The 56,383-nt window shown below is 60.0% G+C and carries 54 protein-coding genes and 2 riboswitches (1 of these 56 cut by a window edge); of the genes, 16 read left to right on the top strand and 38 right to left on the bottom strand.

Features of this window, described 5'->3' with window-relative positions; translation table 11 throughout:
- The 3 genes from ACOYNB_RS07585 to hemH form a co-directional block, all read left to right on the top strand.
- Positions 1 to 616: the 3' portion of an FHA domain-containing protein gene (locus ACOYNB_RS07585; RefSeq protein WP_422838498.1), read on the top strand. Its footprint begins 317 nt before the window's first position; the window shows 616 of its 933 coding nt (coding positions 318–933); the start codon falls outside the window, past its left edge; it ends in the stop codon at positions 614 to 616.
- A gap of 67 nt (positions 617 to 683) precedes the next feature.
- Positions 684 to 4,343, top strand: a complete 3,660-nt coding sequence (locus tag ACOYNB_RS07580; protein ID WP_422838497.1) for a PAS domain S-box protein — start codon at positions 684 to 686, stop codon at positions 4,341 to 4,343.
- Positions 4,340 to 5,437 carry a ferrochelatase gene (gene hemH, locus ACOYNB_RS07575; protein WP_422838496.1) on the top strand — a complete coding sequence of 366 codons (1,098 nt, stop codon included), beginning with the start codon at positions 4,340 to 4,342 and terminating at the stop codon, positions 5,435 to 5,437. Before ACOYNB_RS07580 ends, hemH begins: the two co-directional genes overlap by 4 nt.
- On the opposite strand, the gene ACOYNB_RS07570 is transcribed toward hemH, so the two are convergent.
- From ACOYNB_RS07570 to ACOYNB_RS07550, 5 genes are all read right to left on the bottom strand, one after another.
- Positions 5,434 to 6,696, bottom strand: a complete 1,263-nt coding sequence (locus tag ACOYNB_RS07570; protein ID WP_422838495.1) for a DNA recombination protein RmuC — start codon at positions 6,694 to 6,696, stop codon at positions 5,434 to 5,436. The two genes, hemH and ACOYNB_RS07570, sit on opposite strands and share 4 nt — an antisense overlap.
- Before the next feature lie 70 nt (positions 6,697 to 6,766).
- Positions 6,767 to 7,411 carry a CoA transferase subunit B gene (locus ACOYNB_RS07565; protein ID WP_422838494.1) on the bottom strand — a complete coding sequence of 215 codons (645 nt, stop codon included), beginning with the start codon at positions 7,409 to 7,411 and terminating at the stop codon, positions 6,767 to 6,769.
- A gap of 2 nt (positions 7,412 to 7,413) precedes the next feature.
- Positions 7,414 to 8,121, bottom strand: coding sequence for a CoA transferase subunit A (locus ACOYNB_RS07560; RefSeq protein WP_374258070.1), 708 nt, complete (start codon positions 8,119 to 8,121; stop codon positions 7,414 to 7,416).
- A 195-nt stretch (positions 8,122 to 8,316) separates the two neighbouring features.
- Positions 8,317 to 8,787, bottom strand: a complete 471-nt coding sequence (locus tag ACOYNB_RS07555) for an acyl-CoA thioesterase (RefSeq protein ID WP_422838493.1) — start codon at positions 8,785 to 8,787, stop codon at positions 8,317 to 8,319.
- Between the two features lie 92 nt (positions 8,788 to 8,879).
- Entirely contained in the window at positions 8,880 to 9,665 is a 786-nt protein-coding gene (locus tag ACOYNB_RS07550; protein WP_422838492.1) for an SDR family oxidoreductase, read from the bottom strand.
- A 230-nt stretch (positions 9,666 to 9,895) separates the two neighbouring features.
- Here ACOYNB_RS07550 and ACOYNB_RS07545 point away from each other — a divergent pair, with 230 nt between their 5' ends.
- Entirely contained in the window at positions 9,896 to 11,581 is a 1,686-nt protein-coding gene (locus ACOYNB_RS07545; RefSeq protein WP_374258074.1) for an electron transfer flavoprotein-ubiquinone oxidoreductase, read from the top strand.
- A gap of 76 nt (positions 11,582 to 11,657) precedes the next feature.
- On the opposite strand, the gene tadA is transcribed toward ACOYNB_RS07545, so the two are convergent.
- Both tadA and ACOYNB_RS07535 read right to left on the bottom strand, forming a co-directional pair.
- Positions 11,658 to 12,257, bottom strand: a complete 600-nt coding sequence (gene tadA, locus ACOYNB_RS07540; protein ID WP_422838491.1) for a tRNA adenosine(34) deaminase TadA — start codon at positions 12,255 to 12,257, stop codon at positions 11,658 to 11,660.
- Positions 12,257 to 12,487 carry a hypothetical protein gene (locus tag ACOYNB_RS07535; RefSeq protein ID WP_422838490.1) on the bottom strand — a complete coding sequence of 77 codons (231 nt, stop codon included), beginning with the start codon at positions 12,485 to 12,487 and terminating at the stop codon, positions 12,257 to 12,259. The genes tadA and ACOYNB_RS07535 overlap by 1 nt, the downstream gene beginning before the upstream one ends.
- Before the next feature lie 128 nt (positions 12,488 to 12,615).
- Between ACOYNB_RS07535 and ACOYNB_RS07530 the strand changes: the two genes are divergently transcribed.
- On the top strand, positions 12,616 to 13,101 hold the full coding sequence (locus ACOYNB_RS07530; protein WP_422838489.1) for a ribonuclease HI family protein: 486 nt from the start codon (positions 12,616 to 12,618) through the stop codon (positions 13,099 to 13,101).
- Positions 13,102 to 13,159: 58 nt separating this feature from the next.
- On the opposite strand, the gene guaA is transcribed toward ACOYNB_RS07530, so the two are convergent.
- The 3 genes from guaA to guaB form a co-directional block, all read right to left on the bottom strand.
- Positions 13,160 to 14,764 carry a glutamine-hydrolyzing GMP synthase gene (guaA, locus tag ACOYNB_RS07525; RefSeq protein ID WP_422838488.1) on the bottom strand — a complete coding sequence of 535 codons (1,605 nt, stop codon included), beginning with the start codon at positions 14,762 to 14,764 and terminating at the stop codon, positions 13,160 to 13,162.
- 63 nt (positions 14,765 to 14,827) lie between these two features.
- Positions 14,828 to 16,087: an MFS transporter gene (locus tag ACOYNB_RS07520; protein WP_422838487.1), complete on the bottom strand. Its 1,260-nt coding sequence runs from the start codon at positions 16,085 to 16,087 to the stop codon at positions 14,828 to 14,830.
- A gap of 42 nt (positions 16,088 to 16,129) precedes the next feature.
- Positions 16,130 to 17,602 carry an IMP dehydrogenase gene (guaB, locus tag ACOYNB_RS07515; RefSeq protein WP_422838486.1) on the bottom strand — a complete coding sequence of 491 codons (1,473 nt, stop codon included), beginning with the start codon at positions 17,600 to 17,602 and terminating at the stop codon, positions 16,130 to 16,132.
- Between the two features lie 127 nt (positions 17,603 to 17,729).
- Between guaB and ACOYNB_RS07510 the strand changes: the two genes are divergently transcribed.
- On the top strand, positions 17,730 to 18,242 hold the full coding sequence (locus ACOYNB_RS07510) for a DUF4124 domain-containing protein (RefSeq protein ID WP_422838485.1): 513 nt from the start codon (positions 17,730 to 17,732) through the stop codon (positions 18,240 to 18,242).
- A 46-nt stretch (positions 18,243 to 18,288) separates the two neighbouring features.
- Here the strand turns inward: ACOYNB_RS07510 and ACOYNB_RS07505 are convergent, their stop codons facing one another.
- Both ACOYNB_RS07505 and ACOYNB_RS07500 read right to left on the bottom strand, forming a co-directional pair.
- Positions 18,289 to 18,672 carry an RnfH family protein gene (locus ACOYNB_RS07505; protein WP_422838484.1) on the bottom strand — a complete coding sequence of 128 codons (384 nt, stop codon included), beginning with the start codon at positions 18,670 to 18,672 and terminating at the stop codon, positions 18,289 to 18,291.
- The gene (locus ACOYNB_RS07500; RefSeq protein ID WP_422838483.1) at positions 18,659 to 19,138 is read right to left on the bottom strand and encodes a type II toxin-antitoxin system RatA family toxin; all 480 of its coding nucleotides are present in this window, start codon (positions 19,136 to 19,138) and stop codon (positions 18,659 to 18,661) included. The genes ACOYNB_RS07505 and ACOYNB_RS07500 overlap by 14 nt, the downstream gene beginning before the upstream one ends.
- 47 nt (positions 19,139 to 19,185) lie before the next feature.
- Here ACOYNB_RS07500 and smpB point away from each other — a divergent pair, with 47 nt between their 5' ends.
- A complete protein-coding gene (gene smpB / locus ACOYNB_RS07495) occupies positions 19,186 to 19,653 on the top strand; it encodes an SsrA-binding protein SmpB (RefSeq protein ID WP_420817170.1) in 468 nt (155 codons plus the stop codon).
- A 38-nt stretch (positions 19,654 to 19,691) separates the two neighbouring features.
- Here smpB and ACOYNB_RS07490 read toward each other — a convergent pair whose 3' ends face one another.
- From ACOYNB_RS07490 to ACOYNB_RS07470, 5 genes are all read right to left on the bottom strand, one after another.
- Complete coding sequence (locus tag ACOYNB_RS07490) at positions 19,692 to 20,939, bottom strand: PLP-dependent transferase (RefSeq protein ID WP_422838482.1); 1,248 nt, start codon at positions 20,937 to 20,939, stop codon at positions 19,692 to 19,694.
- Between the two features lie 43 nt (positions 20,940 to 20,982).
- Positions 20,983 to 22,392, bottom strand: a complete 1,410-nt coding sequence (rimO, locus tag ACOYNB_RS07485; protein ID WP_374259322.1) for a 30S ribosomal protein S12 methylthiotransferase RimO — start codon at positions 22,390 to 22,392, stop codon at positions 20,983 to 20,985.
- Positions 22,393 to 22,471: 79 nt separating this feature from the next.
- On the bottom strand, positions 22,472 to 23,128 hold the full coding sequence (locus ACOYNB_RS07480; protein ID WP_374259321.1) for a hypothetical protein: 657 nt from the start codon (positions 23,126 to 23,128) through the stop codon (positions 22,472 to 22,474).
- The gene (locus tag ACOYNB_RS07475; RefSeq protein WP_422838481.1) at positions 23,125 to 24,780 is read right to left on the bottom strand and encodes a M48 family metalloprotease; all 1,656 of its coding nucleotides are present in this window, start codon (positions 24,778 to 24,780) and stop codon (positions 23,125 to 23,127) included. The genes ACOYNB_RS07480 and ACOYNB_RS07475 overlap by 4 nt, the downstream gene beginning before the upstream one ends.
- Positions 24,780 to 25,544, bottom strand: a complete 765-nt coding sequence (locus ACOYNB_RS07470) for a hypothetical protein (RefSeq protein ID WP_422838480.1) — start codon at positions 25,542 to 25,544, stop codon at positions 24,780 to 24,782. The genes ACOYNB_RS07475 and ACOYNB_RS07470 overlap by 1 nt, the downstream gene beginning before the upstream one ends.
- A 224-nt stretch (positions 25,545 to 25,768) precedes the next feature.
- Positions 25,769 to 25,878: riboswitch (glycine riboswitch) on the top strand.
- A gap of 14 nt (positions 25,879 to 25,892) precedes the next feature.
- Positions 25,893 to 26,026: riboswitch (glycine riboswitch) on the top strand.
- Positions 26,027 to 26,114: 88 nt separating this feature from the next.
- On the opposite strand from ACOYNB_RS07470, the gene gcvT reads away from it, so the two are divergent.
- From gcvT to gcvP, 3 genes are all read left to right on the top strand, one after another.
- A complete protein-coding gene (gene gcvT / locus ACOYNB_RS07465) occupies positions 26,115 to 27,230 on the top strand; it encodes a glycine cleavage system aminomethyltransferase GcvT (RefSeq protein ID WP_422838479.1) in 1,116 nt (371 codons plus the stop codon).
- 85 nt (positions 27,231 to 27,315) lie between these two features.
- Complete coding sequence (gene gcvH, locus ACOYNB_RS07460; protein ID WP_422838478.1) at positions 27,316 to 27,690, top strand: glycine cleavage system protein GcvH; 375 nt, start codon at positions 27,316 to 27,318, stop codon at positions 27,688 to 27,690.
- A 97-nt stretch (positions 27,691 to 27,787) separates the two neighbouring features.
- Entirely contained in the window at positions 27,788 to 30,694 is a 2,907-nt protein-coding gene (gene gcvP / locus ACOYNB_RS07455; protein ID WP_422838477.1) for an aminomethyl-transferring glycine dehydrogenase, read from the top strand.
- 71 nt (positions 30,695 to 30,765) lie between these two features.
- On the opposite strand, the gene ACOYNB_RS07450 is transcribed toward gcvP, so the two are convergent.
- The 3 genes from ACOYNB_RS07450 to ppsR form a co-directional block, all read right to left on the bottom strand.
- Positions 30,766 to 32,304: an HDOD domain-containing protein gene (locus ACOYNB_RS07450; RefSeq protein WP_422838476.1), complete on the bottom strand. Its 1,539-nt coding sequence runs from the start codon at positions 32,302 to 32,304 to the stop codon at positions 30,766 to 30,768.
- Positions 32,305 to 32,451: 147 nt separating this feature from the next.
- Positions 32,452 to 33,267: a fused MFS/spermidine synthase gene (locus ACOYNB_RS07445; RefSeq protein WP_422838475.1), complete on the bottom strand. Its 816-nt coding sequence runs from the start codon at positions 33,265 to 33,267 to the stop codon at positions 32,452 to 32,454.
- A gap of 11 nt (positions 33,268 to 33,278) precedes the next feature.
- Complete coding sequence (gene ppsR, locus ACOYNB_RS07440; RefSeq protein ID WP_374258221.1) at positions 33,279 to 34,097, bottom strand: posphoenolpyruvate synthetase regulatory kinase/phosphorylase PpsR; 819 nt, start codon at positions 34,095 to 34,097, stop codon at positions 33,279 to 33,281.
- A 223-nt stretch (positions 34,098 to 34,320) separates the two neighbouring features.
- Here ppsR and ppsA point away from each other — a divergent pair, with 223 nt between their 5' ends.
- The 6 genes from ppsA to dnaB all read left to right on the top strand — a co-directional run bounded on the left by ppsA (position 34,321) and on the right by dnaB (position 39,956).
- Positions 34,321 to 36,726, top strand: coding sequence for a phosphoenolpyruvate synthase (gene ppsA, locus ACOYNB_RS07435; protein WP_422838474.1), 2,406 nt, complete (start codon positions 34,321 to 34,323; stop codon positions 36,724 to 36,726).
- Between the two features lie 160 nt (positions 36,727 to 36,886).
- The gene (gene rpsF / locus ACOYNB_RS07430) at positions 36,887 to 37,252 is read left to right on the top strand and encodes a 30S ribosomal protein S6 (protein ID WP_422838473.1); all 366 of its coding nucleotides are present in this window, start codon (positions 36,887 to 36,889) and stop codon (positions 37,250 to 37,252) included.
- A 52-nt stretch (positions 37,253 to 37,304) separates the two neighbouring features.
- A complete protein-coding gene (gene priB / locus ACOYNB_RS07425) occupies positions 37,305 to 37,595 on the top strand; it encodes a primosomal replication protein N (protein WP_422838472.1) in 291 nt (96 codons plus the stop codon).
- 30 nt (positions 37,596 to 37,625) lie between these two features.
- On the top strand, positions 37,626 to 37,919 hold the full coding sequence (gene rpsR, locus ACOYNB_RS07420) for a 30S ribosomal protein S18 (protein WP_035034561.1): 294 nt from the start codon (positions 37,626 to 37,628) through the stop codon (positions 37,917 to 37,919).
- A gap of 12 nt (positions 37,920 to 37,931) precedes the next feature.
- Positions 37,932 to 38,384: a 50S ribosomal protein L9 gene (rplI, locus tag ACOYNB_RS07415; RefSeq protein WP_422838471.1), complete on the top strand. Its 453-nt coding sequence runs from the start codon at positions 37,932 to 37,934 to the stop codon at positions 38,382 to 38,384.
- A 135-nt stretch (positions 38,385 to 38,519) separates the two neighbouring features.
- The gene (gene dnaB / locus ACOYNB_RS07410) at positions 38,520 to 39,956 is read left to right on the top strand and encodes a replicative DNA helicase (protein WP_422838470.1); all 1,437 of its coding nucleotides are present in this window, start codon (positions 38,520 to 38,522) and stop codon (positions 39,954 to 39,956) included.
- Positions 39,957 to 40,004: 48 nt separating this feature from the next.
- Here dnaB and trxC read toward each other — a convergent pair whose 3' ends face one another.
- The 18 genes from trxC to rpsB all read right to left on the bottom strand — a co-directional run.
- Positions 40,005 to 40,442 carry a thioredoxin TrxC gene (gene trxC / locus ACOYNB_RS07405; RefSeq protein ID WP_422838469.1) on the bottom strand — a complete coding sequence of 146 codons (438 nt, stop codon included), beginning with the start codon at positions 40,440 to 40,442 and terminating at the stop codon, positions 40,005 to 40,007.
- A gap of 111 nt (positions 40,443 to 40,553) precedes the next feature.
- Positions 40,554 to 41,240: a Bax inhibitor-1/YccA family protein gene (locus ACOYNB_RS07400; RefSeq protein ID WP_422838468.1), complete on the bottom strand. Its 687-nt coding sequence runs from the start codon at positions 41,238 to 41,240 to the stop codon at positions 40,554 to 40,556.
- An 87-nt stretch (positions 41,241 to 41,327) separates the two neighbouring features.
- On the bottom strand, positions 41,328 to 42,182 hold the full coding sequence (locus ACOYNB_RS07395; RefSeq protein WP_422838467.1) for a TrmH family RNA methyltransferase: 855 nt from the start codon (positions 42,180 to 42,182) through the stop codon (positions 41,328 to 41,330).
- 3 nt (positions 42,183 to 42,185) lie between these two features.
- Positions 42,186 to 42,845 carry a ribonuclease HII gene (rnhB, locus tag ACOYNB_RS07390; protein ID WP_422838466.1) on the bottom strand — a complete coding sequence of 220 codons (660 nt, stop codon included), beginning with the start codon at positions 42,843 to 42,845 and terminating at the stop codon, positions 42,186 to 42,188.
- The gene (gene lpxB / locus ACOYNB_RS07385) at positions 42,814 to 43,974 is read right to left on the bottom strand and encodes a lipid-A-disaccharide synthase (protein WP_422838465.1); all 1,161 of its coding nucleotides are present in this window, start codon (positions 43,972 to 43,974) and stop codon (positions 42,814 to 42,816) included. The genes rnhB and lpxB overlap by 32 nt, the downstream gene beginning before the upstream one ends.
- A gap of 25 nt (positions 43,975 to 43,999) precedes the next feature.
- A complete protein-coding gene (lpxA, locus tag ACOYNB_RS07380; RefSeq protein ID WP_422838464.1) occupies positions 44,000 to 44,788 on the bottom strand; it encodes an acyl-ACP--UDP-N-acetylglucosamine O-acyltransferase in 789 nt (262 codons plus the stop codon).
- A gap of 7 nt (positions 44,789 to 44,795) precedes the next feature.
- Positions 44,796 to 45,236: a 3-hydroxyacyl-ACP dehydratase FabZ gene (gene fabZ / locus ACOYNB_RS07375; RefSeq protein ID WP_374258234.1), complete on the bottom strand. Its 441-nt coding sequence runs from the start codon at positions 45,234 to 45,236 to the stop codon at positions 44,796 to 44,798.
- A complete protein-coding gene (gene lpxD / locus ACOYNB_RS07370; protein ID WP_422838547.1) occupies positions 45,233 to 46,261 on the bottom strand; it encodes a UDP-3-O-(3-hydroxymyristoyl)glucosamine N-acyltransferase in 1,029 nt (342 codons plus the stop codon). The genes fabZ and lpxD overlap by 4 nt, the downstream gene beginning before the upstream one ends.
- 38 nt (positions 46,262 to 46,299) lie before the next feature.
- Complete coding sequence (locus tag ACOYNB_RS07365; RefSeq protein WP_422838463.1) at positions 46,300 to 46,809, bottom strand: OmpH family outer membrane protein; 510 nt, start codon at positions 46,807 to 46,809, stop codon at positions 46,300 to 46,302.
- Positions 46,810 to 46,811: 2 nt separating this feature from the next.
- Positions 46,812 to 49,100, bottom strand: coding sequence for an outer membrane protein assembly factor BamA (gene bamA / locus ACOYNB_RS07360; protein ID WP_422838462.1), 2,289 nt, complete (start codon positions 49,098 to 49,100; stop codon positions 46,812 to 46,814).
- Between the two features lie 21 nt (positions 49,101 to 49,121).
- The gene (gene rseP, locus ACOYNB_RS07355; RefSeq protein ID WP_422838461.1) at positions 49,122 to 50,510 is read right to left on the bottom strand and encodes an RIP metalloprotease RseP; all 1,389 of its coding nucleotides are present in this window, start codon (positions 50,508 to 50,510) and stop codon (positions 49,122 to 49,124) included.
- A 40-nt stretch (positions 50,511 to 50,550) separates the two neighbouring features.
- Complete coding sequence (ispC, locus tag ACOYNB_RS07350; RefSeq protein WP_422838460.1) at positions 50,551 to 51,756, bottom strand: 1-deoxy-D-xylulose-5-phosphate reductoisomerase; 1,206 nt, start codon at positions 51,754 to 51,756, stop codon at positions 50,551 to 50,553.
- Positions 51,749 to 52,678: a phosphatidate cytidylyltransferase gene (locus ACOYNB_RS07345; protein ID WP_422838459.1), complete on the bottom strand. Its 930-nt coding sequence runs from the start codon at positions 52,676 to 52,678 to the stop codon at positions 51,749 to 51,751. The genes ispC and ACOYNB_RS07345 overlap by 8 nt, the downstream gene beginning before the upstream one ends.
- A 2-nt stretch (positions 52,679 to 52,680) precedes the next feature.
- Positions 52,681 to 53,460 carry a polyprenyl diphosphate synthase gene (uppS, locus tag ACOYNB_RS07340; RefSeq protein ID WP_422838458.1) on the bottom strand — a complete coding sequence of 260 codons (780 nt, stop codon included), beginning with the start codon at positions 53,458 to 53,460 and terminating at the stop codon, positions 52,681 to 52,683.
- Between the two features lie 119 nt (positions 53,461 to 53,579).
- On the bottom strand, positions 53,580 to 54,140 hold the full coding sequence (gene frr / locus ACOYNB_RS07335; RefSeq protein ID WP_374258194.1) for a ribosome recycling factor: 561 nt from the start codon (positions 54,138 to 54,140) through the stop codon (positions 53,580 to 53,582).
- A 71-nt stretch (positions 54,141 to 54,211) separates the two neighbouring features.
- On the bottom strand, positions 54,212 to 54,922 hold the full coding sequence (gene pyrH, locus ACOYNB_RS07330) for a UMP kinase (RefSeq protein WP_420816626.1): 711 nt from the start codon (positions 54,920 to 54,922) through the stop codon (positions 54,212 to 54,214).
- A gap of 195 nt (positions 54,923 to 55,117) precedes the next feature.
- Positions 55,118 to 56,014, bottom strand: a complete 897-nt coding sequence (gene tsf, locus ACOYNB_RS07325; RefSeq protein WP_422838457.1) for a translation elongation factor Ts — start codon at positions 56,012 to 56,014, stop codon at positions 55,118 to 55,120.
- Between the two features lie 109 nt (positions 56,015 to 56,123).
- Positions 56,124 to 56,383 (bottom strand): 30S ribosomal protein S2 (gene rpsB, locus ACOYNB_RS07320; RefSeq protein ID WP_422838456.1); only part of this gene is annotated, 260 nt, incomplete at its 5' end.

The following is a 56,383-nucleotide window of genomic DNA, read 5'->3' as shown; positions in this document are numbered from 1 at the left end:
CGAGATGGTTGAAGTGGACGGCGATTGCTTTGGCGACGCAGTCAACGTGGCTGCCCGCCTGATTGACCTTGCCGGCGACAACGAAACGCTCACCACGGCACAGTTGCTCCACCAGTTGCCTGCCGAGCAATTGGATCTCTTCCGCAGCATTGACAAGCTCCATCTTCGCGGCCGCAAAGAGCCCGTTTCCGTGCTGCGCATGGAGAATCGCCGCTTCGGCGACACCATGTCCACCATGATGATGGATGCCCTGCCATCCGACATGCCAGACGGTGTTCGACTCACTTGGCTGGGCACGGAACGCGTCTTCCCCACGTCGGCCATGCCGCTGGTGTTGGGCCGCAGCCCGCAGGCACACTTTTGCGTTAGTGACTCACGCGCATCGCGCTCCCATGCACGCATTGAATCGCACAGCGGCCAGATATACCTGTCAGACCTCAGTTACAACGGCACGCACGTCAAATTCGATCACGACGATCAAGTACTCACGCTGCGTCGAGGCACTTGTACACTGCATGGCAGTGGCATCATTTGCCTGGGTGCCCCACCCTCAGACCCCAGCGGCACCCAAATCCATTTTGAAGTGCTGAGCTTCTCCGACACACGACCTCAGTGAAGCTGATGCTCGCCAAGTCATGCAGTCCGGATTAGCGTCAACACGCTGATTCGCACGCGACGAGCGCATGACAATTTCTGTACCTCTGTCTCTTGAGCAACAGCGTCTCGCGATCCTGCAGGACACGCGCCTGTTAGAAGGCAGTGAAGCACCAGTTGCATTTCAGGCCCTGGCCAGGCTGGCCACGCGAACACTGTCCTGCCAAGCTGCCGTCATTTGTGCCATCGACCAAGCTTGTGCACACACCATCGCGGCGCAAGGCTGGCCCGAACACGTCGTACCCTTAGGCGATGCGCCGTTTGACACCTCGGCAGTCATCAGCTCCACGCTGATCATGGATGGGCTTGCCAAAACGCCATCGTGGCAGCCCAAGCACCCCTGCGCCCCATTTGCAACGTTCCAATCCTGCGTGCGAGCCCCTCTGTTTGTCGAGGGCGTTTGTATTGGATGTGTCGTTGCGTTGAGCACCGATGCCCGAGGTTGGTCGCCCAGCGATCTGCTCGCTTTGGAAGACATTGCGCTCAGTGCACAAACCCTGATCGAGGCAGAACTCCATCGACAGCGTGCCCGAAAAATGGCCGCGCGCGTCCGGACTGCCAGCCATGCGGGTAGCGACTGGTTGTGGGAGACCGACAGCGAAGGCCACCTTACTTGGATTTCAGACAGCTTTCAGCAGCACACCGGGCTGGATCCTCAGCTGGAACTAGGGACCCCTGCAGGCGCGGTCTACGACCACCGTGAAGACGAGACACAGGCATCCTGGGATCAGCTTCGCCAGGCCGTCCGTCACCGCGCACCGTTTCTGGATGCCATCGGTGAGCGTGAAACGCCTCATGGGCGGCTCATCGTCAGTGCCAGTGGCAGCCCTGTGTTCAACAGCAAAGGCGACTTCATGGGGTATCGCGGCGCCTGCCGCAATGTGACCAAGCAGGTGCTGGCGGAGCAACACGCCAGGCGTGCGGATCTACTTCTGCGACAGGCGATGGAGGCGTTTGACTTCAGCGTCATGATCGCCGACAAAGACCGCAACGTCGTGCTTGCCAATGACCGCTGGAAAGCATGGGCCGGCAGCGCCTGGGATGCCGAGCACCCAAACTGGGAGCGCATGCTTCGACGCCTGGTCAACGAAGGTACTTACCCCGATGCGGTGGGACGTGAAGAAGCGTTTGTTCAGTGGCGCATGGGCTTGGTGGGCCAGGGCGTCGCCACCGAAGTGCGTTTCAGAAACCGCTGGATGCTGCTGCAAGATCAGCGCCTTGCCGACGGCAACACCGTTCATTGCGTGATGGACATCACCGAGCGCAAAGAGGCCACCCTTCAACTGGCAGCACAAGAGAGAGCGTTGCGCGACAAGGATGCACACCTGCGTGCCGTTCTCTCGGCGTTGCCTGACCTGTGGTTTGTGATTGACCGACATGGGTGCTACGGTGACGGGCACGAAGGTCACCCCATGCTAGTTCGGCCCATGGAGGAGCTTCGGGGGCGCCCCGTTGGCATTCACCTGCCCTACGAGGTCGCTGCACTACAGGGGGGAGCCATCAAGCGCCTGCGCGAGATGAACACGCCTCAAGAACTCGAATACCAGCTTGAGACACGTGACGGTGTCTTGCGCCACTTCGAGGCACGCATGACCCCCATGCCTCATGGAGAGATTCTGTTCCTCACTCGGGACATCACCGACAAGAAGGAGTCGGAAGACAAGCTGCGAGTCAGTGAAGAGCTCTACCGATCCGTGGCATCCACGATCAGCGACGGATTGCTCATTGTGGATCTGATGGGGCATATCTTGACCCTGAACCCCGTTGCCAGCCGCATGCTGGGCGTCAGGGTACCGTCATCGCCAACTGAGCCGCCCCTGCAACTCAGCGAGCTGCATTTGCTGGCACCAGACTTGGTTAACCCCCTTCCGATTGAACAATGGCCTGTTTACGAAGCCATTCACACCGGCGAGCGAGTGGTCGACCGCATCCTGCCCATGCGACGAGGCGATGGACAAGTCATCTGGATTCAGATGTCAAGCAACGTCTTGCGCGTCGGACCAGACGAACCGCCCTTCGCGGCCATGGCATCTTTCCGCGACATCACGCTGGAACACCGTGCACTGCAAGAACTGGCGATCAGTGAGGAGCGTTGGAAGTTTGCGCTGGAAGGTGCCGGCGACGGCGTTTGGGACTGGAACATCACCACCGGCGAAGTGTTCTACTCCCCCCGCTGGAAGGCCATGCTGGGCTACCAGGATCACGATGTGCAACCGCTGGCAGAGGAGTACCTCAGCAGAGTCCACCCGGATGATCAGGAGCGCGTTCGAGACAGCTTCATTCGTTACGCCGCGGAGGGGCATGGCATCCATCAGATGGAGTTCCGCATTGCTCATCGGGACGGACACTACCTGCATGCGCTGTCGCGCGGGAAAGTCGTCAGCCGAGATGCATACGGTGCCCCGCAGCGTATGGTGGGCACGCTCTCGGACATTTCGCCCGTCAAGCACGCCGAGCATAGCCTCAGAGAAAAGCATGCGGCAGAGGCTGCAAGCACGGCCAAGAGCGAGTTTCTGTCGCGTATGAGCCATGAGATGCGAACGCCACTGAACGCAGTGAGCGGATTCGCACAATTGCTGCGGCTCCATATGGCCAAACAAGGTGCGGCAAGAGAACAAACGAACTACGTTCGACAAATTCTGCACGCAGCACGCCACCTCACCTGTCTTGTGAACGATGTACTGGACCTCCAGCAGGTGGAGACCGGCATGCTCACCTTCCACCCGGAAGACCTCTGCTTGCGTGAGATTGTGCTGCGCTGCATCAGCATGCTGAATCCACTGGCAGATCAACGCGAGGTTCAGTTGGTACCCGATCTGGATTGGCGCTGGTATGTCCAGGCGGATCGGCAGCGTTTGAGTCAGGTGATCATGAACCTGGCCTCCAATGCAATCAAGTACAACCGTGCCGGAGGCCGTGTCACCTTCAGCGCTAGTCCCTTGATGGACGACAGTCGTCTGATCCTGCGGATTCAAGACACTGGCACAGGGATGAGTGAAGCACAACTGTCCAAGCTCTTCCAACCCTTCGAACGACTTGGAAAAGAGACATCCAGCATCGAAGGCACAGGGCTGGGTCTTATCATTACACGCTCGCTGGTCGAAGCCATGGGTGGTCAGTTGGACATCCAAAGCCAGTTAGGAGCAGGGACATGCGTCAACATCAACCTGCCACTGGTGATTCAACCCTCTTTGTTGCCTGACTCTGATACCGACTACGCTACAGCACCAGCTGATAGCTTGTTTGCACCACTCATGTCCGCCCCTTTGTCTCCCACCGATTCGGCTGTTGTCAAGGCGCCGCTGCGGGTCCTCTATGTTGAGGATAACCGCATCAATGCAATGTTGTTCGAAGAGGCCCTCCGCCCCTACGAACAGCTTCAGCTCGAAATTGCGGAAGACGGAGAAAGCGCGATCGCACTGTCCCGTCGCTGGATGCCGGAGGTGCTCGTCCTGGATGCGCATTTGCCCGGCATGACAGGCTTTGAGGTGCTGGCCAGCTTGAGAAAAATTCCTGGTCTGGAAAGCGTGCCTGCCTACATGTGTTCCGCAGACGCCATGCCCGAAGACATCGCCAAGGCCAAGGATGCCGGCTTCACGGGCTACTGGACCAAGCCGATTGACATCATGACCGTCACCAACGAGTTGTGCCGCTTGGCCGACAAGGGTGACAGCCCTACGATCACATGAGTTTCGCCAAAGAGCCCGCCTACAAACACGGCCAATTGCCACGCACTGGTGTGCTGCTGGTCAATCTCGGCACGCCCGATGCACCGACGCCATCGGCACTGCGCCGCTATTTGGCGCAGTTCCTGAGCGACCCGCGTGTGGTCGAAATTCCGCCACTGGTCTGGAAGGTGATTCTTCACGGCATCATCCTGCGTGTGCGCCCTGCGAAGTCTGCAGAGAAGTACGCCAGCATCTGGACGCATGAGGGATCCCCGCTTCGGGTCTGGACAGAAAAACAAACGACGTTGCTGCAAGGCTTCATCGGCGAAGCGGGTCACCACGTTGTCGTCGAGCACGCCATGCGCTACGGAACGCCATCCATCGCGCAGACACTCGACAAGCTCAAAGCGCAGGGCTGCAACAGGATTTTGGTGGTCCCGATGTATCCACAGTACTCTGGCGCGACCACAGCCAGCGTCATGGATGAGGTTTTCAGCTGGGGGCGAAACATTCGTGCCTTGCCAGAGCTACGCTACATCGGTCGCTTCCACGATGACATGGCCTACATCGATGCTTTGGCAGGCTCCGTGCGCGAACACTGGCAAGCCAATGGGCAAGCCGACAAATTGGTCATGAGCTTCCACGGCATGCCTCAGCGTACGCTTGAACTGGGTGACCCATACCACTGCGAGTGCCTGAAGACGGGGCGACTGGTTGCCGAACGCCTGGGCCTGACCTCAGAGCAATATGTGGTGACATTCCAAAGCCGTTTTGGCAAGGCCAAGTGGCTGGAGCCTTACACAGAGCCGACACTCAAGCAGTTGGCGAAAGCCGGCATCAAACGCGTGGACGTCATCTGCCCAGGTTTCGTTGCAGATTGCATTGAAACCCTGGAAGAAATCGCCATGGAGGGTAAGCAGGCATTCCTGTCTAACGGTGGGCAGGCATTCCATTACATCCCCTGTCTGAATGACCGCGCTGACTGGATTCGTGCGTTGACCAAATTGGTCGAAACCCACCTTCAGGGATGGCCGACCCAAAGCGCCCAACTGCCAGGCAATCACGACCTCATTCAGCAGCGCGACCGTGCGTTGGCGGCTGGCGCCAAGGTTTAACTCTCGTCGTCGCCCAAGGACAAGACGCCCGGAAGCAGCGTTTGCGCTTGCTGCTCAGGCATGGCTTCCACCTGCTTGAGCGCGCGCCCCATCACGCGGGTGCGTGTTTCGACGCTGGAGATGGTGTTACTGGCCTCATCAAGCTTCTTGCGAGTACGAGCCAGCACCTCACCGAACTTGGCGAACTCGGTCTTGACCGCCCCCAGAACCTGCCACACCTCACTTGACCGTTTTTCCAGCGCCAAGGTCCGGAACCCCATCTGCAAGCTGTTCAGCGTTGCCAACAAAGTAGTCGGGCCAGCCAGCATCACGCGACACTCCCGCTGCAGGGCCTCAACCAAACCAGGGCGTCGAAGTGCTTCGGCGTACAAGCCTTCGGTGGGCACGAACAGGATCGCAAACTCAGCGGTGTGCGGAGGGGCAAGGTACTTCTCGTGAATGCTGCGAGCTTCACTGCGCAAGCGCGCCTCCAGTGCCTTGGCCGCCTGTTCGACGCCAACGGCGTCAGCCCGGTCTTGCGCATCCAGCAATCGGTCGTAGTCTTCGCGAGGAAACTTGGCGTCAATGGGCAACCAAACCGGTGCCTGCTCAGCCCCGCCCTGCCCCGGCAAGCGAATCGCAAATTCGACACGCGCACCGCTGCCCGGCACCGTCTCGACGTTGACAGCATATTGCTCAGGGGTGAACACCTGCTCCAACAGCCCAGCCAACTGCACCTCACCAAAGATCCCTCTGGTTTTGACGTTATTGAGCACACGGTTCAGTGAGCCGACATCACTGGCCAGTCGCTGCATGTCGCCCAAGCCTCGGTGAACCTGTTCCAGGCGCTCGGCCACCTGCTTGAAGCTTTCACCCAGTCGAGCTTCCAGCGTGGCATGCAGCTTTTCATCGACGGTTTGCCGCATCTGCTCCAGCTTCTGCTCGTTGTCAGCCTGCAAGGCCCGCAAACGCTGTTCGACGACCTGGTGCAAACGTGCCATCTGCTCGTTGTGCGTACGCGTCGACTCGCCCTGTTGCGCCAGCACCGTTTGCTGAAACAGGCTCAGGGCTTGCGTCAACTCCTGCCGCGTCAGCGCGGCCTGGCGCGCCACATCGTCCCGCAAGGAGTTGCCCTGAAGTTCCAGCAAGCGGTGTTGTTGATCCTGCAAATCATCCAGGCGCTGTTGCAACGCTTCCGTAACGTCGCGCTGCGGACGCAAGACCAGCCACAACAGCAGCAACACGATCAAACCCGACAAAATCCAGTTCAGCCACATCATGCTTCGATTGTCTCAAACGCCCATGAAAAAGCCGCCCTGAGGCGGCCTTGTTGCAGGCAGCACGAAGCCGTCAAGCAACCTGCAAGGCGAACTCGACGTGCGCGCCCGTCTTCATGCGGATCTCTTCTTCGGTCACGCCTTCAGCAATCTCTACGCAACGGAAGCCCGATGGGGTCACGTCCAGCACACACAGTTCGGTGATGATGCGATCAACCACACCCAAACCGGTCAGCGGCAGCGTGCACTTCTGCAGCAGCTTGTGCTCACCGTTCTTGGCGCTGTGCTCCATCAAGACCACCACGCGCTTGACGCCGGCCACCAAGTCCATGGCGCCGCCCATGCCTTTGACCATCTTGCCCGGGATCATCCAGTTGGCCAGATCGCCCTTCTCGGACACCTGCATCGCGCCCAGAATCGACAAGTTGATCTTGCCGCCGCGGATCATCGCAAAGCTCTCGTGAGAACCGAAGATCGACGAGCCTGGCAGACAGGTCACGGTCTGCTTGCCCGCATTGATCAAGTCTGCATCGACCTCTGCCTCGGTCGGAAACGGGCCAATGCCCAGCATGCCGTTCTCGGACTGCAGCCACACATCGATGTCCGGACGCACATGGTTGGCCACCAGTGTCGGCAGACCAATCCCCAAGTTCACGTAGAAACCGTCTTCCAGTTCCTGTGCGGCACGGGCCGCCATTTCGTCATGGGTCCAAGGCATGATCAGGCTCCTGCAGTTTCACGAAGGGTGCGCTTTTCAATGCGCTTTTCTGGCGTGGGGTTGTGCACGATGCGGTGCACGTAGATCCCAGGCAGGTGCACGGCATCGGGATCGATCTCACCAATCTCCACGATTTGCTCCACCTCCACCACCGTGATCTTGCCTGCCATGGCGGCTGCCGGGTTGAAGTTGCGCGCCGTGCGGCGAAAGATGAGGTTGCCCGATTTGTCAGCCTTCCAAGCTTTGACCAAGGCGACTTCGGGCAGCAAGGCACGCTCCATGACGTACACCTCGCCGTCGAATTCGCGGGTTTCCTTGCCTTCGGCCACGATGGTGCCCACGCCAGTCTTGGTGAAGAAGGCCGGAATGCCCGCACCACCTGCACGCAGTTTTTCAGCCAGGGTGCCTTGTGGTGTGAATTCCAACTCCAGTTCTCCGGCCAGATACTGGCGCTCAAACTCCTTGTTTTCGCCCACGTAGCTGGAGATCATTTTCTTGATCTGACGGGTGTTCAGCAGCTTCCCCAGACCAAAACCGTCGACGCCGGCATTGTTGGAGATGACGGTCAGATCCTTGACGCCCGACGCCTGCAAGGCGTCAATCAGCGCTTCCGGAATACCGCACAGGCCGAAGCCCCCCACCGCGAGCAATTGCCCGTCTTTGACAATCCCAGCCAACGCACTGGCAGCGTCGGGATAGACCTTGTTCATCCACTCACTCCTTGGCAAAAGCGATTCTTCGCTGCACTGCAGCATGGAAAGCGTACACCGGAGTGTGCGCGCAAATCCAGCGAATTCAACGCAAAAGACGCGCCAGCTTGCACTGAGCGCGTCTTTAGGGGGGCGGTAAATGCCCCAAGTGTTGTTTTACCCTTGCCTCAGGGTGACGTATACGTCAGCAATCCATCACTTTTCAGGCAATGCGGGAGGTTGCTCACGCCCGGGCAGGGACTGCATCGCCCCCTCCAGCGCCCGAATCGGCGCTGGCAATGGCACGGGACGACCATCGGTGTTACTGATCCAGACCAACGTGGCGCCACCAGCGGCATATGGCGAGCCAGGCTCGTCTGTGCGCTCAATGGTGACAAAGGTGTCGATGCTGGTACGCCCCGGATGAGAGACATACAACTTCACCACCAACTCGCCGGGGAAGACAAGCGGGCGGTAAAAGTTGAAAAACGCATTGGCAATGACCGGGCCGTCAGGCTTGTTGGCCATTTCGCCATTGATGGACTCGATCCAAGTCACACGAGCCTGCTCCATGTACTTGAAGTAGACCGTGTTGTTGACGTGGCCGATCGCGTCCATGTCGCCCCACATGATGGGGAGTTTCAGTTCGTGCACAAGGATCTTGTGCTCAGGGATATCCAGTCGCATGGGTCACCGTGAATTCAAAGCGCAAAAGCGCACCGGAGCCTCAGATGCGGCTCCAAACGCGCATTTCAAGGCTGACGCCGACGGACAACAGGTCAGACCGCAACCACACCGTCATCGGCGGAGATCACTGCGCCATTGATGAAGTCGCTTTGCGCCGAGCACAACATGACCACCAGCGCATCGAGATCCTTCGGTTGACCGACACGTTTGCGGGGCAGCATGCTGATCAGCTTCTGACCTGCCTCGGTCTCCCAGTGATGGTGGTTGATCTCCGTGTCGATGTAACCGGGGCACACCGCGTTGGTCGTGATGCCAAAGCGGCCCCATTCGGCGGCCATCACCTTGGTCATGTGAATGACTGCAGCCTTGCTCATGCAGTAGACGCCGATTTGAGGCATGGTCCGCAATCCCGCTGCCGACGCAATGTTGATGATGCGACCGCCTGTGTATGTGCCGGGAGCTGCGCCTCGTGCACGGGCCAACATCCGCTTGGCGACCTCCTGCGCAACGAAAAATGCGCCCTTGGTATTGGTGTTGAACACATGGTCGTAGCCCTCTTCCGTCACATCGACCAAACGCTCGGTGGTGCTCACGCCGGAGTTATTGATCAGGATATCGATCGGGCCCACTTCAGTTTCGGCGTGTGCCACCGCAGATTTGATGCTGTCGATGTCTGTCACATCCAAGCCGACAATGTGCGCATCGCCGCCTTCGGCTTCGATTTCAGAACGCAAGTCCTTCAAGCGCTCCACACGGCGCCCCGCCAGCACCACCGCCGCACCAGCCTTCGCCAACGTGCGGGCAAACTGCGTTCCCAGGCCACTCGATGCGCCAGTAATCAGTGCAACGCGGCCAGACAGGTCAAGGGTGTAGCTCATGTGTGTAATCTAGTGACTGGTTGAATAACCCATCAACCTTAGCACGGCGGTGCCCTGGCTGAATCGAATTGGAGTCAGATCAAGGACATGCATCAAAACTGACCGCCCATCCAGGCGATTTTCGAACGGTCGTGCTTTTTTCTGCGAAAATTTGTCGCACTTCCCGCATAGAATCCCGCCTTTGATCCAAAACAACCGAACCCTGTTTTGTCCGAACAGAAGGAATCACGATGACGCCCCAGGAAATCCTTGAGCAGTTTGGCCCCCGCGAGTCGATGGAATACGACGTCGTGATCGTCGGTGCCGGCCCCGCTGGTCTGTCCACTGCCATCCGTCTGAAGCAACTGGCTGAGAAGGCCGGCAAGGAAATCAACGTTGTCGTGCTGGAAAAGGGCTCTGAGCCTGGCGCGCACATCCTGTCGGGCGCCGTGATGGACCCGATCTCGATGAACGAACTGTTCCCCAACTGGAAGGAACTGGGCGCTCCGCTGAACCAACCCGTCACGGCCGACGAAGTGCTGGTGCTGACCGAGACTGGCGCCATCGCAACGCCTCAGGCTTTGATCCCCAACAACTTCCACAACGAAGGCAACTACGTCATCAGCCTGGGTAATGTGGTGCGCTGGCTGGGTCAACAGGCTGAAGCCCTGGGCGTGGAAATCTTCCCTGGCTTCGCAGCCGCTGAAGTGCTGTTCAACGAAGACGGCTCCGTCAAGGGTGTGGCCACCGGCAACCTGGGCATCGACAAGAACGGCGAACCCACGGACGAATTCCAGCTGGGCATGGAACTGCACGGCAAGTACACCATCTTCGCTGAAGGTGCGCGCGGCCATCTGGGCAAGCAACTGATCGCCAAGTTCAAGCTGGACGAAGGCAAGGATCCACAAAGCTACGCCATCGGTATCAAGGAACTGTGGGAAATCGATCCTGCCAAGGCCAAGCCTGGTCTGGTCGTGCACACCGCCGGCTGGCCCATGGACACCCAAACCTACGGTGGCGGCTTCCTGTATCACCTGGAAGACAACAAGGTCACCCTGGGCTTCGTGACCGGTCTGGACTATCAGAACCCCTGGCTGTCTCCTTTCGAGGAAATGCAGCGTTGGAAGACTCACCCCAGCATCAAGCCTTTGCTGGAAGGTGCCAAGCGCCTGAGCTATGGTGCTCGCGCCATCACGGCCGGCGGCATCCTGTCGCTGCCCAAGGTCGTGTTCCCCGGTGGTGCACTGGTGGGCTGTGACGCAGGCTTCCTGAACGCTGCCCGCATCAAGGGTTCGCACGCCGCCATGAAGACCGGCATGCTGTGCGCCGAAGCCATCTTCGACGCTGTGAATGCTGGCCGCCAGAACGACGAGCTGAGCGCCTACCCCGCCTCGTTCGAAAAGAGCTGGCTGAAGGAAGAGCTGGACACCTCCAAGAACTTCAAGCAGTGGTTCAAGAAGGGCATGTACGTCGGCATGATCATGACCGGCATCGAGCAATGGCTGCTGCCCAAGCTGGGTATCAAGGTCGCACCTTGGACCATCCATCGCACCGAAGCCGATCACACTCGCCTGCTGCCCGCCGCACAGTGCGCCAAGATCGACTACCCGAAGCCCGATGGCAAGATCACCTTCGATCGCCTGAGCTCGGTGTTCGTGTCCAACACCAACCACAATGAGCACCAGCCTGCTCACCTGACACTGAAGAACGCTTCGGTGCCCGTGGAGACCAACCTGGCCAAGTTCGCAGGCCCCGAGCAGCGCTACTGCCCTGCCGGCGTGTATGAATTCGTGAAGAACGAAGACAACACCGATCGCCTGCAAATCAACGCGCAGAACTGCGTCCACTGCAAGACCTGCGACATCAAGGACCCCACCCAGAACATCAACTGGGTGACGCCTGAAGGCGGCGGTGGCCCGAACTACGCTGGCATGTAATTCATGCCTCAAACAAAAAGGGAGCCCTCGCGGCTCCCTTTTTTATTGCCCGCACGTGGCTTGAGCAAAGGCTTGCTCAGCCGGGCAAATCACCCGGTATCTCGATCACCTGAGCAATCGGCAAGAACTCGTCCTCCTCGATGACATCCATGCCGTGCAGAGCCTGTCGGGCTGCGGCCGCTTTTCTGGCATCCCGATCGGCCTTGATCTGAGCACGGCGCTCCGCAAAGAACTGCTTGAGCACTTGACTGGCTGGCTCTGCCAAAACGCCCCCAACGATCTGGGTGTGGTGATTCAGCTGGCGATTGGCAAACAGGTCCATCACCGAACCTGCAACACCCGTTTTGGGATCCATGGCTGCGAACACCACTCGCTTGAAACGTGCGTGCATCAATGCCATGGCACACATCGCACAGGGCTCCAGGGTCACATAAAGCTCACACTCTGGCAGGCGATAGTTTTCGAGCAACTGCGATGCATGGCGAAGCGCCACGATCTCTGCATGGGCCGTTGGGTCGTGCGTGGTGATCGGACGGTTGTAGCCCGTGGCAATCACCTGCCCATGGCGCATGATCACGGCGCCAACGGGGACTTCTCCGGCCAACCACGCGTTGTGCGCCTGATCCAGCGCGATGCGCATGGCGAACTCGTCTTGGCGCAGGCTTGCCTCATCCATCACTGCTGGCGCTCCGCCATGCCACGATCTACCTGCGACGCGCGCTCCTGCATCAAACCATTCACCTCATTCTGAATATGGTGCTGCACCGATTGGGCCGCCGATGCCGATTGAGGCGAGGCAACGCCACTGCTATCCGTCGCACCTTGCACATGGCTCAATTGCTTCTTCGCCAACACGCCAACGATCACCAATGCAATCAAAATCGACAACAAACTGAATGCCCGCATGGCACACCTTTCGTACAAGAAAACAATGCCCGCGCACTCTCACAGCGAGCATCCCACATTGGATCTCAATATATGCCACCATCGGCGGCGTTGATTGTGCAACGAGCCCGCATTCAAGGCGCAGAAAATTGACAGCCAGACCTACCCCACCGAGCGAAGCCTGGGTCATCCATTGCGACGGCGGCGCTCATCCCAATCCCGGCAAGATGGGCCTAGGCTACGTCGCCACGGCACCAGATGGTCAGACGCACCGCCACGCGTGCACCTTGCCTGGCACCGGCTGCAACAACGAGGCAGAGTTCCAGGCGGCGATACACGCCATGCAGTTCGCACAGCAGCAAGGGGCCACCAGCGTCCACCTGTTCAGCGATAACAGCATTGTGGTTGAGCAACTGAGCAACCGGGTTTGTGCGCCCATTCAGCGTCTTGCTGGTTTGATTGATGCCGCGAGAACCGTGCAGGCTACGTTCGAGTGCGTGACATGGACCTGGGTGCCTCGCCACCGCAACGGTGAGGCCGACGCCTTGGCGCGCCAAGCATTGGGACTGCCCGCCAAGGCCTCTGTGTGCCCAGGCAAGATCCGTCGCAAGCAGCAGAAGGTACATCGCCCATGAAAAAGGCCCACGCACTGGCGTGGACCCGTCTACGGCGGCGCCTTGGCACCTCTGAGAATCATTCCCACTCGATCGTTGCAGGCGGCTTGGAGCTCACGTCGTAGGTCACGCGGTTGATGCCGCGCACTTCATTGATGATGCGACCCGAGGTGCGCTTGAGCATGCTGTAGGGCAGTTCAGCCCAATCGGCCGTCATGAAGTCAGACGTTTGGACGGCGCGCAAGGCCACGACGTAGTCGTACGTACGGCCATCACCCATCACGCCCACGCTCTTGACCGGCAGGAACACCGTGAAGGCTTGCGAGGTCAGGTCGTACCAGCTCTTGCCGGTTTCCGGATCGATGGTGTTGCGCAACTCTTCGATGAAGATGGCATCGGCGCGGCGCAGCAGGTCGGCGTATTCCTTCTTCACCTCACCCAGGATGCGAACCCCCAGACCGGGGCCTGGGAAGGGATGGCGGTAGACCATCTCGGGCGGCAGGCCCAGGGCCACGCCCAGCTCGCGCACTTCGTCCTTGAACAGCTCGCGCAACGGCTCCAGCAGCTTCAGGCCGAGTTGCTCTGGCAGGCCGCCCACGTTGTGGTGGCTCTTGATGGTGGTGGCCTTCTTGGTCTTGGTGCCGCCGGACTCCACCACGTCAGGGTAGATGGTGCCTTGCGCCAGGAAGGTCGCGCCCTTGTGGCCTTGGCCGCTGGCCTTGAGCTTTTCGGCTTCGGCCTTGAACACGTCCACAAACAGGCCGCCAATGATCTTGCGCTTGCGCTCGGGATCGGTCACGCCCGCCAGTTGTCCCAGGAACAGCTCAGAGGCATCCACGCGAATCACCTTGGCGTGCAGCTTGCCCTCGAACATGTCCATGACCATGTCGCCTTCGTTCAGGCGCAGCAGGCCGTGGTCCACGAACACACAGGTGAGTTGGTCGCCGATGGCGCGGTGACTCAGCGCGGCTGTGACCGACGAATCCACGCCGCCGGACAGGCCGAGGATGACTTCCTCGTCGCCGACTTGCTCGCGGATCTTGGCCACAGCCTCTTCGATGTAGTCGCCCATGATCCAGTCGCCCTGACAGCCAGCGATCTCACGCACAAAGCGGTTGAGCATGGCTTGGCCCTGCACCGTGTGCGTGACCTCGGGGTGGAACTGCACCGCGTAATAGCCCTTCTCTTCGTTGGCCATGCCAGCGATCGGGCAGCTGGGGGTCGAGGCCATCAGCTTGAAACCCTCGGGCAGCTTGGTGACCTTGTCACCGTGGCTCATCCAGACCTTGAGCATGCCGTGGCCTTCAGCGGTGGTGAAGTCGGCAATGCCGTCGAGCAGCTTGGTGTGACCATGGGCGCGTACTTCGGCGTAACCGAACTCGCGGGTGTCCGACCAGCTCACTTCGCCGCCCAATTGCACGGCCATGGTCTGCATGCCGTAGCAGATACCCATCACGGGCACGCCCAGGTCCCACACGGCTTGCGGGGCACGCAGTTGGTGGTCTTCGTAGGTGGAGGCGTGGCTGCCCGACAGGATGATGCCCTTGGGGTTGAACGACTTGATGAAGTCATCCGACACGTCGTTGGGATGGATCTCGCAGTAGACGTGGGCTTCGCGCACGCGACGTGCGATCAGTTGGGTCACCTGGGAGCCGAAATCGAGGATCAGGATCTTGTCATGCATGGTCAATTCTCTGGATATCAAGTCTGACGCGAGGATGCGAGGCCTGCTGATTCAGCAAACAACTCAGGCGCTCGCACGCCCGACCAGCGTGTCGTCATCCGCATGACGAGGCTGGCTGAAATAACGGAAACCGATGATGGCCGCCACCAGCTGAATGGTGGCACACAGATAGAACGGTGCACCAATGCGCCAGTCACCAAGCGGGTAATGTGACACGGTCGCCAGCACCGGTGCGCTGAGGATGGGGCCCAAAACTGCGGCCACGCTGTTGAGCGATGACACGGCCCCCATGGCTTCGCCTTGGCGGCTGGGATCCACCGAGTTGGACACCACGCTCTGCAAGCCAGGCTGAACCATGTAGCCAAAGACATTGGCCACGATGACCACATACATCAGCCAACCCACTGGAACCAAGCCGTAACCAGCGTACGCCAGCGTCGCGGACACCAAGCCGATGCGCACGATGCGGTCCAGCGCCATGCGCTTTTGGATCTGTCGCAGCAAACCGCCCTGCACCAGCACAGCCATCAGGCCGACCACAAACAACGAAATGCCGTTGTCCTTGGGCGTCCAGCCGAATTTGAACTCGGTGTACAGGAACCAACTGGTATGCAAGCAGCCTTGGGCCAGGATCGACAAGCCCAAAATCCACAACAGTTGTTCCAAACCATGCAGCTTGCGCAGACGAGACAGCACGCTGAACGGATTGGCGCGCACCCAGTCGACGGCACGACGACGTTCTTGTGGCAAAGACTCTGGCAGCACGAAGAAGCCGTACACGGTGTTGACGAGGCACAGCGTACCCGCCAGGAGGAACGGCCAGTGCACGTTCATGTTGCCCAGCAAACCACCAGTGACCGGCCCCAGAATGAAACCCATGCCGAACATCGCCCCCAGCATGCCGTAGTTACGGGCGCGATCCTTGGGCTGCGTGATGTCCGCGACATAGGCATTGGCCACGGCGATGTTGGCACACACCGCGCCGCCCATCACACGCACCGCCAGCAGCATCCAGAACTCGGTGGCCAGAGCCGTCACGAAATAGTTGACTGACATGCCGAGCAAGCCCAGCAGCAACACAGGCCGGCGCCCGTAGCGGTCTGACAGCGCCCCGAGGATCGAGGCACTGAAGAACTGCGCAATGGCAAAGGCCGCTTGCGCGGCCCCGTATGCGAACGATGTGTCCTCGCCTGACCCCATGAAGGAGCCAATCAGCTTGGGCAACACCGGCGCGATGATCCCGATCGACATCATGTCGAGCAGGACCGTCACCATGATGAATGGCATGGCCGCTGTGCGGCCGCTTGTAGAACCCTTGGTCATGTTCTCAGTGGTTCAGTGGCGGCCGACAAGGGCCCGCACCCCTTACTCCATGCGGTAGTTGGGTGCTTCCTTCGTGATCTGCACGTCGTGCACGTGGCTTTCACGGATACCGGCGGCCGTGATTTCGACGAACTCGGCCTTGTTGCGCATGTCTTCGATGGTGCCGCAACCGCAGTAACCCATCGACGCCTTCAAGCCACCTGCCATCTGGTACAGGATGGTGAGGACCGAACCCTTGTAAGGCACGCGACCTTCGATGCCTTCTGGCACCAGCTTGTCAGCGTTGGGGTTGGTGGTTTCGTCGTTTTCCTGGAAGTAACGGTCGGCCGAACCCGCCTTCATGGCACCGATCGAGCCCATGCCGCGGTAGCTCTTGTAGCTACGGCCTTGGTACAGGATCACTTCGCCTGGGGCCTCTTCGGTACCGGCAAACATGCCGCCCATCATCACGCAGCTAGCGCCGGCAGCGATGGCCTTCGCAATGTCGCCGGAGTAACGGATACCACCGTCAGCGATCAAGGGCACGCCCGTGCCTTGCAGCGCGGTTGCCACGTTGTCGATGGCGGTGATTTGAGGCACGCCCACGCCAGCAATGATGCGGGTGGTGCAGATGGAGCCAGGACCGATACCGACCTTGACGCCGTCGGCGCCGGCTTCGACCAGCGCCAGTGCAGCCGCGCCGGTGGCAATGTTGCCGCCAATCACGTCAACGTGAGGGAAGTTTTGCTTGACCCAGCGCACGCGCTCGATCACGCCGTGGCTGTGGCCGTGAGCGGTGTCAACGATCAGCGCATCCACACCGGCCTTGACCAGCAGTTCCACGCGCTCTTCGGTGCCCTCACCCACGCCCACCGCTGCGCCCACGCGCAGCTTGCCTTGAGGGTCACGTGCGGCATTGGGAAAATTGGTTTGCTTGGTGATGTCCTTGACGGTCATCAGGCCCTTGAGCTCGTTGGCATCGTTGACAACCACCACACGCTCCAGCTTGTGGTGGTGCATCAGGGCTTTGGCTTCGGCTGGCGAGGCGCCATCCTTCACGGTGATCAGACGCTCACGAGGGGTCATGATCTCGCGCACAGGCACGTCCAGACGGGTTTCAAAACGCAGGTCACGTCCCGTGACAATGCCAACCACCTTGCCGTCATCGACCACCGGGAAACCGGAGATACCGTGCTGCTTGGACAGCTCGATCACATCACGAACCTTGACACCCGAGGAGATCGTGATGGGGTCGCGCAACACACCCGACTCGTAACGCTTCACGCGCGCCACTTCAGCAGCTTGCTGCTTGGCTGTCAGGTTTTTGTGGATGATCCCGATACCGCCTTCCTGGGCGATGGCAATCGCCAGACGGGCTTCCGTCACGGTATCCATTGCAGCGGACACCAGTGGCAGATTCAGTTGAATGTTGCGGGACAGACGGGTGGCCAGCGAAGTGTCGCGAGGCAACACTTGAGAATACGCGGGCACCAACAACACGTCATCAAACGTGAGGGCTTTACCAAGCAGGCGCATGAACAGGCTCCGGACGCAAAAGCGGATTATACGCGGAGACGCGTGCCGATCGTAATGTTGGCCTCACCGGCAGAAATCCGCACAATCCAGATATTTCACCGTAGGCGGCTTGGCTACACTGTTCAACATGAAATACGTGCGTTTTGCCTCTCCTCTGCTTCTCGGCTTGCTGGCCGTGGGCGCGCTTGTTTCCACTCCGTCCATGGCGGGTTCGCAATGGAAGTGGCGAGATGCCAACGGTGCCATCCAGTACAGCGACCGCCCGCCACCTGTCGGCACGCCCGAGCAGGCCATTTTGGCTCGCCCGACCCCGATCAGTGCCAAACCCGTCGTAGCGGCCGCATCGGCTGCAAGCGCCGCGCCGGCCAGCACGGCCGCCAGCAAGCCCGGCAGCGAACTCGATGCCAAGAAGCGCAAATCCGATGAAGAGAAAGCGCTGCAACAAAAAGCCGAGGAAGAGAAGCTCGCCAAGGCCAAGGCTGAAAACTGCGAACGCGCCCGGTCTTACCAGCGCACCCTGAACGACGGCATTCGCATCGTCCGCTCCAATGCGAAGGGTGAGCGCGAGTTTCTGGACGACAAGGCTCGCGCCGAAGAATCACGCAAGACGCAAGAGTCGATCAACGCGAACTGCCGCTGAACACTGCGTTCGGGACGCGGGTGAACCACGTCCTCTATCTCGCCGGTTAGACCTTGTCTGCCGGCTTGATTTTTTTGGGGGACCGGTGAATGCCTTTTGGGAGCTTCTCGCCGTGGGCTTGGTACCGCACCCGGCGTGCCTCTTTGGGGTCCACCTTCAACTGACGCACGACCTCAATGCGATCACGATCTCGTAAGACGTGACCCGGCCGTTCTTTGCGCCCCCACACCCCGACGGACCATGTGCCCGCCGCTATCGCATCCAACGTCAGCCCATCAATTTGCCCCAGCAGCCCCGACGCTTCCAGCGCCTGACGCACGGTTGCACCAACGGGCAGCGTAAGCGGCACACTGCGAACCTCGCGAGGCGCCACGCTCACGGCGACGTCCACCGACAGCATGGATGAGGCCTGCGTTTCAGCGTGGACCATAGACCTGCTCCGCGCGCTTGACGAACGACTCGACAAACGTGTTGGCGATGCGATCGAACACCGGACTCACCACCAAGGACAGCGCCTTGCTGGAGAACGCGTACTTCAACGAAAATTCAACCTTGCATGCAGGAGAATCCACCGGATCGGCCCCATCCTGCAGCGGCACGCCCGGCTTGTTCAACGGCAAGAATCGCCATGTCCCCTCCAGTGTCGAGAACGGGCCATCCACCAACTTCATCGTCACGCTGCGCCCTTCTTCGTGGGTGTTGCGTGTGGTGAACGCCTGGCGAACGCCTGCAAAGGCAATGTGCACGCGGGCGGTCACACCGTCTTCGTGCGTGTCGATCACCTCGGCACGGTCGCACCAAGGCAGGAATTGAGGGTAGTCTTGAACACCAGTCACCAGCCCATACATTTCACGGGGCGAGTACCAAAGCAAGACAGACTTTTGTACGTGCTTCATAGAATGTCGGTATTTTAAAGAAGCCGGCGACCACGCCGAGCCAAATCATGTCCATCGCAGAAAATAGAAAAGCCCATTTCAACTACCACATCGAGGAACGCTTTGAAGCAGGACTGGTGCTGGAAGGTTGGGAAGTCAAGGCCATCCGCGAAGGACAGGTGCAGATGACCGATGGCTATGTGCTGATCAAAGACGGTGAATTGCATTTGATTGGCTTGCGGATCAATGCGCTGCGCTCGGCCTCGACCCACATCAAGCCCGAAGCGGACCGCACCAAGAAGTTGCTGATGCACCGCCAGGAAATCCGCCGACTGATTGGCAAGACCGAGCAAAAGGGCTACACCCTGGTGCCGCTGAACCTGCACTGGAAGGGTGGCCGGGTGAAGGTTGACATTGCGTTGGCCAAGGGTAAGGCCGAGCACGACAAGCGCAACACCATCAAGGACCGTGACTGGGAACGCGAAAAGGGTCGCCTGATGCGCCACAAGGTGTCTTCCAGCGGCAACAAGGACTGAGTACACACTCGGCCCTCGCTCGTCGCGCCGTCAGGACATCAGGCCAACACCTGAAAGGCCTGCTCCAGATCGGCCATCAGTACAGCCGGGGACTCCAGGCCAATGGCCAAGCGTACGATGGTGCCGCGCCGGCCGGCGAGATGCCCATGCTCGCGCATGCCATCCAGTCTGTATGGCATGACCAAGCTCATGGGGCCACCCCACGAATAGCCAATTTTGAACACCTGCAGCGCGTCAACAAAGGCGTGGACACGCTCGGTGCTGTAGCGGTCGGCATCCAACACCATGGACACCAACCCACCGGCGGCCTGACACAACTCAGCCCACCAAGCATGGCCCGGTGAGTCAAGCAAGGCCGGATGCAGCACCTGTGAGGGCTCGGCACGGCTTTGCAGCCATTGTGCGATCTGGCGTGTGGCTGCGTCGTGGGCGGCATAGCGCAGCGGCAAGCTAGGCAGGCCACGCAAGACCAGCTCCGCATCGTTGGCACCCACACCCAGCCCCAGACGCATGTGCGTCATCAAGACTTGATGGTGCAGTTGCGGGTCACGTGTGATGACCGCGCCCATGAGCACGTCTGCCCCACCGGAGGGGTATTTGGTGAGTGCGTGCACGGAGAGGTCGACACCCCAGATCGCCCCCGCCGCATCCTGTGGATCCGGCAACTGGAAGGGGTTGAACGCCAGACCGGCGCCCCAGGTGTTGTCGAGCGCCACACGCAGATGCTGATGCTGACGCGCCACACGCAGCAGGCCCAGCAAATCAGGGAATTCCAATGTGACCGAGCCCGCCGCTTCCAGCCAGAGCAGTTTCGTGCGCTCGGTGATCAGCCCGGCCAGTGCCTCGGCATTTTGCGGGTCGTAACTCCGGTGCGTGATACCCCATCGTGCCAATTCGACACGGGCAAAGTCTTTGCCGGGTCCATAGGCGTTGTCCGGAATCAGCACCTCGTCGCCAGCGCGCAAAAGGGCCATGTCCACCAGTGAAATGGCAGAGAGGCCAGAAGGTGCCAACACAGTGTGCAAGCCGCCCTCAAGTGTGGCCAGACGCTCTTCCAGCGTAAAGGTGGTGGGGGTGCCGTGAAGGCCGTAGGTGTAGCCGCTCTTGTCCTGCCACTGGCGCGTGTGCAGCGCCGACGTGTTCTCGAAGATGACCGTCGAGGCCTTGTGAACACCCGGCGGAACGGCGTCGAACCCGCCAGGGGCCTGGTATGGGTGATGAATCAGCGCGTTCGCTGTGCGCGCCAGATGCGCTGGCAGAGTCGAAATGTCTTGGGGCTTGCTCATGCGGGCATGCTACTGCAAGCGCCGCATGAGCCTGGCCGGTCAATCAGATCGGTTGCGCGATCAGGTCGTGGCCTTCCACCGCCACGATGTGGGCTTTGGTGAACTCACCGACCTTGAGGGTCTTGCTGGCCTTCTGGGGCGGCAGCAGGCGGACGATACCGTCGATTTCAGGGGCGTCGGCGTAGGTGCGCCCCACACCACCCTTGCGGCCCATGGCGGGCGCGCTGTCGACCAGCACCTGCATGGTGGCACCCACGCGGCGAGCCAGCTTAGCAATCGACACCTCTTCAGCGACCGCCATGAAGCGGGCGCGGCGCTCTTCGCGCACCTCGTCGGGCAAGGCGCCAGGCAGTTCGTTGGCAGGCGCGCCTTCGATGGGCGAGTAAGCGAAGCAACCGGCACGGTCGATCTGCGCTTCACGCAGGAAATCGAGCAGGTATTCGAACTCTTCTTCCGTCTCGCCGGGAAAGCCGGCAATGAAGGTCGAGCGAACAACGATTTCGGGACAGATCTCGCGCCAACGACGCAGACGATCGAGGTTCTTCTCGCCGCTGGCTGGACGCTTCATGCGCTTGAGCACGTCCGGGTGCGCGTGCTGGAACGGCACATCCAGATACGGCAGGATGAGGCCTTCGGCCATCAGGGGCACGATTTCATCAACATGTGGATAGGGGTAGACATAGTGCAAACGCACCCAGGCGCCATACTCGCGCGCCATTTCCCCCATCTGCTGAACCATGTCGAGCATGCGGGTCTTGACGGGCTTGCCATCCCAGAAGCCGGTGCGGTACTTGACGTCGACACCGTAGGCGCTGGTGTCTTGGCTAATGACCAGCAACTCCTTCACGCCGGATTCGAACAGCGCCTTGGCTTCGCTCAGCACCTCACCAATGGGGCGAGACACCAGGTCACCACGCATGCTGGGGATGATGCAGAAGGCACAACGGTGGTTACACCCTTCGCTGATCTTCAGGTAAGCAAAGTGCTTGGGCGTGAGCTTGATACCAGCCACGCCGCGTGCTTCGGGCACAAGGTCAATGAACGGATCGTGAGGCTTGGGCACATGGATGTGCACGGCATCCATCACTTCCTGCGTGGCGTGAGGGCCAGTCACGGCCAGCACCTTGGGGTGCACCTCTTTGATGAGGTTGCCGCCATCCACACCCGCCTTCGCCCCGAGGCAGCCGGTCACAATGACCTTGCCGTTTTCAGCCAGGGCCTCACCAATGGTGTCCAGGCTTTCCTTGACGGCATCGTCAATGAAACCGCAAGTGTTGACGATCACCAGATCGGCGCCGTCAAAGGTTTTACTGGTTTCGTAGCCTTCGGCACGCAGTTGCGTCAGGATCAACTCGGAGTCGGTCAATGCCTTGGGGCAGCCAAGGGAGACGAAACCAATTTTGGGCGCCACAGCGTTGGCGACAGCGCTAGGAGAATTCTGTTCGGAGCTCATGGGGCGTGATTGTCCGGCAAATCACACCACCAGGATGCGAAAACATCCACATCCTGGGGCCTTCCGCGCACTTTGCTGCTTAATCAGAGCAGAAGATGCGGCACTTGGGCTTGAGCTTGAGGTCCTTCAAGAAGCCATCGAAGGTGGCTTGGTCGCGCTGCGCGTAGTGCAACTTGGGCGCCAGATAGCGCACCAGCCAGTATTGGTTTTCGTGGATGAAACCCACGGCCTGGCTGCTGTATTCCAGCCCCCAGGCGTTGTAGCTGCGGGTTTCGAGCCGGAAGGCATCTTTGCCATCGACCGTGAACGGGCGAATCGAGACGCGCTCAACCGATCCCGCCAAGGGCTTGGCATTGCTCACAGGAAACAGGGCCAGCACGCCCTCTTTTTCCTTCTTGTCGTAACGTGCCAAGTCGGGTTCGTCGTCACGAAACTTCTTGAATTGCAACTGTGCCAGATCCAATGGCGCCGCATCTGGCGCGAGTTTCACGCCGCTGAAGGCCTCATCCAGGTCGAAGCGGGTGATGCTGATTTGCTGCAAGAACAAGCCGTCTCGCGTGATGAGGAGGACATCGCTGTCCGTCGGCGCACGCTTCCAGCCCTCTGGCAACATGGCCACGTAGGCCCGCGCAGGCCCCTTGAAGGGTTCGGTCTTGCGAACGTTTTGCCAAGATGGCGAACATCCGGCAGCCAGCAATGCAGCCAACAGCAGGCTGCCAAGGATACGAGTCTTCATAGTGCGCTGAGTTTCTTGTCTGCCTGACGGATGTACTGATCAAGGAAGCCGCGTTCGTCGTCGGTTGACACATGCTCACGCGCCTTGGACAACAGTTCTTTGGCTTGGGCTGCCTGACCACGTTTCAGCGCCATCAACCCCATGAGTTTCAACATGCGTGCGTCATCGGGCTTGGCTGCCAAGATTTCTTTGGCCAACGCTTCACCCTTTGCCACTTTGGCCGGATCAGCCATGGATGCATAGCCCTCGGCCAGCAACTCCTTGACCTGCTCGGGGAGTTGGGTGGCCTCGCGCTTGCGCTCGATGTTGTAGGACAAGCGCCCCAATCGGCCTGACTCCAACTCGACCTCCAGAACAGGCAAAGCCAGCGGCTGCAAGGCCGTTGAATACTGGAGTGGGCTGTCCTGTTTGACGCCGAGCGCAGCAGTTTTGATCACCGCCGCACTGGCCGTGGCTGGCTCGGCGTTGGCGACAACAGGCTGGGCCGTCGGTTGAGCGGCTGTGCTGCCCTCGCCTGCCGGCACGTCATCCACCACCACGGCGGCGACCATCGGCGCAGCGTCGAGCACCACCGCATCAGGCGCCAACTGCACCACGGGTGTCACAGGCGCCTTCGCTTCCGGTGCGGCCGCTACAGCCACAGAAGGCACTGCAACAGGCGGCTGAGGCACGGCGGCGGGCGAAGTTGCAGCCAACGCGGCTGCCGCGCTGGCTCGACGCGCTTCCAACCGAGCAGCCTTCCCCTCGTCAAAGGCGGAAACTCGCTTCAGTCGGCTGTAGAGGCGCTCACCACTGGCATAGAAGGCCGAAAATTTCTTCTCGTCCAGCATGGCTTCGTCCAGCAAGCGTTGCATGACCTGTCGATAAAGATCGCTGGAGCCGAACTTGTCCTCGATGTACCCCATGGCGTACTCATCGGCCTCGGACTCCAATGACTCCGAGTAACCGAACAGCGACGACTTCACTACCGCACTGAAGCCCGTCGACGACACGCTGCGAAGCAGCGAATCGGCCAAATTTTCTTTGAGCTTGTTGATTTGGTCCTGCAGCATGCTTTTGCCGGTGCTCAAGAGCATTTCCGGCGAAACCTTGAACATCTGCACGCCCACCTTGGCCAGGTCAGCCACACCGGCCACACCCGATACCGTCGATGCCAAGTCCGCCGCATCCGTGGCCAATTCGAACACCGTCTTGGCGCCTGCCGCCATGCGCGCGAAGTACACCGAGCGCACCGCATGTCGGTGCGTCACGTGGGCGAGTTCACGGGCCAGGATGACCTGCAACTCATCCTCGGAGTCCAGGCGCATCAGCATGCCCGTGCTAAGAAAGATGTCGCCATTGGCACTGGAAAACGCCAAGACATCGGCGTTGTCGATGACAAACACCTTTAGCTTGGGCGCCAGGTCAGGCCAGTTCTTCATCACCACACCACGCACGATGCGCTGCATGGTTTCTACTGCGGGACTGGGTTTGCCGCGCACAAACTGAGCGCGCATGGTCTCGGCCTCGTCCCACAGGCGCTCTTCCAACTCATCGACAGGCTTGATGGCCGCGCCGTCCACGAACGGGTCATAGATCAGGGCCTGCGCCTGCAGCGCCCCCAGCGACAACAGCGCGGCCAGAACGACCGCCTTCAGCTTCGGCGCACGCATCATTTGCTCCCGTCACGCGGCTTGATCGTGCGACGGAAATCCGTCAGCACTGCTTCGGCCATGGCCTTGACATCATCGTCATCGGTCAAAGCCTTGCGTTTGGCCATGTCGCTATCAAACATCAGGATGTTGCCGGTTTGCAGTTCCACCACACCCAGCACCACCGCAGCGGGCTGAGAACTGAGTGACTCACCAATGGGCAAGACCGAGGTCACCGCATCAAATACCTTGCGAGACGTGCTGCGGACCTTGTCTTTGCCGACCACAAACAAGGCGCGGTCCAGTTGGTGGGCCTTCGCCAGATCTGCCATGCCTGCGCCCAAGGTGTAGTCAAAGTACTTGGCCTTGGTCGCCCATGCGTCTACGGCATCCTCTTTGACCAGCAACATCTGGCTGACCATGGTCGCAAACAAGGCGCGATGCTGCAGCACGGTCTCCTGCTCGTCCTGCGTCAGCTGGTCGAAATCGATCAGATCGAAGGACCGCTCCTTGCCGTTCTCTTTGCTGACGCCCAGATCCTGAACGTGTTGCGTGAACGTCTTGGACGCCTTCCGTTCCGCTGAAACGACACGCTCCTCGGTTTTACCGAAGGTGATTTCCGTGATCACAAAGTCAGCAGGCACCACCAGCACCTGTTTGGGCGCTTCTTTGTTGTTGCCCGCCAAATCCGGACGAACCAAACCTCGCGCACCACAACCGGCCAGCAAGGCCACACACGCAGCGCTCAACAACAAGCGCCGGCCTCGGTTCAAATGACGTGTCAACACCCGTTACTCCAGCTTTACTTCAACCTGACAGAAGCAAAAGTTTTGAACTGCCATGTCTGCATTTACGGCAGCTGGCGCACAGTTTTTGATGCTGACAAATGTAAAGGAATGCTACAAGCCGTTTTTGACAATTGACCCACTTGTGGGGGAAACCTTTGCGCGGAATCAAGGGCCGGCCGTTGGGAAATTCACACCCTTTCAGGGGAGGGGCTGATACACTGGCCACATTGTCAGGAGAGAGTCGCCCCTTGAAGCGGCCGCCGAAGGCGCAGGACTGTCGCATCGCAAGATGCCCGCCCGAACGCTCAGGCAAAAGGACTGGCAGACATGGCCGCTCAGGCAGCCATGATCCTCACTGGAGAGAGCTTGTGACTGGACGTATCCAGTGAATCAAGCCACCGAAGGGGCAAGCCCATAACGCTGCAGCCATGCTGCGGCGAGGGGTCAATCTCTCAGGTAAAGCGGACAGCGAGGGCAGCACCGAACGTTCGATTCCGGTTTTCCGGATGGTTGACGCCGGATCTCACAAGATTGCCCTCCCGTCGATGCCCTGCATCGCGCCACAACATGTCCGCAGAACTGCTCAAAACCCCGCTCCACGCCTTGCACATCGAACTGGGCGCCAAGATGGTCCCGTTCGGCGGCTATGACATGCCTGTGCAGTACGCCACCGGCATCATTGCCGAGCACAAGCACACCCGCACCGCCGCAGGCCTGTTTGATGTTTCCCACATGGGCCAAGTACTGCTCAAAGGTGCTGGCGCCGATGCGGCACTGGAATCCATCGTGCCGGTGGACATCGTGGATCTGCCCAAGTTCAAGCAGCGTTACGCCCTGTTCACCAATGATCAAGGTGGCATCCTCGATGACTTGATGGTGACCCGCCGCGAAGACGACTTGTTCGTGGTGGTCAACGCCGCCTGCAAGGCACAAGACATTGCCCACATGCAAGCCAAGATTGGCGCACTGTGCGTGGTCGAGCCGTTGCCCGAGAAAGCACTGCTGGCCCTGCAAGGCCCTCAGGCTGTGACCGCACTGGCCCGCCTGAACGCCGACGTGCAAAAGCTGGTGTTCATGACCGGCGGCCACTTCTCCCTCGATGGGATTGATTGCTTCGTGACCCGCTCGGGCTACACCGGCGAAGACGGTTTTGAAATTTCCGTACCCGCAGACCAGGCCGTTCAACTGGCCCGCGCCCTGCTGGCTCAGCCAGAGGTCAAGCCCATTGGCTTGGGTGCGCGTGACACCCTGCGCCTGGAGGCCGGTCTGTGCCTGTATGGCCACGACATCGACACCGCAACCACCCCCGTGGAAGGCAGCATCACTTGGGCAATCCAGAAAGTGCGCCGTGCCGGTGGTGCCCGCGCTGCTGGCTACCCAGGTGCTGAAGTGATCGACACCCAGCTGGCCAACGGCGCTGCACGCAAGCGCGTGGGCCTCATCAGCACCGAAAGGATGCCCGTGCGCGAAGGCGCCAAGGTCGTCTCGGCAGATGGCACCGAAATCGGCGTGGTCACCAGTGGTTCGCCCAGCCCCAGCCTGGGTCAGCCCATCGCACTGGCGTATGTGGAGGCGAACCAGGCCGCACTGGGTACGGAAGTCTTCGCCATCGTGCGCGACAAGCGCGTCGCCATGACGGTCACCGCACTGCCTTTTGTGCCAAACCGCTACTACCGCGGTTGATCTGTCGTCAAAACACGCGTGCGGGCTGAGATACTCACGCCCGTTCGGCAAATCTCTAATTTTTTCTGTTTTCAGGACGTTCACCATGACCATCAAGTACACGCCCGACCACGAATGGCTGCAAATCAACGCTGACGGCACCGCCACCGTCGGCATCACCCAACACGCTCAGGATGCCCTGGGTGACGTGGTGTTTGTGGACCTGCCTGCAGTCGGCACCACTTTCAACCCCAAGGACGTGGCTGGCGTGGTCGAGTCCGTGAAGGCTGCTGCGGACGTGTACATGCCCGTCACCGGCGAAATCGTGGAAGTCAACGAAGGCCTGCGCGATGACCCTTCGCTGGCCAACACCGACCCCACCGGCGCAGGCTGGTTCTTCAAGGTCAAGCTGAGCAACACCGCCGAACTGGACGCCCTGCTGGACGCCACTGCGTACGACGACCTGCTCAAGAACGCCTGATCTTGAGTCACTGAGCAGGCGTCCTCGCGACGCCGTGCCCCACGGTCGGCCTCATGCAGGCTGACCGCGCCTTGATTGCCCGATGCTGCCGAACACCATGCCGAACACCACCCTGCACTCACTCGCTGAACTCGAAAACGCGACCGAATTCCGCGCACGTCACCTGGGCCCTTGCGATGCCGAGCAAGCCCAGATGCTCAACGCGATTGGCGTCGCCTCTCGTCAGGCTCTGATTGACGGCATCGTGCCTGCCAGCATCAAGCGGACCGCGCCCATGGATCTGCCCGCGCCCATCACCGAAGCGCGTGCCCTGTCCGAACTGAAGGCCATCGCTCAGCAAAACAAGCTGATGCGCAACTTCATCGGACAAGGCTACTACGGCACCCTGACGCCGGGCGTCATCCTGCGCAACATCCTCGAGAACCCCGCTTGGTACACCGCGTACACGCCTTACCAGGCTGAAATCTCGCAAGGCCGCATGGAAGCCTTGGTCAACTTCCAGACCATGGTGACCGATCTCACCGGCATGGCCATTGCCAACGCATCCATGCTGGACGAGGCCACCGCAGCGGCGGAAGCCATGACCCTGGCTGCCCGCGGCGGCAAGAGCAAATCGACCCGCTTCGTGGTCTGCCATGACGTGTTGCCTCAAACGCTGGAGGTGATCCAGACGCGTGCGAAGCCTCTTGGCATCACCATCGATCTGGTCCACGCCGCCAACCTGGTGGAACACCTGGCCGCCAACGACTGCTTCGGCGCGTTGCTGCAATACCCTGGCGTGAATGGCCAGATCCGTGACTTGCGTCCGCTGATCGATGCGCTGCACGCCAAGGGTGCCCTGGCCATTGTGGCCGCTGACCTGCTGGCCCTGACCTTGCTGACGCCCCCGGGCGAGCTGGGTGCAGACATCGCCTGCGGCACAACCCAGCGCTTTGGCATGCCCATGGGTAACGGCGGCCCACACGCCGCCTACCTGGCCACCAAAGATGAGTTCAAGCGTTCCATGCCAGGCCGTCTCGTCGGCGTGAGCGTGGACAGCCATGGTGCGCCCGCCTACCGCCTTGCACTGCAAACCCGCGAGCAGCACATCCGCCGCGAAAAGGCCACCTCCAACATCTGTACCGCTCAGGTGCTGCCCGCCGTCATCGCCAGCATGTATGCGGTGTACCACGGCCCTGAAGGCCTGAAGCGCATCGCGCTGCGTGTGGCGAGCTACACCGCCATCCTCGCAGAAGGCCTGAAGGCACTGGGCCGCAAGCTGGTGCATGACACCTACTTCGACACCATCCAGGTTCTGGCAGAAGACCGTGAGGCCGTACTGGCCAAGGCTCGTGCCCTGGGCATGAACCTGCGCGACGCATCGGCCGACAGCATCAGCATCTCGCTCGACGAAACCACCACCCGCAACGACATCATCGACTTGTGGACCGTGCTGGCCGGCGACAAGGCACTGCCTTCCTTCGCAGCGTTCGAGTCTGGCGTTCACTTGGGTCTGCCCGCTGACCTGCGCCGCACCAGCGCTTACCTGACGCACCCGGTGTTCAACACTCACCACAGCGAAACCGAAATGCTGCGCTACATCCGCGCCCTGTCCGACAAGGATCTGGCGCTGGACCGCACCATGATCCCGCTGGGTTCTTGCACCATGAAGCTCAACGCGACCAGCGAGATGATCCCCATCACCTGGCCCGAATTCGCCAACGTGCACCCCTTCGCCCCTCGCGACCAACTCAAGGGCTACGAGCTGCTCAACGAGCAACTGTGCGCCTGGCTGTCGCAAGCCACCGGCTATGCCGGCATCAGCCTGCAACCCAATGCCGGCTCGCAAGGTGAATACGCCGGCTTGCTGATCATCAAGGCCTACCACGAAGGTCGTGGCGAAGGTCATCGCGACATCTGCCTGATCCCCGAATCGGCCCACGGCACCAACCCCGCGTCAGCTCAGATGGTTGGCATGAAGGTGGTTGTGACCAAGTGCGATGCCGATGGCAACGTCGACCTCGACGATCTGAAGGCCAAGTGCGAGCAATACAGTGCCAACCTGGCTGCGGTGATGATCACCTACCCGTCGACCTACGGTGTGTTCGAAACCCGCGTCACTGAACTGTGCAAGCTGGTTCATGCACATGGCGGCCGCGTCTATGTGGACGGTGCCAACATGAACGCCTTGGTCGGCTTGGCCGCCCCCGGTCAATTCGGTGGTGATGTCAGCCACCTCAACCTGCACAAGACCTTCTGCATTCCTCACGGCGGTGGCGGCCCAGGCGTTGGCCCTGTCTGCGTGGTGGAAGACTTGGCCCCCTACTTGCCAGCACACCGCTCGGCTGGCATTGGCGCCGATGTGCAAGTAGGCGCTGTGTCGGCCGCACCGTTGGGCAACGCTGCGGTGCTGCCAATCAGCTGGATGTACATCCGCATGATGGGCGCCGAAGGCCTGAAGGCAGCCACCGAAGTGGCCATCCTCAACGCCAACTACGTGGCCGCCCGACTGGCTGACCACTACGACATCCACTTCAGCGGCGGTAGCCAAGCCATCAAGGGTGGCGGCGTGGCGCACGAGTGCATTCTGGATCTGCGCCCTCTGAAGGACACCAGCGGCGTCTCGGCCGAAGACGTGGCAAAGCGTCTGATCGACTACGGATTCCATGCTCCCACACTGAGCTTCCCCGTAGCCGGCACCCTGATGGTCGAGCCCACCGAAAGCGAATCGCAGTTCGAACTGGATCGCTTCTGTGACGCCATGATCGCGATCCGCGAGGAAATCCGCCAGGTCGAAGAAGGCAAGCTGTCCAAGGAAGACAACCCGTTGAAGCACGCCCCCCACACCGCCGAGTGCCTGCTGAAGTCCGACTGGACCCACGCATATAGCCGCGAAGTGGCCGCCTACCCGGTCGACAGCCTGCGCAAGCAGAAATACTGGTCGCCCGTGGGTCGTGTCGACAACGTTTACGGCGATCGCAACCTGTTCTGCTCGTGCTTGCCCGTGAGCAACTACAACAACTGATCTGTTTCAGATCCGTTCGTCAAAGGCCCCTCCTGAGGGGCCTTTTTCATGCCTGAACGACGCTACCGTTCTCAGACCCGCAAGGCCATCAGGGCCTGATTTCGCAGGGTGCGCAGCAACTTCATGCTCTCGTCGTCGATCACAAACGTTTCACCGTCATCCCGATCCAGGTAGATCATCCCGACCGGTCGCTCCTTGAAGGTCATGGGCAACACAACGAAGCAGTTGGGGCGCCCCACGCGCAGGAAGCCCGGCGGTAAGTGCGACTGAATTTCCGGACGGTTCGCATCGTGGATCAAGGTGTCGGTCCCCCTTGCGCACAGACGGGAGAACAGATCCCGCCCCTGTGCGGGGTCAACCACCCAGGCGGGGCCAACAGAGGTCAACTCATCACCCACCACGTTGGCAATCTGGAATGGCACGTTCGGCCGAGCGGCCAGAAACAGCACCGCACGCCTGGCCCCTAAACCCATGAACATGGCAGACAAGGCTCGCTCAGGCACCACCTTCGCGGCCGACGCATCCAGCAGCGCCTCACTGAGGTGCAAGGCCTCTTCTTGCAGCATGGCGCGATCCACCTGCCCTGGTGCGGGCCGCTCCGCCGACGAACGAGCTTGTGCAGGCAAAGCGCGTGGCAGTGCCCCTTCAGTCCCCTGAGCACCATCGACCGCATCGGCCTCGTGCCAATCCTCCAACTGAGACAAAGGAATGCCCAATGCTTCCGCAATGTCTTCCAGATCCATCCGGGTTCTGGCAAGGGCCTCCCGCAGATCCTTGGCAGCGTGCTTCGTCGCCCTGCCCGCCCTTATGGCCAAGTCCGCGCACACGTCTTCCCATTGCGCTGGCGACATGTAGACCAGCACATCGGCCAACTCATTGGCCAACCATCCCACCCAACGAAGTCGGTCATGCACATCGGCTGGCGGGTGAGCAGGCCAAGCACCACGCATCATCGACAGCCTCAATGCTTCCGGCCAACCCCACTGCTTGCAAATTTGCACACCAATGTCGGCGTACCCCAGGCCGAACCGTTCCTTGGCGGCGAGGTCTTCTTTGGCCCCAAGCGGAGTTTCGTGCCGTCCAACCTGACGGCGAATGGCCAACGCCTCGTCCGGCAAATGTGCTGCCACCAGCATGCGACCCAAATTCTGAAACAGCGCCGTCACGCACGCCTCCTCCAGCAGGCGGGCCTCGTGACACAACTCTCTGGCCAAGCGTGCTGCCAGCAGCGCCCGCAAAAAGTCTTCACGAAGCACGCGACCTCGTCGATCGCTCGGCAACTGCTCCAGCAGTCGCAAGCTCACGGCCAGATTGCGGACGGCATTGAACCCCATCACAGCCACGGCACGAGGCACGTTGACGATGGTTCCGCCTCCGGCGCTCTTGTAGTAAGCCGCGTTGATCAATCTGAGCAGGCGACCCGCGAGGCCGGCATCCTCCGTCACGGCATTCGCCACACATTGCGTACGCGAGGTGTCGTTGCTCAACAGGCTTTGAACACGACGGACCGACGTCCTGATCGCCTCGAAGTCCGGATGCTTGGCGAGTCGTTCTTGTAGACGCACAAAGGCGTCTGACACGGGGTCCTGTGTGGCGGTTTCGGTGCTCATGGATGCTTGAGCCCGAGCAAAAGATCGGACCCGGGCGCAACCTTAGCGCGCGGCCCGCCCCTCCGAGCGAAAACGTAACCAATTGCAACCGCGTTTCGTGAATGAGTCACACGGGACGCATTCAATTCATCCCGTGCACCTTCGTTCTCAGCGCCGCTTGCGCTGACCACCTCGGTTTCCGGACGACTGACCGGAATTCCGAGATCCGGGGCGATTCGTTGCCGCTCGCACCTTTGGCATCCACGGCTCCAACTCTTCTTCCAACACTTCTGGCAAACCATCCAGCATCTCACGATGCACCGGCAACAGTTGCGACCAGCGCGCGCGCAGATCGGCCGCACATGCTCGGAACACTGCGTCGCTGGCCGCCAGCACAATGCGATTCCCACCGCACTCGACTTCCAACGGCAACACCGACTCGCCAAACACCTGCCAGATCCGGCCAATCAGTCGGCTGCATAGCGGCTCGGCGTCCAGCAAATTCACCAACAGCACGCCGTTGTCCTTCAAGGCTGCACGGCAAGCCTTGTAAAACGCCATGGTGGACGTCTCTTCTGGCTGCCCTGCCTCATCAAAGGCATCCACCACGATCACGTCGTATTCAAACGGCAGCGATGCATGGATGAAGGCCGCCCCATCACCGCACACCACCTTGAAGCGGTCACCGTCTGGTGGAAGCAAAAAGGTTTCACGCAACGCGATGACATTGGGGTCCAGCTCCACCACCGTCAGCTTGGACTGCGGAAAGTGATGCAACAGGTGTCGCACCATGGAACCGCCCCCCAAACCCAGCATCAGGATGTGCTGGGGCTTGGGCACGAACATCGTGAACGCCATAGCGACTTGGCTGTAGGCCAGATCCAGCGCCGTCGGATCGTCGGTGTTCATGCGACTTTGAATCAACGCATCGCCGAAGGCCAGCGTCACGGTATCGTCGTCGCGCTCGACGCGCACATCATTCATCGGCGCGTCCATTAGTAAATCAACCGATCCGGACGGATGTCGCGCAAGATGGTGGTGGCGATTTCTTCAATCGACTTGTGCGTGGACGACAACCAAGCAATGCCCTCACGGCGCATCATCGACTCGGCCTGATTCACCTCCAGGCGGCAATTCTGCAGGCTGGCATAGCGGCTACCCGGACGGCGCTCATTGCGAATCTGACTCAAGCGCTCAGGGTCAATGGTCAGCCCGAAGCACTTCTTCTTGTAAGGCTTGAGCATGGTCGGCAAGAAGCCTCGGTCAAAGTCTTCCGGAATCAGGGGCACGTTGGCGGCCTTGATCCCGTGTTGCATGGCCAGATACAGCGACGTGGGCGTCTTGCCGCAACGACTCACGCCCACCAGCACCACGTCCGCCAATTCCAGATTGCGGGAAGATTGACCGTCGTCGTGTTCCAACGCGAAATTGATCGCTTCGATGCGATCGTTGTACTCCCGGTCCACGCTGGGATCACTGAAGCGCCCCACCCGGTGGTTCGACTTCATGTTGAACTCTTCTTCCAGCGGCGCCACGAAGGTCTGGATCACATCAAAAACTCGCCCTTGGCATGTTTTCAAGATTTCCAGCACATCGTCGTTGGCCATGGTGATGAACACCACCGGCCGCTTGCCCTCGCGCACACCGGTCGAGTTGATTTCCCGCACGACTTGGTGTGCCTTGTCGACCGTATCGATAAACGGACGTCGGACATGCCGCGGTTTGATGGCGAACTGCGCCAGGATGGAGTTACCCATGGTTTCGGCGGTGATGCCGGTGCCATCAGAGATGAAGAAGACGGTACGGTCTGACATGTCGAGCGAACTGGCTGCGCGGATGACGGTGATATGACACGAGGTCACCCGCGTGTGAGTCCGGGAAATTGAATGACGGGAATCAAGATCATAGGCCTGACCCTACAATGCATTCAATCGAGTTCGATCCTCGCCACAGCAAAGGCCCCAAACAAATCCAACAGGCCACCGCGATCGGCTGAGCCGAGCTCACCCCATTTTTTTATCATCCTGGAGCTTTTGTATGACTGATCGCTTTGAGCCGACCGCCCTGGTCGTCCCATTCGAGCAACTTCGCATGTCCGACGTTGAAGTCGTCGGTGGCAAGAACGCCTCGCTGGGCGAAATGATCTCCCAACTGCCCAACGGCGTCCGCGTACCAACGGGCTTTGCCACCACGGCCCACGCTTTCCGCGAATTTCTGAAGCACGACGACCTGACCGAACGCATCAGCCAGCGTCTGGCCACGCTGGACACCGAAGACGTGCGCGCCCTGGCCGCCGCCGGTGCCGAAATCCGCGGCTGGGTCGAAGCCCAGCCCTTCCCCGCCGACCTCGAGCAAGCCATCCGCACGGCTTACGCCCAACTGGCCGGCGACAACCCCAACGCCTCGTTCGCCGTTCGCTCGTCGGCCACGGCTGAAGACTTGCCCGACGCGTCGTTCGCAGGTCAACAAGAAACCTTCCTGAACGTCGTCGGCATCGAAGACATCCTGCACAAAATGAAGGAAGTCTTCGCATCGCTGTACAACGATCGCGCCATTTCCTACCGCGTGCACAAGGGCTTTGCCCACGACGTGGTGGCCCTGTCGGCTGGCGTGCAACGCATGGTCCGCTCCGACCTGGGCGCTGCCGGTGTGATGTTCACCATCGACACCGAGTCAGGCTTCTCCGACGTCGTCTTCATCACCTCCAGCTATGGCTTGGGTGAAACCGTGGTCCAAGGCGCCGTCAACCCCGACGAGTTCTACGTCCACAAGCCCGCACTGAAGGCTGACAAGAAAGCCGTCATCCGTCGCAACCTGGGCTCCAAGCTCATCAAGATGGAGTTCGCCTCTGCTGAAGAGAAGGCCGCCACCGGCAAGCTGGTGCGCACCGTCGACACCACTGTCGAGGCCCGCAACCGCTACAGCCTGACCAATGAAGACGTGACCGAACTGGCACGTTACGCCGTGATCATCGAGGAGCACTACGGCCGCCCGATGGACATCGAGTGGGGCAAAGACGGCACCGACGGCAAGCTCTACATCCTGCAAGCCCGTCCTGAGACGGTGAAGAGCCAGCAGCAAGGCAAGGCCGAGCAGCGCTACAAACTCAAGGGCACGGGCACCGTGCTGGCTGAAGGCCGCGCCATCGGTCAGAAGATCGGCACCGGCCCCGTGCGCATCGTGCACTCGATCACCGAGATGGACTCCGTTCAACCCGGCGACATCCTGGTCACCGACATGACCGATCCCAACTGGGAGCCAGTGATGAAGCGCGCCAGCGCCATCGTCACCAACCGCGGCGGTCGTACCTGTCACGCTGCCATCATTGCGCGTGAACTGGGTATCCCGGCCGTGGTCGGCTGCGGCAACGCCACCGAGCGCCTGACCGACGGCACGCTGGTGACCGTGGCCTGCTCCGAAGGCGACACCGGCTACATCTACGAAGGTCTGCTCGAAACCGAAGTCACCGAAGTGACCCGTGGTGCCATGCCCGAAATCGGGCTGAAGATCATGATGAACGTCGGCAACCCCCAACTGGCGTTCGACTTTGCCCAAATGCCCAACAGCGGCGTGGGTCTGGCTCGCCTCGAGTTCATCATCAACAACAACATCGGCGTCCACCCCAAGGCGATTCTTGACTACCCGAACATCGACAACGACCTGAAAAAGGCCGTCGAGTCGGTGGCACGCGGTCACGCATCACCCCGCGCTTTCTACGTCGACAAGCTGGCTGAAGGCATTGCCACGATTGGCGCCGCGTTCTGGCCCAAGCCCGTGATCGTGCGCCTGTCCGACTTCAAGTCCAACGAGTACAAGAAGCTGATCGGCGGTTCGCGCTACGAGCCCGAAGAAGAAAACCCGATGTTGGGCTTCCGTGGTGCGTCGCGCTACATCTCCCAAGAATTTGGCGAGGCTTTCGCCATGGAATGTGAAGCGCTCAAGCGCGTTCGCAATGACATGGGCCTGACCAACGTCGAAATCATGGTGCCCTTCGTGCGCACCCTGAAGCAAGCCGAGCGCGTCACCAACATGCTGGCAGACCACGGTCTGGTGCGTGCAGCCAAGGGCGGTACCGACGGCCTGCGCGTCATCATGATGTGCGAAGTGCCCTCCAACGCCATCCTGGCCGACCAGTTCCTGGAGTTCTTCGACGGCATGTCCATCGGCTCCAACGACCTGACACAGTTGACCCTGGGTCTGGACCGCGACTCCGGCCTGGAGTTGCTGGCTGCCGACTTCGATGAACGCGATCCGGCCGTGAAGGCCATGATCTCGCGCGCCATTGCCGCGTGCCGCGCACAAGGCAAGTACGTCGGCATTTGCGGTCAAGGCCCGTCCGATCACCCGGACTTCGCCGAATGGCTGGCTGACGAAGGCATCGCGTCGATCTCTCTGAACCCCGATACCGTGGTGGACACCTGGCAGCGTCTGGCCGCTCGGTAATCCTTCCTCGTAAAAAGAGGCTGAGCGCCGCCCACGGGCGGCGTTTTCACTGCTACAATCACGGGTTTTCCGAATGTTGCCCTTCTTGGGCAGCCCTTGCCGTCTGCGGGTTTGACGCTTCGCGACGGCTTCCATCAACTGGAATCCACAAGGAGTTTCCATGCGTCACTACGAAATCGTCGTGCTGATCCACCCGGATCAAAGCGAACAAGTTCCAGCCATGCTGGAGCGTTACAAGACCCTGATCACCTCCAACGGTGGCCAGGTGCACCGCGTTGAAGACTGGGGCCGCCGTCAACTGGCTTACCAGATCAACAAGCTGGCCAAGGCTCACTACCTGTGCCTGAACATCGAAACCAGCAAGGAAGTCCTGGCTGAGCTCGAAACCGGCTTCAAGTTCAACGACGCCGTGCTGCGTCACCTGACCGTGCAGAAGGACAAGGCTGAGACCACTCCTTCCGTGATGATGAAGCAAGTTGAGCGTGAAGAGGCCCGTAAGGCCCAGCAGGAGCAAGCTGCTGCCTGATTGATGCCGCAAGGCATTCTCAGGCGCTGCCTCCCGTCGTTCGTGAACCGCGATGAATCGCGTCCAGCTTTCAGCCCGGATCATCGAACGCAAATCGATGCGTTACACCCCTGCCGGCGTTCCGGCCCTCGACTTGGTGCTTGAGCACGAGTCAACGGTCACGGAAGCCCAGCAAGCCCGCAAGGTCAAGCTGGATATCAAGGCAGTTGCACTGGGCCCTGTGGCCGAGCAACTGAATCGGCAAGACACCGGCACCACCTTCGGGTTGGTCGGTTTTCTGGGGGCCACTCGCACCGGTCGAGGTCTGCTGCTGCACATCACCGAACTCAACGACATCGTTTAAACACATCCAATCGGATACTGAGAGGTCATCATGGCTGCTCCACGCTCCAAGAACGGCAAGTTCTCCAAAGACCGCAAGGGCAAGCGCAACACGCAATCCCTGCTGTTCCGCCGCAAGCGCTTCTGCCGCTTCACCGTCGCCAACGTCGAACAAATCGACTACAAGGACGTTGATACCCTGCGCGACTTCATCGCTGAAAACGGCAAGATCATCCCCGCACGCCTGACCGGCACCCGCGCGATCTACCAACGTCAGCTGACCACCGCCATCAAGCGCGCTCGCTTCCTGGCCCTGCTGCCTTACAGCGACCAACATCGCGTCTAAGGAGTAACCGACATGCAAATCATCCTCCTCGAAAAAGTCGCCAACCTGGGCAACCTGGGTGATGTGGTCAAGGTGAAGGACGGCTACGCCCGTAACTTCCTGATCCCGACCGGCCGCGCTCGTCGCGCCACCGAAAAGGCTGTGGCCGAGTTCGAAGCTCGCCGCGCTGAACTGGAAAAGGCTCAAGCTGAGAAGCTGGCCGCTGCTCAAGCCACCGGCGACAAGCTGAACGGCAAGACCGTTTCCGTGACTCAGAAGGCTGGCGTTGACGGCCGTCTGTTCGGTTCCGTGACCAACTACGACATCGCTGAAGCCCTGAAGGCTGCCGGCTTTGAAGTGGCCAAGCATCAAGTTCGTCTGCCTAACGGCCCTCTGAAGACCACTGGCGAACACGCTGTGTCCGTGTCCCTGCACACCGACGTGGTCGTGGACGTGACCGTTGCCGTCGTTGGCGAAACCGCCTAAGGTTTCCCCACAGGCGCGATCCCACCATCGCCCTTGAGCCAGCTCTCGCAGCTGGCTCACAAGCAAAGCCGGCACCTCGTGTCGGCTTTGTCGTTTCTGGCACGAATGGACTTTCTCTGCACCTATCATTGAGCCATGGCTGCAACCTTCCCAACCCCGTTCTCTTCCTCTGGCAACACCGATGCCATCTCGTCTGACGAGATTGCCAAACTCCGTGTCCCGCCCCACTCCATCGAGGCCGAGCAAAGCGTTCTCGGGGGCTTGCTGTTGGATAACAGCGCATGGGACCGTGCGGCAGACTTGCTCAACGATGGCGACTTCTATCGCCACGAGCACCAACTCATCTTCCTGGCCATTCAAGGCCTGATCAGCCAATCCAAACCCGCTGACGTCATCACGGTGTACGAGCACCTGCAAATGCAGGGCAAGGGCGCCGAAGTGGGCGGACTGGCCTATCTCAATGCGCTCGCCCAGTCCGTGCCCAGCGCGGCCAACATGCGCCGCTACGCTGAAATCGTGCGTGAGCGTGCCGTGCTGCGCAAGCTGGTGACCGCCAGCGACGAAATCGCGACCAACGCCTTCAACCCCAACGGCAAGTCGGTGTCCGACATCCTCGACGAAGCCGAAGCCCGCATCATGAAGATCGGGGAAGAAGGTAGCCGCAACAAGCAAGGCTTCTTCTCGATGGATGGTCTGGTGGTGGACCTGCTGGATCGCGTCACCGAACTGGCTGACAACGGTGCCGAAGACGTCACCGGCGTGCGCACCGGCTTCATCGACATGGACAAGATGACGGCTGGCCTGCAAAAAGGCGACCTCATCATTCTGGCTGCCCGCCCTTCCATGGGGAAGACAGCGTTTGCACTGAACATTGGCGAAAACGTGGCAGTCAACGAGGGCTTGCCGGTCGCTGTGTTTTCGATGGAAATGGGCGCCTCCCAACTCGCATTGCGGATGGTCGGCTCGATCGGCCGCATCAACCAGCAAAACCTGCGTACTGGTCGCTTGACCGATGACGAGTGGAGCCGTCTGAGCGAAACCGTCGAGAAGCTGCGCACCGCCAACGTCTTCATCGACGAAACGCCCGGCTTGTCCCCCAACGAACTGCGGGCGCGCGCGCGCCGACTGGCACGCCAGTTCGGCGGCACCTTGGGCCTGATCATCATCGACTACCTGCAGTTGATGAGCGGCTCGGGTGGCAACGAAGAAAACCGTGCCACCGTGATCGGTGAAATTTCCCGGGGCTTGAAGGCGTTGGCCAAGGAACTGCAATGTCCCGTCATCGCCTTGTCGCAGTTGAACCGGTCGGTGGAAACACGCCCGGACAAGCGCCCCATGATGTCTGACTTGCGGGAATCCGGCGCCATTGAGCAGGATGCCGACGTCATCATGTTCATCTACCGCGACGAGTACTACAACAAGGAATCGAAGGTTCCGGGCACCGCCGAAATCATCATCGGCAAGCAGCGTAACGGCCCCGTGGGTAGCCTGCACCTGGCCTTCCTGAAATCGAACACACGTTTCGAAAACCTGGCGCCTGGCACCTACATCGGCGAAGGCGATCAGTACTGAAACCAGCCACCCACGCACCACGAGGGGCCAAGTTGGGCCCCTTCACTTTTACAGGCCGTGACGCGCCAGCCAGGCACGCAACTGCGTTCCTGGCAAGGCACCCGAGATGCGATCCACTTCCTTTCCACCTTTGAACAGGGCCAAGGTAGGAATGCTGCGGATCTGATGCCGGGTGGCCGCACCCGGGTTGACTTCCGTGTCCAGCTTGGCAAAACGCACCCGGGCAGCGTATTCGGCGGCCCCTTGCGCAAACACAGGCGCAAAGCTCCGACAAGGGCCGCACCATGGCGCCCAGAAGTCCACCAAAACCGGCAACTGGTTGCGACCGACAAACCGATCAAAGGTGGCGTCAGTCAAGTTGACCGGGGCGGCAGGCAACAGCGTCTGATGGCAATGACCACATTGGGGGCCTTCCGCCAGCCGGTCTGAGGGTACGCGATTCAAGCCTGCACAGTGCGGGCACACCAGTTCGAGTGCATTCGACATCACAACTCCTTGGAGACTAATACCCCACATGGTATCAACACACCAAAAAACAAGCCCGCCAGACGAGCGTCTTGGCGGGCTTGCAGGCTGAGACAGAGGGATCAGCAGGTGTCAGTCGTCGCTACCACCAAAAGCCGTCAGCAGTTGCAGCAAGGAGGTGAACACGTTGTACACATCCAGATAGATGGCCAAGGTCGCCACCACGTAATTGGTCTCACCACCATCGATCACACGCTTGAGGTCGTACAGGATGAAGGCCGAAAAGATCACCACGGCCAAGGCAGAGATGGTCAAGGCCAGTGCCGTCATGTGCAGCCAGATGTTGGCCACTGCGGCCAGCACAATCACCAGCGCGCCCACAAACAGCCACTTGCCCATGCTGGACAGGTCGCGCTTGATGGTGGATGCCAGCGTCGCCATGGCGCCGAATACCACCGCTGTTCCACCGAAGGCTGTGGCAATCAGCGAAGCACCGTTGGACAGACCCAGCACAGCCCCCAACATGCGGGACAGCATCAAGCCCATGAAGAACGTGAAGCCCAGCAACAGCAACACGCCGACGCCCGAATTCTTGAACTTTTCAATGCCGAAGAAGAAGGCAAACGAAATACCCATGAACAGCGCAAAGCCGAGCATGGGACTCCCGGCAAAGAAGCTGAAGCCCATCGAAACACCCAGCCACGCGCCCAGCACCGTGGGCACCATGGAGAGCGCCAACAGCGCATAGGTGTTGCGCAACACGCGCTGACGGGCGCTGCTGTCCAGCACCGTGCCGTAAACAACATCCAAAGGTTTCATCGAACGATCCATGATCTTCACGCTCCAATCAGTGTGATGGCTGGTTTGATCCCGCCATCATAGTCAGGTTCCACTGCCACGCGCGCCTCACAGGCGACGACGCATCGATTCATACAGACACACAGCCGCCGCGGCTGCCACGTTCAGGGACTCTTCTCCCCCCGGCTGAGGAATGCCCACGGCCATGGCACAACGGGCCATGATCACCTCACCGACACCCTGCCCTTCGTGCCCCATCACCCAGGCGCATGGGTCAGGCAAAGCGGCTGAATGCAACATTTGGTCGGTGTGCGAACTGGTTGCAACCAAGGGCACCGCCAGCACATCCAGATCCGTGGCCGCCACCTGCTCGACCAAGTGTAAGGCGAAATGTGCGCCCATCCCTGCACGCAAAACCTTCGGTGACCACAGCCCAGCCGTCCCCTTGAGGGCCACCACCTGCGCCACACCCATGGCAGAGGCACTGCGCAAGATGCTGCCCACATTACCAGCGTCTTGCACCCGATCCAGAACCACGGTGCGCACGCCAGACAGCAACCGCGACGACTCCTGCTCTGCCGCTGGACAGGCCAGCAGGAAACCCAGCTTCGCTGGCGACTCCAGCCCCGTGAACGTCTTCCAGAGCGACTCGGGCACCACGACGACCTTGTCGGCTTGTCGAGCCAAACCACTCAGCCGGCGCGCCATCACATCGTCGCCAGACGCCTGACCATGCTCACCCAACCACGCCGTATCCGTGATCACGGCCTGCCCAACCTGAACACCGCGCGACAGGCACGCCTCGCAGAGATGGTCGCCCTCCAGCCAGACCTCGCCTTGCTTGCGGTAGGCAACCGGGTCTTGCCCCAGGCGACGCAAGCGCTGGACCAGCGGGTTGTCGCGCGACGTGACCAGCTGCGTGACCCGCACACGGGACGGACGCTGCTCAATGGTTTCACTCATGATTCAATTCTGTGATTCAAGAACGGCCTTGACCGGACCAAAACTGCGACGGTGCGCAGGCGTGGCGCCATGTTCGCGCAAGGCAGCCAGATGCACGGCCGTCGGATAGCCTTTGTGCACGTCAAAACCGTAGGCAGGATACGTGTCGTGCATGACCTCGCACAAGCGGTCACGATGCACCTTGGCAAGAATCGATGCGGCAGAAATGGCCTGCACCTTGGCATCCCCGCCCACCACAGCCTGCACCGGAATGCTCAACTGAGGTGTCCGGTTGCCATCCACTTGCACGCGGGCGGGCCGAAGGCGCAAGCCCTCCACCGCTCGCCGCATGGCCAGCATGGTGGCATGCAGGATGTTGAGTTCGTCGATCTCTTCGACCGTGGCCTCGGCAATGCTGAAGCACAGCGCTTTGGCGCGAATCTCGTCAAACAAGAGGTCACGCTTGCGGGCGGTCAGCTTTTTCGAGTCATTGAGCCCCTGGATGGGATTCAGATCATCCAGGATGACCGCAGCAGCCACGACAGGCCCCGCCAGCGGGCCACGTCCGGCCTCGTCCACGCCGGCCAACAAGCCGACATCGTCACCAGGCCACAGCAAGTCCAATTGCTCTGGCGGGCGGGTGTCGCTCACCTTAACGCGCTTCAAGGACTTGTGCGATGGCATGGCTCGCGGCGCGTGCAGTGTCGCGCTTCAACAGATGATGAAGTTCCATAAAACGCTCCTGCACCGAATGCGCCCGAGCGGGGTCATCCAGCCAGGCCAGCACATCAGCGGCCAGTTGGGCGGGATTGGCATCGTCCTGCAACCTTTCGGGCACTGCAAAATCCCGCAACAGGATGTTGGGTAGACCCACCCAAGGCAAATACGCCATGTGCTTCATGATGTGCCAACTCAGCGTGCTGATGCGGTAGGCAATCACCATGGGACGCTTGAACAACGCAGCCTCCAGGGTGGCAGTCCCACTGGCAATCAGTGTGACGTCGCAGGCGGCCAAAGCCTCGTGCGATTGCCCATCCAGCAATGTCAGCGGAGCATCCGGCGCGTGCTCCCGCACCATGGGCTCAATCAGCTCGCGCAAGCCGGGTACAACCGGCAGCACAAACCGCAGATCGGTGCGCTGTTTGGCCAGCAAAGCCACAGTCTGCAAGAACGTGGGCGTGATGTGCTGGATTTCGCCGCGACGACTGCCCGGCAGCACCGCCACCAGCGGCACCGCATCGTCAAAGCCAAGCTTATGACGCGCCTGCGCACGCGGCACCTCCAGCGGAATGGTGTCCGCCAATGGGTGCCCCACAAACGTCGCATCAATGCCTTTAGCGTGATACAGCTCCGGCTCAAACGGAAACAGGCACAACATGTGGTCCACCGACTGGTGGATCTTGTTGATGCGGCCACCCCGCCAGGCCCAGATGGATGGGCTGACGAAATGCACAGTCTTGATGCCAGCGGACTTCAGGCGGGCTTCCAGGCCCAGGTTGAAGTCCGGGGCGTCGACCCCCACAAACACGTCAGGGCGGTCCTGCAACAGCCGGTCGCCCAGGTGCTTGCGGATCATCCAGATTTCGCGAAACCGGCGCAGCACTTCCATGTTGAAGCCATGCACGGACAGCTTTTCATAGGGCCACCAGGCCTCAAAGCCATGCACAGCCATGCGCGGCCCGCCGATCCCTGCCGAAGACAAGCCTGGCCAACGCTGGCACAGTCCCCCCAACAGCAAACCGGCCAGCAAGTCGCCAGACGTCTCACCGGCCACCATGGCCACACGGGGAGCCGAGCCCCCGAGGGCGCTCATGCTCGTCTCGGAATCAATCATGCGCTCAACGAACAATGCCGCGATTGGCATCAGCCAGGAAGGTCAACATGTTGTCGATGTCGACCTCTGCGCCCGGGTTCTGCCCGCGCAGCGCGGCAATCTCGGTCTTGGAGGCCTCCAAGGTCAAGCCCTTGCGATACAGCAGTTTGTACATCTGCTTGAGCACGCTCAGACGCTCAGGCGAAAAACCTCGGCGACGGGGCCCTTCCTGGTGCACGTTTTGCGCTTCGGCAGGATTACCGGCCGCCATCACGAACGGAGGCAAATCCTGCGACAGGCGCGTCTGGAAGCCCAGCATCGCAAAGTCACCAATCCGCACAAACTGATGGATGCCGCTGATGCCACCGATCAGGGTAAAGTTGCCCACCGTGACATGGCCTGCGAACTGCACAGAGTTGGCAATCACGTTGTGATCGCCAATGATGCAATCGTGCGCCACGTGCACGTAAGCCATGATCCAGTTGTCGTTGCCCACCTGGGTTAGGCTCTTATCCTGCACCGTGCCGGTGTTGAACGTCGTGAACTCGCGGATGGTGTTGCGGTCGCCGATGATCAGTTGCGTGGGCTCACCCTTGTACTTCTTGTCTTGCGGGTCAGCCCCCAAGGACGCGAACTGATAGATGTGGTTGTCACAACCAATCGTGGTGTGACCTTCGATCACACAGTGGGCGCCAATGGTCGTGCCCTCACCAATGCGCACGTTCGGACCGATGGTCGTGAACGCACCCACAGTGACGGAATCAGCCAGCTGGGCCTGAGGATCAACAATTGCTGTCGGATGGATGTTCGCCATCTGAGCCTCAGGACACCTTGCGAACGGTGCACATCAGCTGAGCCGACACGGCCAGCTCTTCACCCACGAATGCCTGGGCATTGAACTTGTAGATCCCGCCCTTGTTGCGGTCCATCTGCACATCCAGGAACAACTGGTCGCCAGGCTCAACGGGACGCTTGAAACGAGCGCCATCAATGCCCACGAAGTAGTACACCGAGTTGTCGTCCACGCCCTGCCCTTGAGTTTCAAAGGCCAACAGCGCTGCAGTTTGTGCCAAAGCCTCCAGCATCAGCACACCCGGCATCACCGGACGGTTCGGGAAATGCCCCTGGAAGAACGGTTCGTTGATCGTCACGTTTTTCAGCGCACGGATGCGAACGTTCTTTTCGACTTCCAGCACACGGTCCACCAACAGGAAGGGGTAACGGTGCGGGAGCTTTTGAAGAATCTTGTGGATGTCCATCAGCTTTTCACTTGCTTCTCTAGAGTACGGATCCGATCGCGCAAGGCGTGCAGTTGACGCAGCGTTGCCGCGTTCTTCTCCCACGATGCGTTCTCGTCAAACGGGAATGCGCCGCTGTACAAGCCAGGCTTGAGCACAGAGCGCGAAATCAGGGTGCCAGACGACACATGCACATTGTCCGCCAGGGTCAGGTGCCCCAGGATCATGCCTGCCCCCCCCACTGTGCAGTGCTTGCCGATGTTCGCGCTGCCTGCGACACCCACGCAGCCAGCCATGGCGGAATGCTCACCAATGTGCACGTTGTGGGCGATCTGGACGAGGTTGTCGAGCTTGACGCCCTGCTCGATCACTGTGTCGCCCAACGCACCACGGTCCACGCAGGTGTTGGCACCCAGTTCCACGTCATTGCTAATGCGCACAGCACCCAATTGTTCAATCTTTTCCCAGCGCCCCTTGTTGGGTGCGAAGCCGAAACCATCGGCCCCAATCACCACACCACTGTGGAAAATGCAGCGGGCACCAACCGTGCAGTCAAAACCGATGGTCACGTGCGGTGCCAACTTCGTGCCAGCACCAATGCGCGCACGCGCGCCAATGCTGCAATGCGAACCAATGATGACATCGTCTTCGACGATGGCTCCCGCTTCGACCACCACCAACGGGCCAATCACAACCCCCTGCCCGATCACCGCCGCTGGGTCCACCACCGCAGACGGATGGATGCCCGCAGCAGGACGGGGGCGCACCCGCGCAGCCCACCACTGCGTAAGGCGGGCAAAGTACAGATAGGGATCGCCCGTCACGATCGCCGCCCCGCGAGCCAAGGCTTCGTCCTTGACGGCTTCGCTCACGATCACACAACTGGCTTGACTACTGACCAGTTGGCTACGGTACTTCGGATTGGACAGAAACGCGATGCCACCTGACGTCGCGGTTTCCAATGGCTCCACGCGCGAGATCAAGGTGGCGGCATCGCCATGGAGTTCTCCCCCCAGCGCGGCCACCAACTCACCCAAGGTGACGGTCAATGCAGCAGAGGGGGCAGTATTCGAAGCGTCATGCACGGTCACTTGATCGATCCGCTGTTCAAAGCTTTGATGACCTTGTCTGTGATGTCGACACGAGGCCCCGCAAACACGGCTTCCTGCAGGATCAAGTCGTACTTCTCTTGATCAAAAATTTGCTTGACCACGCGATTGGCCCGGTCCAGCACCGACGCCAACTCTTCGTTCTTGCGTTGATTCAGGTCTTCCTGGAACTCACGACGCCGGCGCTGCAACTCGCGATCCTGCTCCATGAGATCGCGCTGACGGCGAGCACGCTCAGACTCACCCAAAGCCGGTGCATCCTTCTCAAAGCGATCAGATGCACTTTTCAGGCGCGCTTCACTGTCGGCCAAATCCTTTTCGCGACGCGTGAACTCCCCCTCCAGCTTCGCTTGAGCTGCCTTCGCTGGCGCAGCGTCACGCAGCACTCGATCGAGGTTCACAAACCCGATCTTGAGTTCCTGGCAATGAACGGTTGCCGCAGCGCACAACAGTGCGCTGACCAGCACGGTCTTGAAAATCGAAGTCATGGTCAGAATGCGGTACCGATCTGGAACTGGAGTTTCTGGATTTTATCTTGGTCCTTGTAGCGAATGGGCTTGCCGTAGCTCAGCTTCAGCGGGCCCACAGGCGAAACCCAGCTGATCCCAAAACCGACCGACGCACGCATGTCGCTCAGCTTCAGCTTTTCATCTTCGCCCCACACATTACCGGCATCTGCGTATCCAAACATGCGCAAAGTACGGTCGTTACCCGCCCCCGGGAACGGCACATACAACTCGGCATTCAGATTGACACGTCGGTTGCCACCAACATAGGCGCCTTCGATGTCGACGGGCCCCAGCGAGCTCTGCTCAAAGCCACGCACCGTACCCAAGCCACCCGCATAGAAGTTCTTGAAAACAGGGTACGGCTTGCCAGCCAAACCGCGACCGTACCCAACTTCACCATTCAACCCGATGGTGAAGCGGTTCGTCAGCGGCAAGTACTGCTGTGCCTGATAGTCACCGCGCACATAGCGGGTGTCACCCGCAGCACCGACCTCCAGGTTCACACGCTGATATCGCCCTTGCGTGGGTGCGATGGTGCTGTCACGGGCGTCACGGGCCCAGCCCACCGTCAACGGCACAGACAAGCTTTGCTCACCAAAAATATCGCGGTGACGACGGTAGCTCACTGGCAGGCCCACATCCCCCTTGATCTCCGTCTGCTCAACCCCAGCGCCGAAGAACACGGTGTCGTATTCGGTGAAGGGCACGCCAAAGCGAACGGCCGCGCCTGGCGTCACGATCTTGTAGTCACCGCCCTGCGTGCTCAGCGGACGGGACGTGCGATAGAACACGTCGTAAGAACGAGAGACACCGGCATCCGTGAAGTACGGATCCACGGTGCTGACCACAACAGTGCGGTTGTACTTGCTGGTGTTGACTTCCACACCAAGGTAGTTGCCGGTTCCGAAGACGTTGTCTTGCTTGATCGAACCGGTCAGGGTGAACTTCTCGGCACTCGAGAAGCCCGCACCCAGCATCAGGTTGCCGGTCGGTTTTTCTTCCACCGTGATGGTCAGGTCCACCTGGTCTGCGGTACCTGGCACCTCAACGGTATCAATGTTGACCTGCTTGAAGTAACCCAAACGATCCACTCGGTCGCGAGACAGCTTGATCTTCTGGCCGTCATACCAAGCCGCTTCGAATTGGCGGAACTCGCGACGGATCACCTCGTCGCGCGTGCGAGAGTTGCCGGCCACGTTCACACGACGCACATAGACTCGACGCTGAGGCTGCGCCACCAGCACGGCCACAGCCTGCCCCTTTTCACGGTCCAGTTCAGGACGGAAATCCACACGTGCGAAGGCATAACCGAAAGCGGCAAAGCGCTCGGTGAACGCCTTGACCGTGGCAGCCACGGTATCCGCACGATACGACTCACCAGGCTTGATCGAAACGAGTTGGCGGAACGCGCCTTCCTTACCCAGGTAATCACCTTCCAGCTTGACGCCCGTCACCACATAACGAGGCCCTTCGGACACGTTGATGGCAATCGAGATGTCTTGCTTGTCGGGAGAGATGGCCACCTGCGCGGACTCGATCTTGAATTCGAGGTAACCGCGGTTCAGGTAGTAAGACTTCAGCGTCTCCAAGTCCGCGTTGAGCTTGGAGCGAGCATATTGGTCCGACTTCGTGTACCAAGTCAGCCAGCCACCTGTCGTCAGGTCCAACTGAGACAGCAGCGTGCTTTCAGTGAAAGCCTGGTTGCCCGTGATGCGGATGCTCTTGATCTTGGTGATCTCGCCTTCCGTCACGGTAAACGTGACGTTGACGCGATTGCGCTCGGCCGGGGTGATGGTGGTCACCACTTCCACACCATACAGGCTACGGGTCAGGTATTGACGCTTCAGTTCCTGCTCCGCGCGATCAGCCAGTGCGCGATCGAACGGCTGCCCCTCACCGATGCCAACATCCTTCAGCGCTTTGACCAGCGCTTCCTTGTCAAATTCCTTGGTCCCCACGAACTCCACGCGAGAGATCACAGGGCGCTCTTCCACCACGACCACCACGACGTTGCCATCAATCTGGATGCGGACATCCTTGAACAGCCCGGTCGCGAACAACGAACGCAAGCCCGCGGCGCCCTTGTCATCGGTGTAGGTATCCCCGACGCGGAATGGCAGAGACGCAAAAACGGTCCCGGCATCGGCGCGCTGCAGCCCCTCAACACGAATGTCCTTCAGGACGAAAGGCTCAACAGCCCAAGCGGACTGGAACACGGAAGTGGCCACCAAAGCAGCCAGCAGAGTCGGCTTGAACCGCAGAGCAGTCATGGAAATTTGCATGCAGAGAACTCAGTGCGCGCCCAAAATGCGCGCCAGGTCGTTATAGATGGCCAGTGACATCATCACCAGCATGATGGCCAAGCCACCACGTTGCAGACGTTCCAGCCATAGTTCGGAAACTGGCCTTCCCGTGACACCTTCGAAAAGATAATACATGAGGTGCCCGCCATCCAAGACGGGCAACGGCAGAAGGTTCAAAACACCGAGACTCACGCTGACCAGCGCGAGGAAGCCAATGTAGTGAATCCACCCCATTTCAGCGGATCTGCCTGCGTAGTCTGCAATGGTCAGCGGGCCACTCAGGTTTTTGAGTGACGCTTCTCCGATGACCATTTTGCCCAACATGGCAACACTCATGGCCGAAACGTCCCACGTCTTGCGCAAAGCGCGTGCAAAGCCTTCGACCAGACCGTAACGCACCGTCACCATGGCGGGAGGATTGCCCAGAGCCGCCTCAATTCGTGGCACCGGCTGTCCCTGGACGTCCTTCATTACGGGGGTGAGCTTGACCTCCAAACTCTGGCCTTGCCGTTCGACAACCAGAGACAGGACTTGCGCGCGGCCTTGCTTTGCGCTGGCCCGAATCAGTTGCCTCAGATGCGCAGCATCCAGTGGCACCGTACCGTTCACCGACAGCACTCGATCGCCGTGAATCAACCCAGCCTTGGCGGCAGGCCCCTCAGGCACGACGTCATCGATCACCGGCTGGGCATACGGGCCGGCAAACCCCACACGATCCAACAAGCGGCCATCCACCTCGGAAGCAGGAATTTGGCTCAACGGTAGCAGCAGCTCGCGGGTGCGTTGAAAGGTCTGAGACGCGTCCGTGCGCGATGCCACCTGGATCCGCACATCCTGACCGGACAACGCCGCTTGCGTGAACTGCCAAGCCAGATCACTCATCGAACGCACCTGGATCAGGCTGTCAGAGACATCAGCAGAAACCAACGCCACGGACAAAATCTCATCCCCTGCTTGCAACCCTGCGCGTGAAGCCATGCTCTCTGCACGAGGTTGACCCATCCATGGGCGTAACTCCTGAACACCTGTCCAGTTCACTGCGGCATAAAGCAGCACAGCCAACAACAAGTTGGCCATTGGCCCCGCCGCGACGATGAACGCCCGCTGCGCCAACGGCTTACGGTTGAACGCACGCGCCAACAATTCGTTTGAAACAGGTGCTTCGCGCTCATCCAGCATCTTCACGTAGCCCCCAAACGGCAACGCAGACACCACAAACTCGGTCTCACCACGCTGGGTTCGCCACAACACTTTGCCGAACCCAACAGAAAACCGCAGCACCTTCACGTCACATGCGACAGCGGCACGGTAATGGCCGTACTCGTGGATCACCACCAGTACACCGATCGTCACCAGAAACGCCAGAATCGTCATCATTCAATACACCTCTGGGCCAGCAACAATTTCGCCAACAACTTCAAGCACCCAGACGCTGGACAACGCGTCCGGCGACATCTCGTGCCAGACGATCCAGTGTCAACAGTCCATCCACAGACGCACTCGACTCACGTGGGATCTCGCAATCCGACAAGGTCTGAACGTTCACATGGTGAATTTGATCAAACCGAATGCGCTTGTTCAAGAATGCGTCCACTGCGATCTCGTTGGCGGCATTCAAGACACATGTCGAGCCAGGCTCACCCAGCAGCGTATCCCACGCCAGTTGCAATCCGGGATAGCGGCCGGCATCGGGCTCGAGGAAGGTCAACGATTGCAGCTTGGTGAAGTCCAACATGTCTGCCCCGGACACAATTCGCTCTGGCCAAGACAGCCCATACGCAATCGGCACACGCATGTCTGGTGTCCCGAGTTGAGCCAGAACTGAACGGTCACGGCACACCACCATGGAGTGAATGATGCTTTGAGGGTGCACCACCACCTTGATCTGATCCGGTTGCAAACCAAACAACCAACGGGCCTCAATGACCTCGAGTGCCTTGTTCATCATCGTGGCGGAATCCACCGAGATTTTGCGGCCCATGACCCAGTTGGGGTGGGCACACGCCTGCTCAGGGGAAATGTCCGCAAAAGTCGATGGGTCCCGCTGGCGAAACGGGCCACCAGAAGCTGTCAATACGATGTGATCGACTCGCTGGGACCAGGTCGCTGAGTCTTCGGGCAGACACTGAAAAATAGCAGAGTGCTCACTGTCAATCGGGAGCAGTGTTGCCCCACCATCCTTGACTGCCTGCATGAACAGGGCGCCACCGACCACCAAGGCTTCCTTGTTGGCCAGCAGCAATCGCTTCCCCGCCCGCGCTGCCGCCAAGCATGGCGCCAAACCTGCAGCGCCCACAATTGCGCCCATCACCACATCCACATCCGGATGCGCGGCAACGTCGACCAGTGACTGCTCACCGCTGAGCACTTGCGTTGGCAAGCCCGCAGCGTGAATCCGTCCACGCAACTGATGGGCTGCAGCCTCAGCAGGCATGACTGCAAACCGAGGCTTCCAGCGCACACACTGAGCAAACAACTCTTCGACGCGATTCGCGCCAGTGATGGCCCACACATCAAAGCGATCGGGATGGCGAGAAATGACATCCAGCGTGTTGGTGCCGATCGATCCCGTGGCACCCAACACGCAGACGCGTTGCAGACGATTCATCATCAACTCAGGCATGGCACAAGGACATCACAGCCAAAGACAAAGGCAGCACCGGCAACAACGCATCAATGCGATCCAGAACACCACCGTGCCCCGGCAACAACTGGCTGCTGTCTTTCGCTCCGGCCTGGCGCTTGATCAATGACTCGAAAAGGTCGCCGACCACACTCATTGCAGACAAAAACACCAAGGCCAGCGCCATGCCAATCGGGCCAAGTCCAAACAGAAGCCGACTGTAGAGGCTGGGCGAGTCCACCGATGCATGACGATCCACCAACACCCAAATCACAGCCAAAACGCCGACAGCGACCATGCCACTCCAGACACCCTCCCAGCTCTTGCCCGGGCTGATGGACGGGGCCAGCTTACGTCGACCAAACGCACGACCACCAAAGTAAGCACCGATGTCCGCTGCCCAGACCAGGCAGAAAACAGACAACAGGTAATTCAAACCTTGAGCCTTGCTCTCAACGAGCGCCACCCACGCCAGCACCAGCAGTGCAAGCCCCAGAAGGCGACGCCACAACTGGGGAACCGTCTTCCAATGCGTCGTCCCGTACTTCAGCGCGGCGGCACCGCCCAGCACCCACAGCATGACAGCGAGTTGCCAGATCCACGCCGGAACGGAAAAGCCCGCCAGCGGCAAACCCACGCCATGTTCGTGAGGATGCAAATTGGGTGTCGAGAGCACGGCCGCTGCCTGCGTCCAAACTGGCAAATCCAATACCTGCGCCAAATAAACGCAACCGCCTGCCACAGCGGCCCCCATCAACATCGCACGCGCACCAGGTGCCTCATTCAAGCGGGACCACTCCCAGCCGGCCGCAGAGATGAACAACAACGTCAAGGCAGCAAAAGGCCACGCAGCCTCAGCAGCAAGACACGGAAGAAGAATGGCCACCAACACCAAAGCGGTGATCACGCGCTGCTTGAGCATACTCAGTTCCCCTGCGAAGACGGCTGAACGTCCTCAATCACACCGATCGCACCGTCGCCCTCACCGGACGTCCCCACATCACCAAAACGTCGCTCGCGCGCATAAAAGCTTGCAAGGGCACGATCCAGCTCTGCACCGTCAAAATCTGGCCAGAGGCAGTCAGTGAAAAACAACTCTGCATACGCGCTCTGCCAAAGCAAGAAGTTCGACAGTCGAACCTCCCCGCCCGTTCTGATGAACAGATCCGGATCTGGCGCGTAGTTCATGGTCATGAATTTGGCGAGTGCCTGCTCATCAAGTTGATCAGGCCGAAGTCCAGCAGCCATCGCACGCTGACATGCTTGCACGATGTCCCACCGACCACCGTAATTGAACGCCACCGTCAAAACCAAACGGCTGTTGTCCTGCGTTTCTCGCTCTGCCCCACGCAAGGCCTCACGCACCTTGTCTGACACGGAATCCAGATCGCCCGCAATTCGAATCCGTACGCCATCGTCTTTCAACTTGGCCAGGTACTTCGACAACGCAACGATGAGCAAACTCATCAGGCCAGAGACCTCTTCCTCTGGTCGCTTCCAGTTTTCGGACGAGAACGCAAAGACTGTCAGATAGCCAATGCCGCGGTCGGCCGTGGCCTGAACCACTTTGACCAACGCATCCACACCGGCCTTGTGCCCCATGCCTCTGGGCATGAAGCGCTTTCGAGCCCAACGCCCATTGCCATCCATGACGATGGCCACATGCCGAGGTGGCGATTGCACTGCTTGAGAAGAGGATGCCATCTGAGGTCGTGAAGCGAACATACAGCAACGGGCCGCCGTGGCAGCCCGCTTGACTACAAACAGAACGAGGCGGCTAAGCCGCCTCGGACTGCGTCGCGATTATGACAAAAGCTCAAGCCTCAAACGGCCAGAACTTCTGCTTCCTTCGATTGAACCAGCTTGTCGATCTCGGCGATCGTCTTGTCGGTCAACTTCTGGATGTCATCTTGCGAACGACGATCTTCGTCTTCAGTAATGTCCTTGTCCTTGAGCAGGCGCTTGGCATGTTCGTTGGCATCACGACGCAGGTTACGAACAGCCACCTTGGCGTCCTCACCTGCATGCTTGACAACCTTGGTCAGTTCCTTGCGACGCTCTTCCGTCAGCGGTGGCATCGGCACGCGGATCAGATCCCCCTGACTAGAAGGATTGAGACCCAGATCCGACTCGCGAATAGCCTTTTCAATCTTCTGGCCCATGCCCTTTTCCCAAGGCTGGACGCTGATGGTGCGCGCATCCAGCAAGGTCACGTTGGCAACCTGGCTGATGGGCACGGGTGAACCGTAATAGTCCACATGCACTTGATCCAAGATGCCTGGGTGCGCACGACCGGTGCGGATCTTGGCCAGTTCGTTCTTGAAAGCCTCGATGGACTTGAGCATCTTCTGCTCGGCGTTCTTTTTGATGTCTGCAATGCTCATGAAAAGCTCCGTGCGCTAACCGTTTAGGTCAACCAACGTTTGGGACGGGAAAACAGAGGACAAACCGTGGATCAGACATGAACCAGCGTGCCTTCGTCCTCGCCCAGCACGACTCGCTTGAGGGCGCCGGGTTTGAAAATGGAAAAGACCTTCAGCGGAAGATTCTGATCGCGGCACAGTGCGAACGCCGTTGCATCCAACACTTGCAGATTCTTGATCAGCGCCTCATCAAAAGTGATGCTCGCATAGCGGGTCGCGGAAGGATCCTTCTTGGGGTCAGCGGTGTACACGCCATCCACCTTGGTGGCCTTCAGCATGACTTCCGCGCCGATTTCGGCACCACGCAGGGCCGCAGCCGTGTCTGTGGTGAAGAACGGGTTGCCCGTACCGGCGGCAAACACAACCACCTTGCCTTCTTCCAGGTACTGCAGCGCCTTGGGGCGAACATAGGGCTCGACCACTTGATCAATGCTGATGGCCGACATCACGCGGGCCGTCATGCCTTCTTGCCGCATGGTGTCCGCCAAGGCCAGCGAGTTCATCACGGTGGCGAGCATACCCATGTAGTCTGCCGTGGCACGGTCCATGCCAACCGAACCACCTGCCACGCCACGGAAGATATTGCCGCCGCCGATCACCACGGCAACTTGCGTACCCAGGGCGGTGACCTCCTGGATTTCCTTGACCATGCGGACGATGGTGGCGCGGTTGATGCCGTAAGCATCGTCACCCATCAGGGCTTCACCGGAAAGTTTCAGGAGGATGCGCTTGTAGGCGGCCATGCGAACGTCCTTGTGTATCTTCGTTGTAGGCTGGGCCAGCAGACATCCGTCTACAGATCCAACCCGCCATCTATGGCTTTGTATATCGTAGCGCGCGAAGGTTCCCCTTGCGGCTTTGTCATTATGGAGTCTGAGTCCCGCAGTGGACGAGACATAGCACAAGGGGGCCGAAGCCCCCTTGTTGTTAGCGTCGGGTTATTGGCCCTTGGCTGCGGCCATCGTAGCAGCCACTTCAGCAGCGAAGTCGTCTTGCTTCTTCTCGATGCCCTCACCCACCACGAACATGGTGAACGACTTGACGGTCGTGTTCGAAGCCTTCAGGTAACCTTCCACGGTTTGCTTGCCGTCGGCAGCCTTCACGAACACTTGGTTCAGGAGGGAGACTTCCTTCAGGTACTTCTGAACAGCGCCTTCGATCATCTTGGCAGCGATGTCAGCAGGCTTGCCGGATTCAGCAGCCTTGGCCGTCGCCACGTTGCGCTCGGTTTCGATCAGTTCAGCAGGCACGTCAGCCGAGGACAGCGCCACAGGCTTCATGGCAGCAATGTGCATCGCCACGTCCTTGGCGGCCACGTCTTCACCGTCGAATTCGACCATCACGCCGATGCGAGCGCCGTGCAGGTAGTAAGCCAGCTTACCGCCGTCAGCGTAACGCTTGAAGCGGCGGATGGACATGTTTTCACCGATCTTGCCGATCAAGCCCTTGCGGACTTCTTCAACGGTAGGACCGAAACCGTCTTGCGACAAGGGCAGTTCGCCGATGGCGGCGACGTCTGCAGGATTGTTCTTGGCGATCAGTTCAGCCACAGACTTGGCGAATGCCAGGAACGAATCGTTCTTGGACACGAAGTCGGTTTCGCAGTTGATTTCAACCAGAGCGCCGACATTGCCGTCCACAGCAGCAGAGACCACGCCTTCAGCGGTCACGCGCGAAGCGGCCTTCGAAGCCTTGCTACCCAGCTTGACACGCAGGATCTCTTCAGCCTTGGCCATGTCGCCGTCGGCTTCAGTCAGAGCCTTCTTGCACTCCATCATGGGAGCGTCGGTCTTGGCGCGCAGGTCGGCAACCATGCTGGCGGTAATAGCAGCCATGTGATTTCTCCGTTTGAGTTGATTGGTGGCTTGATCACCACCCAACAAAAATAATCTGTCTGAAAAAAAGGGGCTGATCGTCAGCCCCTTCTCATGAAATCAAGAAGGCTTAGGCAGCTTCGTTGACTTCCACGAACTCGTCGTCGCCAGCAGCAGCGGCAACCACTTCGTTCACAGCGTTGGCCTTGCCTTCCAGGATGGCGTCAGCCACAGCCTTGGCGTACAGAGCGACAGCCTTGGAGGAGTCGTCGTTACCAGGGATGACGTAATCGATGCCGTCAGGAGAGTGGTTGGTGTCAACCACGCCGATCACGGGGATGCCCAGCTTCTTGGCTTCGGCGATGGCAATCTTGTGGTAACCAACGTCGA

The sequence above is a fragment of the Aquabacterium sp. genome (assembly GCF_049317225.1).
In the GTDB taxonomy this organism is placed as follows: Bacteria; Pseudomonadota; Gammaproteobacteria; order Burkholderiales; family Burkholderiaceae_C; genus Aquabacterium.
This window is presented reverse-complemented; position numbering and strand designations above follow the sequence as displayed.

What these genes read in the sequence shown, in the direction of transcription:
- ACOYNB_RS07580 (WP_422838497.1), top strand. Translation starts at nt 684, where the DNA reads ATGACAATTTCTGTACCTCTGTCTCTTGAGCAACAGCGTCTCGCGATC.
- hemH (WP_422838496.1), top strand. Translation starts at nt 4,340, where the DNA reads ATGAGTTTCGCCAAAGAGCCCGCCTACAAACACGGCCAATTGCCACGC.
- ACOYNB_RS07570 (WP_422838495.1), bottom strand. Translation starts at nt 6,696, where the DNA reads ATGATGTGGCTGAACTGGATTTTGTCGGGTTTGATCGTGTTGCTGCTG.
- ACOYNB_RS07565 (WP_422838494.1), bottom strand. Translation starts at nt 7,411, where the DNA reads ATGCCTTGGACCCATGACGAAATGGCGGCCCGTGCCGCACAGGAACTG.
- ACOYNB_RS07560 (WP_374258070.1), bottom strand. Translation starts at nt 8,121, where the DNA reads ATGAACAAGGTCTATCCCGACGCTGCCAGTGCGTTGGCTGGGATTGTC.
- ACOYNB_RS07555 (WP_422838493.1), bottom strand. Translation starts at nt 8,787, where the DNA reads ATGCGACTGGATATCCCTGAGCACAAGATCCTTGTGCACGAACTGAAA.
- ACOYNB_RS07550 (WP_422838492.1), bottom strand. Translation starts at nt 9,665, where the DNA reads ATGAGCTACACCCTTGACCTGTCTGGCCGCGTTGCACTGATTACTGGC.
- ACOYNB_RS07545 (WP_374258074.1), top strand. Translation starts at nt 9,896, where the DNA reads ATGACGCCCCAGGAAATCCTTGAGCAGTTTGGCCCCCGCGAGTCGATG.
- tadA (WP_422838491.1), bottom strand. Translation starts at nt 12,257, where the DNA reads ATGGATGAGGCAAGCCTGCGCCAAGACGAGTTCGCCATGCGCATCGCG.
- ACOYNB_RS07535 (WP_422838490.1), bottom strand. Translation starts at nt 12,487, where the DNA reads ATGCGGGCATTCAGTTTGTTGTCGATTTTGATTGCATTGGTGATCGTT.
- guaA (WP_422838488.1), bottom strand. Translation starts at nt 14,764, where the DNA reads ATGCATGACAAGATCCTGATCCTCGATTTCGGCTCCCAGGTGACCCAA.
- ACOYNB_RS07520 (WP_422838487.1), bottom strand. Translation starts at nt 16,087, where the DNA reads ATGACCAAGGGTTCTACAAGCGGCCGCACAGCGGCCATGCCATTCATC.
- guaB (WP_422838486.1), bottom strand. Translation starts at nt 17,602, where the DNA reads ATGCGCCTGCTTGGTAAAGCCCTCACGTTTGATGACGTGTTGTTGGTG.
- ACOYNB_RS07510 (WP_422838485.1), top strand. Translation starts at nt 17,730, where the DNA reads ATGAAATACGTGCGTTTTGCCTCTCCTCTGCTTCTCGGCTTGCTGGCC.
- ACOYNB_RS07505 (WP_422838484.1), bottom strand. Translation starts at nt 18,672, where the DNA reads ATGGTCCACGCTGAAACGCAGGCCTCATCCATGCTGTCGGTGGACGTC.
- ACOYNB_RS07500 (WP_422838483.1), bottom strand. Translation starts at nt 19,138, where the DNA reads ATGAAGCACGTACAAAAGTCTGTCTTGCTTTGGTACTCGCCCCGTGAA.
- smpB (WP_420817170.1), top strand. Translation starts at nt 19,186, where the DNA reads ATGTCCATCGCAGAAAATAGAAAAGCCCATTTCAACTACCACATCGAG.
- ACOYNB_RS07490 (WP_422838482.1), bottom strand. Translation starts at nt 20,939, where the DNA reads ATGAGCAAGCCCCAAGACATTTCGACTCTGCCAGCGCATCTGGCGCGC.
- rimO (WP_374259322.1), bottom strand. Translation starts at nt 22,392, where the DNA reads ATGAGCTCCGAACAGAATTCTCCTAGCGCTGTCGCCAACGCTGTGGCG.
- ACOYNB_RS07480 (WP_374259321.1), bottom strand. Translation starts at nt 23,128, where the DNA reads ATGAAGACTCGTATCCTTGGCAGCCTGCTGTTGGCTGCATTGCTGGCT.
- ACOYNB_RS07475 (WP_422838481.1), bottom strand. Translation starts at nt 24,780, where the DNA reads ATGCGTGCGCCGAAGCTGAAGGCGGTCGTTCTGGCCGCGCTGTTGTCG.
- gcvT (WP_422838479.1), top strand. Translation starts at nt 26,115, where the DNA reads ATGTCCGCAGAACTGCTCAAAACCCCGCTCCACGCCTTGCACATCGAA.
- gcvH (WP_422838478.1), top strand. Translation starts at nt 27,316, where the DNA reads ATGACCATCAAGTACACGCCCGACCACGAATGGCTGCAAATCAACGCT.
- gcvP (WP_422838477.1), top strand. Translation starts at nt 27,788, where the DNA reads ATGCCGAACACCACCCTGCACTCACTCGCTGAACTCGAAAACGCGACC.
- ACOYNB_RS07450 (WP_422838476.1), bottom strand. Translation starts at nt 32,304, where the DNA reads ATGAGCACCGAAACCGCCACACAGGACCCCGTGTCAGACGCCTTTGTG.
- ACOYNB_RS07445 (WP_422838475.1), bottom strand. Translation starts at nt 33,267, where the DNA reads ATGAATGATGTGCGCGTCGAGCGCGACGACGATACCGTGACGCTGGCC.
- ppsR (WP_374258221.1), bottom strand. Translation starts at nt 34,097, where the DNA reads ATGTCAGACCGTACCGTCTTCTTCATCTCTGATGGCACCGGCATCACC.
- ppsA (WP_422838474.1), top strand. Translation starts at nt 34,321, where the DNA reads ATGACTGATCGCTTTGAGCCGACCGCCCTGGTCGTCCCATTCGAGCAA.
- rpsF (WP_422838473.1), top strand. Translation starts at nt 36,887, where the DNA reads ATGCGTCACTACGAAATCGTCGTGCTGATCCACCCGGATCAAAGCGAA.
- priB (WP_422838472.1), top strand. Translation starts at nt 37,305, where the DNA reads ATGAATCGCGTCCAGCTTTCAGCCCGGATCATCGAACGCAAATCGATG.
- rpsR (WP_035034561.1), top strand. Translation starts at nt 37,626, where the DNA reads ATGGCTGCTCCACGCTCCAAGAACGGCAAGTTCTCCAAAGACCGCAAG.
- rplI (WP_422838471.1), top strand. Translation starts at nt 37,932, where the DNA reads ATGCAAATCATCCTCCTCGAAAAAGTCGCCAACCTGGGCAACCTGGGT.
- dnaB (WP_422838470.1), top strand. Translation starts at nt 38,520, where the DNA reads ATGGCTGCAACCTTCCCAACCCCGTTCTCTTCCTCTGGCAACACCGAT.
- trxC (WP_422838469.1), bottom strand. Translation starts at nt 40,442, where the DNA reads ATGTCGAATGCACTCGAACTGGTGTGCCCGCACTGTGCAGGCTTGAAT.
- ACOYNB_RS07400 (WP_422838468.1), bottom strand. Translation starts at nt 41,240, where the DNA reads ATGAAACCTTTGGATGTTGTTTACGGCACGGTGCTGGACAGCAGCGCC.
- ACOYNB_RS07395 (WP_422838467.1), bottom strand. Translation starts at nt 42,182, where the DNA reads ATGAGTGAAACCATTGAGCAGCGTCCGTCCCGTGTGCGGGTCACGCAG.
- rnhB (WP_422838466.1), bottom strand. Translation starts at nt 42,845, where the DNA reads ATGCCATCGCACAAGTCCTTGAAGCGCGTTAAGGTGAGCGACACCCGC.
- lpxB (WP_422838465.1), bottom strand. Translation starts at nt 43,974, where the DNA reads ATGAGCGCCCTCGGGGGCTCGGCTCCCCGTGTGGCCATGGTGGCCGGT.
- lpxA (WP_422838464.1), bottom strand. Translation starts at nt 44,788, where the DNA reads ATGGCGAACATCCATCCGACAGCAATTGTTGATCCTCAGGCCCAGCTG.
- ACOYNB_RS07365 (WP_422838463.1), bottom strand. Translation starts at nt 46,809, where the DNA reads ATGACTTCGATTTTCAAGACCGTGCTGGTCAGCGCACTGTTGTGCGCT.
- bamA (WP_422838462.1), bottom strand. Translation starts at nt 49,100, where the DNA reads ATGACTGCTCTGCGGTTCAAGCCGACTCTGCTGGCTGCTTTGGTGGCC.
- rseP (WP_422838461.1), bottom strand. Translation starts at nt 50,510, where the DNA reads ATGATGACGATTCTGGCGTTTCTGGTGACGATCGGTGTACTGGTGGTG.
- ispC (WP_422838460.1), bottom strand. Translation starts at nt 51,756, where the DNA reads ATGCCTGAGTTGATGATGAATCGTCTGCAACGCGTCTGCGTGTTGGGT.
- ACOYNB_RS07345 (WP_422838459.1), bottom strand. Translation starts at nt 52,678, where the DNA reads ATGCTCAAGCAGCGCGTGATCACCGCTTTGGTGTTGGTGGCCATTCTT.
- uppS (WP_422838458.1), bottom strand. Translation starts at nt 53,460, where the DNA reads ATGGCATCCTCTTCTCAAGCAGTGCAATCGCCACCTCGGCATGTGGCC.
- frr (WP_374258194.1), bottom strand. Translation starts at nt 54,140, where the DNA reads ATGAGCATTGCAGACATCAAAAAGAACGCCGAGCAGAAGATGCTCAAG.
- pyrH (WP_420816626.1), bottom strand. Translation starts at nt 54,922, where the DNA reads ATGGCCGCCTACAAGCGCATCCTCCTGAAACTTTCCGGTGAAGCCCTG.
- tsf (WP_422838457.1), bottom strand. Translation starts at nt 56,014, where the DNA reads ATGGCTGCTATTACCGCCAGCATGGTTGCCGACCTGCGCGCCAAGACC.